Origin of the sequence: Bradyrhizobium sp. CCBAU 25338, assembly GCF_028128965.1 — a bacterium.
Classification (GTDB): Bacteria; Pseudomonadota; Alphaproteobacteria; order Rhizobiales; family Xanthobacteraceae; genus Bradyrhizobium; species Bradyrhizobium liaoningense.
On record NZ_LFKY01000033.1, the window covers coordinates 173014 to 213539 of the forward strand.

42 protein-coding genes and 1 tRNA gene (1 of these 43 running past the window's edge) are annotated in these 40526 nt (G+C 64.6%); 20 read left to right on the top strand and 23 right to left on the bottom strand.

Translation table 11 applies throughout. The features are described from left to right. The 5 genes from ACM42_RS13835 to ACM42_RS13855 all read right to left on the bottom strand — a co-directional run. Nucleotides 1-340 carry the 5' portion of a phosphatase PAP2 family protein gene (locus ACM42_RS13835; RefSeq protein WP_271528435.1) on the bottom strand. 506 nt of this gene lie to the left of the window's left edge, so the window shows 340 of its 846 coding nt (coding positions 1-340); its start codon is at nt 338-340; its stop codon lies beyond the left edge, outside the window. A gap of 1 nt (nt 341) precedes the next feature. Continuing rightward, nucleotides 342-2084: an ArnT family glycosyltransferase gene (locus ACM42_RS13840; protein ID WP_271528436.1), complete on the bottom strand. Its 1743-nt coding sequence runs from the start codon at nt 2082-2084 to the stop codon at nt 342-344. Between the two features lie 50 nt (nt 2085-2134). After that, complete coding sequence (pbpC, locus tag ACM42_RS13845; RefSeq protein WP_442868927.1) at nt 2135-4243, bottom strand: penicillin-binding protein 1C; 2109 nt, start codon at nt 4241-4243, stop codon at nt 2135-2137. A 114-nt stretch (nt 4244-4357) separates the two neighbouring features. Beyond that, nucleotides 4358-9562: an alpha-2-macroglobulin family protein gene (locus tag ACM42_RS13850; protein ID WP_271528438.1), complete on the bottom strand. Its 5205-nt coding sequence runs from the start codon at nt 9560-9562 to the stop codon at nt 4358-4360. Then, entirely contained in the window at nt 9559-9804 is a 246-nt protein-coding gene (locus ACM42_RS13855; protein WP_271528439.1) for a hypothetical protein, read from the bottom strand. The genes ACM42_RS13850 and ACM42_RS13855 overlap by 4 nt, the downstream gene beginning before the upstream one ends. Before the next feature lie 159 nt (nt 9805-9963). Between ACM42_RS13855 and ACM42_RS13860 the strand changes: the two genes are divergently transcribed. Continuing rightward, nucleotides 9964-10040 (top strand) — tRNA-Arg (locus tag ACM42_RS13860). A 222-nt stretch (nt 10041-10262) separates the two neighbouring features. Next, on the top strand, nt 10263-10481 hold the full coding sequence (locus ACM42_RS13865) for a hypothetical protein (RefSeq protein ID WP_271528440.1): 219 nt from the start codon (nt 10263-10265) through the stop codon (nt 10479-10481). Nucleotides 10482-10529: 48 nt separating this feature from the next. On the opposite strand, the gene ACM42_RS13870 is transcribed toward ACM42_RS13865, so the two are convergent. Beyond that, nucleotides 10530-11804, bottom strand: coding sequence for a hypothetical protein (locus tag ACM42_RS13870; protein WP_271528441.1), 1275 nt, complete (start codon nt 11802-11804; stop codon nt 10530-10532). Between the two features lie 112 nt (nt 11805-11916). Between ACM42_RS13870 and ACM42_RS13875 the strand changes: the two genes are divergently transcribed. Next, nucleotides 11917-12144 carry a DUF2171 domain-containing protein gene (locus ACM42_RS13875; RefSeq protein ID WP_271528442.1) on the top strand — a complete coding sequence of 76 codons (228 nt, stop codon included), beginning with the start codon at nt 11917-11919 and terminating at the stop codon, nt 12142-12144. A gap of 139 nt (nt 12145-12283) precedes the next feature. Here ACM42_RS13875 and ACM42_RS13880 read toward each other — a convergent pair whose 3' ends face one another. Further along, entirely contained in the window at nt 12284-12496 is a 213-nt protein-coding gene (locus tag ACM42_RS13880) for a hypothetical protein (protein ID WP_028176429.1), read from the bottom strand. Between the two features lie 253 nt (nt 12497-12749). On the opposite strand from ACM42_RS13880, the gene ACM42_RS13885 reads away from it, so the two are divergent. Together ACM42_RS13885 and ACM42_RS13890 are read left to right on the top strand one after the other, a co-directional pair. Continuing rightward, a complete protein-coding gene (locus ACM42_RS13885) occupies nt 12750-12944 on the top strand; it encodes a hypothetical protein (RefSeq protein WP_271528443.1) in 195 nt (64 codons plus the stop codon). A 109-nt stretch (nt 12945-13053) separates the two neighbouring features. Further along, nucleotides 13054-13215, top strand: a complete 162-nt coding sequence (locus ACM42_RS13890) for a hypothetical protein (protein ID WP_028176431.1) — start codon at nt 13054-13056, stop codon at nt 13213-13215. Nucleotides 13216-13639: 424 nt separating this feature from the next. On the opposite strand, the gene ACM42_RS13895 is transcribed toward ACM42_RS13890, so the two are convergent. The 3 genes from ACM42_RS13895 to ACM42_RS13905 form a co-directional block, all read right to left on the bottom strand. Then, the gene (locus ACM42_RS13895) at nt 13640-14401 is read right to left on the bottom strand and encodes a hypothetical protein (RefSeq protein ID WP_271528444.1); all 762 of its coding nucleotides are present in this window, start codon (nt 14399-14401) and stop codon (nt 13640-13642) included. A gap of 183 nt (nt 14402-14584) precedes the next feature. Then, entirely contained in the window at nt 14585-14815 is a 231-nt protein-coding gene (locus tag ACM42_RS13900; RefSeq protein ID WP_271528445.1) for a hypothetical protein, read from the bottom strand. A 77-nt stretch (nt 14816-14892) separates the two neighbouring features. After that, nucleotides 14893-15129, bottom strand: coding sequence for a hypothetical protein (locus ACM42_RS13905; protein WP_271528446.1), 237 nt, complete (start codon nt 15127-15129; stop codon nt 14893-14895). A gap of 268 nt (nt 15130-15397) precedes the next feature. On the opposite strand from ACM42_RS13905, the gene ACM42_RS13910 reads away from it, so the two are divergent. Continuing rightward, the gene (locus ACM42_RS13910; RefSeq protein ID WP_271528447.1) at nt 15398-15745 is read left to right on the top strand and encodes a DUF6481 family protein; all 348 of its coding nucleotides are present in this window, start codon (nt 15398-15400) and stop codon (nt 15743-15745) included. A gap of 127 nt (nt 15746-15872) precedes the next feature. Here ACM42_RS13910 and ACM42_RS13915 read toward each other — a convergent pair whose 3' ends face one another. Beyond that, complete coding sequence (locus tag ACM42_RS13915; protein ID WP_271528448.1) at nt 15873-16118, bottom strand: pentapeptide MXKDX repeat protein; 246 nt, start codon at nt 16116-16118, stop codon at nt 15873-15875. Between the two features lie 315 nt (nt 16119-16433). On the opposite strand from ACM42_RS13915, the gene ACM42_RS13920 reads away from it, so the two are divergent. From ACM42_RS13920 to ACM42_RS13930, 3 genes are read left to right on the top strand one after another with little or no spacing between them, the layout of a single operon-like run. Then, on the top strand, nt 16434-17456 hold the full coding sequence (locus ACM42_RS13920) for a TRAP transporter substrate-binding protein (RefSeq protein WP_271528449.1): 1023 nt from the start codon (nt 16434-16436) through the stop codon (nt 17454-17456). Continuing rightward, nucleotides 17453-18007: a TRAP transporter small permease gene (locus tag ACM42_RS13925; protein WP_271528450.1), complete on the top strand. Its 555-nt coding sequence runs from the start codon at nt 17453-17455 to the stop codon at nt 18005-18007. The genes ACM42_RS13920 and ACM42_RS13925 overlap by 4 nt, the downstream gene beginning before the upstream one ends. Beyond that, nucleotides 18004-19362: a TRAP transporter large permease gene (locus tag ACM42_RS13930; RefSeq protein WP_271528451.1), complete on the top strand. Its 1359-nt coding sequence runs from the start codon at nt 18004-18006 to the stop codon at nt 19360-19362. Before ACM42_RS13925 ends, ACM42_RS13930 begins: the two co-directional genes overlap by 4 nt. A gap of 91 nt (nt 19363-19453) precedes the next feature. Here the strand turns inward: ACM42_RS13930 and ACM42_RS13935 are convergent, their stop codons facing one another. Continuing rightward, entirely contained in the window at nt 19454-20137 is a 684-nt protein-coding gene (locus ACM42_RS13935) for a GntR family transcriptional regulator (protein WP_271528452.1), read from the bottom strand. 232 nt (nt 20138-20369) lie between these two features. Here ACM42_RS13935 and ACM42_RS13940 point away from each other — a divergent pair, with 232 nt between their 5' ends. The 4 genes from ACM42_RS13940 (at nt 20370) to ACM42_RS13955 (ending at nt 24253) form a co-directional block, all read left to right on the top strand. Next, nucleotides 20370-20978, top strand: a complete 609-nt coding sequence (locus tag ACM42_RS13940) for a TRAP transporter small permease (RefSeq protein WP_271528478.1) — start codon at nt 20370-20372, stop codon at nt 20976-20978. Beyond that, on the top strand, nt 20978-22243 hold the full coding sequence (locus ACM42_RS13945) for a TRAP transporter large permease (RefSeq protein ID WP_271528453.1): 1266 nt from the start codon (nt 20978-20980) through the stop codon (nt 22241-22243). The genes ACM42_RS13940 and ACM42_RS13945 overlap by 1 nt, the downstream gene beginning before the upstream one ends. Before the next feature lie 24 nt (nt 22244-22267). Beyond that, entirely contained in the window at nt 22268-23251 is a 984-nt protein-coding gene (locus ACM42_RS13950) for a TRAP transporter substrate-binding protein (protein ID WP_271528454.1), read from the top strand. A 75-nt stretch (nt 23252-23326) separates the two neighbouring features. Continuing rightward, complete coding sequence (locus ACM42_RS13955) at nt 23327-24253, top strand: dihydrodipicolinate synthase family protein (RefSeq protein ID WP_271528455.1); 927 nt, start codon at nt 23327-23329, stop codon at nt 24251-24253. Nucleotides 24254-24259: 6 nt separating this feature from the next. Here the strand turns inward: ACM42_RS13955 and ACM42_RS13960 are convergent, their stop codons facing one another. The 4 genes from ACM42_RS13960 to ACM42_RS13975 form a co-directional block, all read right to left on the bottom strand. Next, nucleotides 24260-25171 carry a hydroxymethylglutaryl-CoA lyase gene (locus ACM42_RS13960; protein WP_271528456.1) on the bottom strand — a complete coding sequence of 304 codons (912 nt, stop codon included), beginning with the start codon at nt 25169-25171 and terminating at the stop codon, nt 24260-24262. Between the two features lies 1 nt (nt 25172). After that, complete coding sequence (locus ACM42_RS13965) at nt 25173-27176, bottom strand: acetyl/propionyl/methylcrotonyl-CoA carboxylase subunit alpha (protein ID WP_271528457.1); 2004 nt, start codon at nt 27174-27176, stop codon at nt 25173-25175. Nucleotides 27177-27180: 4 nt separating this feature from the next. Continuing rightward, complete coding sequence (locus tag ACM42_RS13970) at nt 27181-28785, bottom strand: carboxyl transferase domain-containing protein (RefSeq protein WP_271528458.1); 1605 nt, start codon at nt 28783-28785, stop codon at nt 27181-27183. Between the two features lie 84 nt (nt 28786-28869). Then, nucleotides 28870-30042, bottom strand: a complete 1173-nt coding sequence (locus tag ACM42_RS13975; protein ID WP_333921686.1) for an isovaleryl-CoA dehydrogenase — start codon at nt 30040-30042, stop codon at nt 28870-28872. Nucleotides 30043-30154: 112 nt separating this feature from the next. Here ACM42_RS13975 and ACM42_RS13980 point away from each other — a divergent pair, with 112 nt between their 5' ends. Next, nucleotides 30155-31183, top strand: a complete 1029-nt coding sequence (locus ACM42_RS13980) for an AraC family transcriptional regulator (protein WP_271528459.1) — start codon at nt 30155-30157, stop codon at nt 31181-31183. Between the two features lie 94 nt (nt 31184-31277). Here ACM42_RS13980 and ACM42_RS13985 read toward each other — a convergent pair whose 3' ends face one another. The 3 genes from ACM42_RS13985 to ACM42_RS13995 all read right to left on the bottom strand — a co-directional run bounded on the left by ACM42_RS13985 (nt 31278) and on the right by ACM42_RS13995 (nt 32798). Next, nucleotides 31278-31574 carry a DUF3551 domain-containing protein gene (locus ACM42_RS13985; protein ID WP_028176449.1) on the bottom strand — a complete coding sequence of 99 codons (297 nt, stop codon included), beginning with the start codon at nt 31572-31574 and terminating at the stop codon, nt 31278-31280. 214 nt (nt 31575-31788) lie between these two features. After that, complete coding sequence (locus tag ACM42_RS13990) at nt 31789-32283, bottom strand: Lrp/AsnC family transcriptional regulator (protein ID WP_271528460.1); 495 nt, start codon at nt 32281-32283, stop codon at nt 31789-31791. Nucleotides 32284-32492: 209 nt separating this feature from the next. Next, nucleotides 32493-32798, bottom strand: coding sequence for an ETC complex I subunit (locus ACM42_RS13995; RefSeq protein ID WP_014495449.1), 306 nt, complete (start codon nt 32796-32798; stop codon nt 32493-32495). Between the two features lie 248 nt (nt 32799-33046). Here ACM42_RS13995 and ACM42_RS14000 point away from each other — a divergent pair, with 248 nt between their 5' ends. Both ACM42_RS14000 and ACM42_RS14005 read left to right on the top strand, forming a co-directional pair. Then, nucleotides 33047-34213: an OpgC domain-containing protein gene (locus ACM42_RS14000; RefSeq protein ID WP_271528461.1), complete on the top strand. Its 1167-nt coding sequence runs from the start codon at nt 33047-33049 to the stop codon at nt 34211-34213. A gap of 165 nt (nt 34214-34378) precedes the next feature. Beyond that, the gene (locus tag ACM42_RS14005) at nt 34379-34804 is read left to right on the top strand and encodes a translational machinery protein (RefSeq protein ID WP_271528462.1); all 426 of its coding nucleotides are present in this window, start codon (nt 34379-34381) and stop codon (nt 34802-34804) included. Nucleotides 34805-34863: 59 nt separating this feature from the next. Here ACM42_RS14005 and ACM42_RS14010 read toward each other — a convergent pair whose 3' ends face one another. Continuing rightward, nucleotides 34864-35058 (bottom strand): hypothetical protein, encoded by a 195-nt coding sequence (locus tag ACM42_RS14010; RefSeq protein WP_271528463.1) that lies wholly within the window; start codon nt 35056-35058, stop codon nt 34864-34866. A gap of 533 nt (nt 35059-35591) precedes the next feature. Beyond that, nucleotides 35592-35789 (bottom strand): hypothetical protein, encoded by a 198-nt coding sequence (locus tag ACM42_RS14015; RefSeq protein ID WP_271528464.1) that lies wholly within the window; start codon nt 35787-35789, stop codon nt 35592-35594. Here ACM42_RS14015 and ACM42_RS14020 point away from each other — a divergent pair. The 4 genes from ACM42_RS14020 to ACM42_RS14035 all read left to right on the top strand — a co-directional run bounded on the left by ACM42_RS14020 (nt 35782) and on the right by ACM42_RS14035 (nt 39421). Beyond that, nucleotides 35782-36219, top strand: a complete 438-nt coding sequence (locus ACM42_RS14020; protein ID WP_271528465.1) for a hypothetical protein — start codon at nt 35782-35784, stop codon at nt 36217-36219. The genes ACM42_RS14015 and ACM42_RS14020 overlap by 8 nt on opposite strands. A gap of 137 nt (nt 36220-36356) precedes the next feature. Further along, nucleotides 36357-36518, top strand: a complete 162-nt coding sequence (locus ACM42_RS14025; protein ID WP_271528466.1) for an RNA-binding protein — start codon at nt 36357-36359, stop codon at nt 36516-36518. Nucleotides 36519-36702: 184 nt separating this feature from the next. Further along, the gene (locus ACM42_RS14030; protein WP_271528467.1) at nt 36703-38481 is read left to right on the top strand and encodes a site-specific integrase; all 1779 of its coding nucleotides are present in this window, start codon (nt 36703-36705) and stop codon (nt 38479-38481) included. Nucleotides 38482-38506: 25 nt separating this feature from the next. Then, nucleotides 38507-39421: a DUF2971 domain-containing protein gene (locus ACM42_RS14035; RefSeq protein ID WP_271528468.1), complete on the top strand. Its 915-nt coding sequence runs from the start codon at nt 38507-38509 to the stop codon at nt 39419-39421. Between the two features lie 34 nt (nt 39422-39455). Here ACM42_RS14035 and ACM42_RS14040 read toward each other — a convergent pair whose 3' ends face one another. Beyond that, on the bottom strand, nt 39456-39683 hold the full coding sequence (locus ACM42_RS14040) for a hypothetical protein (protein WP_271528469.1): 228 nt from the start codon (nt 39681-39683) through the stop codon (nt 39456-39458). Between the two features lie 176 nt (nt 39684-39859). Continuing rightward, the gene (locus ACM42_RS14045; RefSeq protein ID WP_271528470.1) at nt 39860-40174 is read right to left on the bottom strand and encodes a hypothetical protein; all 315 of its coding nucleotides are present in this window, start codon (nt 40172-40174) and stop codon (nt 39860-39862) included. Nucleotides 40175-40526: the final 352 nt, after the last annotated feature.

Consider the following 40526-nt stretch of genomic DNA (forward strand, 5'->3'; position numbering starts at 1 on the left):
ATGCTGCAACGAACGCCACAGCCACCAGCGCAGCCCCCAGCACGATCAGCAGATACTCGTCCTTGCCGAAATCGGTGAGGATGCGGATCGGCCACAGGCTTGGTGTGCCGCGCGGCGGCATCAGCTCGATCTCGGTCTGATCGAGCCCGACCATCAGCACGATGACCAGCGCCGCGCCCACTGCGCTGAGCCAGAGCGAGTGCCGCGCCAGCTTTCGGGCGGCCTCGGCCCGGCGCGAATGCGAGGGCGACCGCACGAGTTGCGCCAGCGCTCCCCAGGACACGGCGAGCAATTGTGCGGGATAGCCGGCACGCGGCGCAATGTCGGTCGGCGCCCTCATCCTATTCGGTGCCTTCCGAGCGGAAGATCGAGATCGAGATCGCGCGCCCTTGCGAGAAGTTGTAGCCGTCGATGCGCGCGCCGACCTTGTAGCGCAGCCCGATCGCCTCGGCGCGCTGCACGAAGCTGCGCTCCGAGCGCTGCTCGATCAGCGCGAAGCGGCAGCTGCCCTGCCGCAGGAAATCCGCCGCACCGGAGCCGTCGGTGAGCAGGGTCCGGGTGCCCACCAGGAAGACGAGGCTCGGCTCGTGATAACCGGCCGCAGCCGCCTTCGGTCCGACGCAGGTGACGTTGCGAAGCGCGCGCGCGATCTCGATGCTCGGAAACAGCGGCGTCAGTGAGGGCAGGACGATGCCGTAGACCGTCACCGCCAGCATCAGGGCAGCGACCAGCGCGTTGAGCAGCGAGCGCTCGGCACGATTGTTGTCGTAGAGCCACCAGGCGAACAGGCCGAAGATCAGCGAGGCCGCGATGAACGGCCAGGCCACGAAGGCCGGCTGCCGCGTCAGCATCACCGACCCGACGACCGCGATGATCGAGGCGGCTGCGGGGATCGCGAACCACCAGGCCGAACCGCGCATCAACCAGGAACGCGACAGCACGCGCCGCTCCACCGCGCCCGCGGTGAGGATCGCGATCGCCGGATAGAGCGGCAGCACGTAATGCGGCAGCTTGGTCAGCACGGCCTCGAACACGATCCAGGACGGGATCAGCCAGGCCAGCAGGAACTGCGCGCCGGGCTCGCGCCGCGCCCGCCACACCGCGGGCGCCGCCATCGCCGCAAGCGGTGCGCCCGGCCAGAACGTGATCCAGAACAATGCGAGGTACAGTCCGGGCGGCGCGCCATGAGATTCCTGGGCCCCCAACTTGCTCAGCATGTCGCCGCCGACGGAATCGGCGAAGAAGGCATCGCCCGCGCGCCAGAAGATCGCGAGGAACCAGGGTAGCACCAGCACCAGCATCCACATCAGACCCCAGAGCGGGCGCAGCTTCCACAGCCAGGAGGCATCGCGATCCTGGATCGCAAGCACGACGATGGTGAGACCTGCGAACATCAGGATCAGCGGGCCCTTGATCAGGACGCCGACAGCGAGCGCGGTCCAGAAGATCGCGGGCCAGCTCCAGGGCGGATGCGTCTCGTCCTCGGCGCGCTGCCAGGACAGATAGGCCCGCGCCATCGCGCCCATCGCGGCGACGACGCAGAGCAGCAGCATGGCATCGGTCTTCGCCAGCCGCGCCTCGACGCCCAGCAGCACGGACGCGCACATCATCAGCGCCGCCAGCACGGCTGCGCGCCGCGTGACGAAGCCGAGCGCGGCCCAATAGGTCATGAGCACGGCGCCGATCGCGCCCATCAGCGACGGCAGCCGGTAGACCCAGATGCGCAATTCGGCCTTCGGCAGCTTGAGCATCGACGCAGCTTCGACGGTCGCCGATTGCAACCAGTAGATGCCGACCGGCTTCTTGTAGCGGACGTCCTCCTGAAAGCGGATATCGACGTAGTCGCCGCTCTCGACCATCTGCTTGGTGGCCTGGGCGAACCGCGCTTCGTCGCGATCGATCGGCGGGATGGTGAAGAAGCCCGGCAGAAACAGCAGCAGCGCGCACAGCACCAGGAAGCCGACCGCGCGCGCATGGCTGGCCGTGACGATGTCGAGCATGCGCACGAGTCCACTGCCCGGATTTGCGGGTGATTTCGACTCGCGGGGTGCACCAAAACGGGGGCTTGGGTAGGTCTCGGCCATTGGTTCCGCTTACGCTGAAACCGCCATCGCCACAACCGCTTGAGGCAGGGTCATTGAATTCGAATGACGACTGTGTCCGCGGCGCCCGTGGCGTCGATCACGGTGACCCGGGCAAAGCCCGGTCCGGGCGGATCAATCAGCCGCTGGCGGCGGCCGTCGATCTCGCCGAGCGCGGTGCCGTTAACCATGATCGTCATGGGCAGCACACCGCCGGCGACTTTGACCGGCATGGCTGCGTTCTCCCGGCTGCCTGATCGATCGACATCGATCCGCGAACCGTTGAGCGGAAACTGAATGTGCAGCGCCTGCTCGCTCCCGGTGCGCACCAGCTCCCCGACCGGGCGGAACCGCTTCAGAGGCAGCGGCAGCTTGGCGTTGCCCGCCACCAGGGTTCCCTTGGGCGCCTTCGGCAACGGGGCGAGCGTCTTGCCGGTCCTGGCAAAGGCGTCGAACAGGATCGGCGCGGCAGCGACGCGCCCGATCAGGCCGGGAACCGGGGCGCCGTCGGGCCGGCCGACCCAGACGCCGATGGTCATACGGCCATCGAAGCCGACCGACCAGGCGTCGCGATAGCCGTAGGACGTCCCGGTCTTGAACGCGATCCGGTTGTGGGCAGCATTCTCCGGCGGCGGCGTTCCCAGCAGTACGTTGCCGACCTGCCAGGCCGCGACCTGATCCAGCAGCCGGAGCAGCTCGCGGTCGTCCTGTTCAGTCACGACCTCACGCAGCGGCTTGGTGGTGCCGAGACGGGCGAAACCCGCATAGAGCTGGGCGAGGTCCTGGAGCGTCACGCCCACCCCGCCGAGCCCCATGGCGAGCCCCGGCGTCTCGTCCTTGGGCAGAACCAGGTTGCCGCCAGCCTGCCGCAACCGCGAGGTCAGTCGGCTGGAGCCGACGCGGTCGAGCAGCACGATGGCCGGTACGTTCAGCGACAATTGCAGCGCCTTCCTCACCGGCACCGTGCCCTGGAAGGTCATGTCGAAATTCTCCGGCGCGTAGGAGCCGAAGCGGACCGGGCGGTCGTCGATCAGGCTGTCGGGGTGGACAAAGCCGTCCTCGAAGGCGAGCCCGTAGATGAAGGGTTTCAGCGTCGAACCCGGTGAGCGGACGGCGCGCGTCATGTCGACCTGCCCTGCCCGGCTCTCGTCGAAATAATCCGCCGAGCCGACACGCGCGAGCACGTCGCCGCTTTCGTTGTCGACGACAATGATCCCGACCGAGATGTTCGGCCCGAGCGCGATGGCGCGATCGCGCGCCAGCGGCTCCAGCACCTTCTGCAGGTTCGCGTCCAACGTGAGCTTGATGACCGGCGCGTCCTTGACCGTCGAAAGCGCGGTGTCCGAGGCATGCGGCGCCAGGATCGGCATCGGCTTGCGCAGCTTCGGCACGGGCACCGCCTTGGCCTGCCTGGCATCGTCTGCGCTGACCACATGCTCCTCGACCATGCGGTCGAGCACGCGGTCGCGCGCCTTGCGTGCCGCCTCCGGATGGCGGTCGAGACGGCGAGTTTCCGGCGATTGCGGCAACGCGACCAGCAGCGCGGCCTCCGCCAGCGACAGCCGCTTCGGCTCCTTGCCGAGATAGGCGATGGAGGCGGCGCGGATACCTTCGAGATTGCCGCCGTAAGGCGCGAGCGCGAGATAGAGATCGAGGATCTGCTCCTTGCTCAGCGTCCGCTCCAGCTCGATCGCGCGCACGATCTGCCGCAGCTTGGCGTGAAGCGAGCGCTGCCGCCGCGGCTCCATCAGTCGCGCAAGCTGCATGGTGATGGTCGAGCCGCCCGAGACGATGTGGCCGCGCGTTCCGAGCTGCAACGCCGCACGCCCTAGCGCCAGCGGGTCGAGGCCGTTGTGGGCGTAGAATCGCTGGTCCTCATAGGCGAACAGCAGTTTCAGGTACGTCGGATCGACGCTGGTCTTGGCGTCGACCGGCAGCCGCCAGCGCCCATCCGCCATGGCATAGGCACGCAGCAGCTTTCCATTGCGGTCGACGATGGTCGTGGAGACCTGGCGCGCTTCGTCGAGCGGAAGCGGGCCGAGGGAGTAGACCCAGGCGACGAATCCGACGATGGCGAGGATGAAGGCGAGTGCGAGGGCTGAGAGGGCACGAAGGCCCCTGCCCCGCACGCCGTCATGGCCGGGCTTGTCCCGGCCATCCACGTTCTTGCCAGCGGCGCCCAAGTCCGTGGATGCCCGGGACAAGCCCGGGCATGACGACTGAGAATGTGGCGCCGCGTCGCTCATACAATCCCGCTTACGTTCGAACCCACCATCTCACTTCGCCGCCCGCACCTCGACCGTACCCGTGCCGGTGCGCCCATAGCGCGAGGGATTGTACATGTCCTCGACATAGGCCTGCGGCAGCACATATTTGCCGGGCGACACCGCGCGCACGACATAGGCGACGGTGAACACCGATTTGGAATCCGAGGCCCGGTCGACCGCCGCGGTGAAACGGTCGTCGCGGAACTCGGTATCCTCGGGCTCCTCGCCGTCCTCGATCCAGTCCAGCGTACCGCTGTCGCCCGACGAGACCAGCTTTGGATTGTCGATCTCAAGACCGGCCGGCAGATAATCCGACACCATGATGTGGCCGTACTCAGGCTTGGCCTCGGCGATCTTCAGCACCACCGCAAAGCGCTGGTTCTGCTTGACCTTGCTGATATCGGCGGGCTTGCCGTCGAGCGTGTAATAGCTGCGCTCGATCTTGAAGCCGTTGGATGCGGCCGGCTCCGGCGTCACCGGCGAGCCCGACACCGAGACCACCGCCTGCACAGGCGCATCGCCGGTGTTGGTGATCTTCAGCGGCTTGCCGCTCAGCGTGTCCGCCTTGTAGCTGCGATAGAGCGCGGTCTTGACCGGCTGGCCGTCCACCTCCATGGAGAGGTTCTCCTTGGCCAATGCCCGCGCCGCCAGCACCAGCCACGCATTCTCCTGCGTAGAGGTGTAGGGCGTCAGTCCGCGCGCGGACTCGACCCGCGACACGGCCTGCGTCAACGTCGCCTTCGGCGCGTTGCCTTCACTGGCGAGCGAGACAAGCGCTGCGGCATCGCGGAGCTGCGAACCGTAGTCGGTGCGGCCGAACTCCAGCACCGGCTTGGGCGCGAGGCTGTCGAGCGCGGCACCATATACCCGCTCGGCGCGGTTGCGGTCGCCGACCAGCGCCAGCGCTGCCGCAAGCTGCGACTTCGCAATCGGCGTCGCGAGGTTGTTCAGCTTGGTGTCGGCGAGATAGCGGAGATCACCGATCGGCGCCGCGCCATTGCGTGCGAGCACGTAGAGGCCATAGGCGAGATCGCGGCCGCCGTCCTTCTCGGGCTCATTGGCATTGACCACGGAGTTGCGGATGCGATCGAGCGCGTTCTTGAACAGCACGTCCGGCACCACAAAGCCCTTTTCGCGGGCGCGGGTGAGGAAGTCCGTCACGTAAGCATCGAGCCAGGCATCGTCGCCGCCCGCCGACCACAGGCCGAACGAGCCGTTCGAGCCCTGGCGGGCCAGCAGCCGCTCGATCGCGTCGCGGATGCGCTGGTCGACCTCGGTGTCCATCGCGAGATGGGCGCCGGCAGCGAGATCGTTGACATAGAGCAGCGGCATGGCCCGGCTCGTGATCTGCTCCGAGCAGCCATAGGGATAGCGATCCAGCGCTTTGAGGATCGTCGCCGCATCGAGCGCGGTGGACAGGCTGGCCGAGACCGAGACGCTGCCGGTGCCCGGCACGAGATCGGAGAACATGTCCGAGGTCAGCGTCAGGCTCTCGCCTTTCGCCAGGGTGCGGATCGAGCGCCGTGCCAGCACCTGCGTCGCCGCCTTGACGTCGAAGGCATAGTGGCGTGCCAGCGCGATGCCGTTCGGTCCCCTGATGTCGACGTCGAGCGTCGCCTGCCCCGCCGCAGTCGCGTCGAGCGCGAGCGAGAACGCATTGCGCTGCTTGGCGGCGAGCTTCACGGTGGTCGCGGGATTGCCGGTCATCTTCACCGGGCCGCCCGTCTTCACGTTGATGACGTAGTCGCCAGCCTGGCCCTCGACATTGTCGATCTCGAGATTGACCGTGCCGTGGTCGCCGTTGAGCAGGAAGCGCGGCAGAGTCGTGGTCAGCACCACGGGATCGCGGATCACGACGTCGGTGTTGGCGCGGCCGAGTTTCGTGGCGGTCCAGGCCACTGCCATCACGCGCGCAGTACCCGCGAACTCCGGAATGTCGAAGCTCACTTCGGCCGTGCCGTCAGCGGCGACCGTGACGATGCCGGAATACAGGGCCAGCGGCTTTTGCGTGGGCGGTGAGCCCTGGAGCTCACCTGCACCGGCGTCGCCGCCGGACTTGATCTGGCCGCGCGTCCCCGACATGCCGTCGATGAGTTGCCCGTAGAGATCGCGGATTTCCGCGCTCAGGCGGCGCTGGCCGAGATAGTAATCGTCCGGCGCCGGCGGCTTGTAATTGGTGAGGTTGAGGATGCCGACATCGACCGCGGCGATGACGACCTTGGCGTCCTCGCCCGGATTGAGCCCATCGAGCTTGACCGGGATCTTCAGCGTGGAATTCGGCCGGATCAGTGAAGGCGGCGTCAGCTTCACCTGCAGCGTCCGGGCCTGCTTGTCGATGCCGAACCATTTCAGCCCGATTGCGCGGCCCGGCATGCGCTGGGCCGCCGCATCGAGTGGACGGCGCAGCGTCGCCACGACGTAGGCGCCGGTGCCCCAGTCCTTGCCGATCGGGAGCTTCACCTGCGCGGTGCCTTCCTTGACGTCGATGGTCTGGGTCGTCAGCAGGCGGTCGCCGAGGACGTTGACCGTCAGCTTGCCGGCGCTGCGGACGTTGACGGACACCGTCATGGTGTCCCCCGAGGCGTATTGCGGCTTGTCGATCGAGGTCTCCAACAGGTCCGGCGTGTCGGCGCTGCCGTCGGAGTACCAGCCGACGTCGAACTGCACCGAGGTCACCGGGCCGTCGGCATCGTTGGATTTGACGTCGAGCCTGTAACGACCGGGCTGGGGGCTGAGCGAGATGCGCGATGGCTTGTCGGCAGCAATCGTAACCTCACCGTCGGCCACGCGTGCGGTCGACTTGACCGGCTCGTACTCCCAATAATTGTTCTGGCGGTACCACTGGTAGCGCGACTCCATCTTCAGGAGCTCATAGCGCAGACCATCACGCGGTAGCGTCTTGCCCTCGGGCGAGACGAACACGATTTCGAACTCGGCCTTGTCGCCCTCAGCGACGTTCTTGTCGCCGAACAGGGGCTTGATGCCGATCTGCGCCGCGGCGGGCGCGACCGGCAGCACGATCTTGCGCTCGACGGCGCGGCCGCCGGTCTCGACCATGCGGACGAAGATCTGTGCCTCCTGCGGCCGGGTCGAGGCCGGCTGCTTGTCCAGCGTGACCGGGAACGTCGCAACGCCATTGGCGTCCGCCTCGGGCAGGTTCTCGAGCGGCGTGCGCTCGTTCGAGGTGGTCTCCTCGTCGTCGACGCCGAACTGATAGCCGGCAAAGCCCGGGCGTTCGCTCGCGGGCGCCACCAGCATGTCGCCTTCGAGCTGGAGGCCGGAAGCCGGCGCGCCATAAAGGAAATGGCCGTCCGCCTTCAGCTCCACCGGAGCATTAGCTTTGATCAGCTTGTCCTTGGCGGACAAATCGAATTCGATCCGGTCGGGGACGTAATCCTCGACCATGAAGGTGGTCTCGCCGACGGACGATCCCTTCGGATCGGTGAAGGCGCGCACCCGCCACGTTCCGGTGGGGACGGCCGAGTTGAGGGGCACGGCCAGCGTGCGGCCGCCGGCGCCCTGGTCGGCCAGTACGGCGCGGCGGAATTCGACGCCGTCGGGACGCTCGATCACCAGCGTCATCGGCCCGCCGGTGACGGCATTGCCCTGGCCGTCACGCAACAGCGCGGTCAGATAGACGGTCTCGCTGGAGCGGTAGACGCCGCGCTCGGCATAAACGAACGCGTCGGCGCCGGCCGGCACCGCACGCCCCGAAACGCCACGGTCGGACAGATCAAAGGCGGAGGACCTGAGGCTGAGGAAGGCATAGTCGGCCTTCTCGCCGGTGACGGTGAGCATCGCCGGCGACAGCCCGCCCTCACCGCGCGCGAGCCCTGCTTCGAACAGCACGTGGCCGCTGTCGTCGGTCTTACGGGTGGCCAAAATCTCGTTGTTGCGGGCAACCAGCCGCACCTCGGCCTTGCCGACCGGATCGGTCGAGGCCAGCGAGTTGACGAAGACATGGATGCCATCATTGCCGGAATAAGCGGAGACGCCGAGGTCGGAGACGATGAACCATTGCGTCGCGAGCTGGTACTCGTCGTCCGAGCCCGGGCCCTTGGCCGCGGCGGTCATCACGTAGACGCCGGGCTGGAGCTCGCCGAGCGCCTGGTCCACCGGGAATGCGGTGGTGACGTCCTGGTTCAGCGTCATCGCGGTCGCGAGCTCGCCGGACCAGACCTTGACGCCGCGCTGGTCACCGAGATCGGAGAGCTGGTATGTCGAGAGCGTCCTCTGGAAGTCGCTGTCGACTACCGTGTTGATCAGATTGCGGTCGCCGATCCGGAAGACGTTGATGTTGACTGCGGGCGTGTTGACGCTGACCACGGGAATGCCGCGCTGGCCGGTCCGCGGCAGCACATAGGCGCGGCTGGTGAAGCGCACGAAGGGCTTGCGGTCGCGGACGTAGACGTTGAACTCGGCCGATTTCGGCAGGCCCTCCTTCACGGTGGACGGCAGGCCGGCGCGCAGATTGATGTTGTAGCGCTCGCCGTGCTTCAGCCCATCGACGCAGAGCTGCTTGCCTTCAGCCGACAGCGCCGGCTTGTCCTGCCCCGCCAGCGCCAGGAACGGCCCGAAGTCGGTCCGCTTGGCAAGCTCTTCCGAGAACTGGAAGCAGGCGCGCGGGCTCGCCGAATCCGAGTCCACGGTGTAGTCGAGCAGCCGGAAGCCGTGCTCGTCGCGCATCTTCTCATACTGGCCGCGAACGTCGGCGACCTCACGCATGTCGAGCGACAGCCTCAACGCATCCAGCGCCGGCCGCCACAGTTTTCGTTCGGCCAGCGACTTGCCGAGCACGGCGAGCGCGTCGGCCTCCTCGCCCGGGTTTCCGGCGCGCTGATAGGCGATATAGGCGGCGGTCGAGGCGCGCTCGAGCAGGAAGGTCTGCTCGCTCGAGCTCTTCGGCGAGATCTGGAAAATGACCTTGGCAAGCCGCAGCCAGTTGCCGGCATCGTCCGGCGCGGTGGCCGCGATCTGGCCGAGCACCGAGAGGCCGGTGCGGTAATCATTGCGCCGGAACGCGGCGTCGGCATCCGTGCGCAACGTCGCGCTGGTCTTGGCCACCGCCCCCGCCTCGCTCTTGATCTGGGCCTCCAGCTTGATCGCGGAATCGGCGAGATCGTCGCGTTTGAACGCCTTGTCGGCGGCCTGCGCAGCCGAAAGGCCGAGCGCCAGCGCGGCGCAGAGTGTGACGGCGCGAACAAGACCGATCATGGATGGACTCCCGGAAATCGCGGACGAACGCCGCTTGTCGCAAGAAATGCGCGGAAAGGTGACAGCCTCAAGGCGATGGAACCAAAGGTGCAGATCGTCACAATCGCCATGACCAGGCAAGCCCAGAGGAGACCGATCAAGATACCGCCGCGCTCGCCGTCCTGATGGCGCAGCAATACCGGACCAGTCGACCGGCGGCCGCGTCCCGGAAGCTCCTCAGCGGTCCCGGCGATGTAATCCATCGTCCAGTCCGCTGCCGCTCAGCCCGGCACCCTGACACGCCACCGTTCCACTTTGTCGCCGCATTGAGGAAAACGGTTCGGTTCAGGCTTGGCGAAACACCAGATTTTTCATATTGGCATGTTAGATGAACGGCAGCCCCAAACCGGGCGGCTCAAAACGGTCCCGTAGCTCAACTGGATAGAGTAGCGGATTTCTACTCCGCGGGTTGCAGGTTCGAGTCCTGCCGGGATCGCCAGTCTTCGTCTTGCCGACGAGCCTCATTCGTGCATCGGCGTACGCCTCCACAACCGTACGGTGGCTTGACGCGCCATACGACGCGCCGGCGCCGATCCATCGTCCTTCACGAATGCGTGGGTCACTCCGCTCCGGGCTTTCAACCGGGCACATCAGCCCTATCTATCCGCCGGGCGAAGTGTGCCCGAGAAGGATCCCGATGCCTCAACCCGAATGGACGAGAATGGCTGTCGCATCTGCGGTGGCGATTGTCGCGATGTCGTACTTGGCGATTGACGCAGGCCTCGTGAACACCAATGTGGTCACAAAGCCCATCAAGGTGGCGCAGGCATCGATCGTCGGCGCCGCGATGGGCCAGCATCACATTGCCTTCGCCGTTCAGGAGTGGGCGCGTCGCGGCCACGAGAGGCCCGCCCTGGAGCACTGCCTGGCGATCGATTGATGCGGGGCGCACCTCGTGCCGCTGTCGCCGAGACCTCGCATTCACCCTTCACCCCTGATGCGCCATCCACCACCGCGCAATGGCCGCGGTGAGATCGGCCCACACCTCCGTCGGAAGATCCGGGACCGCCACCCGGACGCTATATTGGTCCGTGGTCGCATCGTGAAACCATTCGGTCGCCGCGAAATCGAAGCCGAAGCTGCCGGCGTGGCGGATGGGAAAGCCCTCCCCGCGCAATTCGCTGCTCATGTCTTCGGCAGCCTGCCGCGCTGCCGCCTCGTTGAGCGCCCGCTTTCCTCGGAGAGTCACGTACAGGCCGTGGGTGAAATGAAGCTCGGCCGAGAGCGACGGAAGCTTCGCAGCAAAATATCGAGCCGCGCTTCGGCCGTTGCGCAAGATCGCCGCGACACGCCTCTGTGTGAGCGCCCAGTACGCCGCGCTGCCTGCGAAGGGCGGGAAGTGCGCCGGCAGCGCCGCGCCGCCGAGCAGCCGCACCGCGTTTCGGGTTTCGAACGCGAGACGAGCCCATTCAACGCCCCCTGCCCGCCGCTGCTGATGCTCGTTCCCTTGCACGAAAACGGCTGAGCCGAGCCGGCCATATTCCGCTCCGAGCGAATCGAGCTTGTTGTGGCTTCGCACCAACACCAGCGGGATTCCGTATCGCCGGGCCCATCTCAGGACACGCCTGATGCGGCCTGACCTGCCGGCGAAGCATGTCGTATCGAAAACCAGGAGATCGAGGCCCGAACCGTCGCAGCGCAGCGCCGCCTCGAAAGCGCCGGCGAAGGAGCAGGAATCCAACAAAAGTATTCGCGGCGAGTTCGCCGGGGCAAACGCATCGCCCAGCGGCAGCTTCAAGGCCTCGACCCGCAAATGCCGGACGAAACCCCGGATCAGCTCCAGCGTCTCTCCATAGGAGCCTGGAAGCACCAGGACATCAGCCTTCTCGACGATTTGCGCGGAGGCGAGCAGCACGGCGGAGATCGCGGCCATGCCCGAGGCGGTATAGATCGCGGCGCTCGTGCAGCCGCAGTCGAACTCATAGAACGAAGGACCGCGCACCGTGAGATCGGCGCGCTGGTAGTCGTAACTGAACGCGAACGGCCCGCTGGCGGGAGCGGCCGTATGCGACCAGGCTGTCTCCGTCGCCTTCCACTCCTGCAATTCGTGCTCCGCCCTCAGCGCGGCAGTGATCTGGAATTTGGACCTGACGACCTCGTCGACGGACCGCGGACACGCCAAATCAAGCCGGCTTTTCAGGCAGTCATTCAACAGCCTGAGTTCCTCGTGCTTTCGCTCCAGATAGGCTCGAATGGTCTCCATGCGCTTCTTGACAGTTCAATGGGGCGTCAACGTCTGGAAAACGCCGTGGGTCCAATGCGCCCGCTGCAACGAACACGCGTCTTCGCAGTTGAACCCACGCAAGGAGGACAGCATGGCTGACATCAGAGAGCACATGAAGATCATCGGCAAGGACGGCGCACATGTCGGCACCGTCGATCGCGTCGAGCGCAATCGCATCAAGCTGACGCGCAAGGACAGCCCGGAAGGTCACAAGGACCATCATCACTACATCGATACGAAATATGTCGGTGCCGTCGAAGGCGATATCGTCAAGCTGTCGGTGAATGCCGACGCCGTACCGAAGACAGAAGCCGCCTGAAACACTGAGCTGAAACACTGAGCCCCTTCGGGGGCTTTTTGTTCGTTCACGATCCGACTCCGCTTCGTTCGCAAAGCACGAATCGCGATCGCAGATTGCGGGGCCGAAGATTCGTTAATAACCGGTTCAGCCAGGTCGGTCATGCACTCACGAGCACGGGCCGCAGCCGATAGGCATCGATCGCGGCATTCGACAGCAGCAGCCTGCGTCGCTCTCCACGCAACATCAAGCGGTCGATCCGGTTCAAGATGAAGCGGGCGGAATCCTTGTGCTCGCCCGTGAGCAGGCCGGACTGGTCGAGATATCGCCAGGCGATCTCGAAAGACTGTGCGCGTAGCTCGGGATCGGTCATAGCCGCACAACGCTGCCGTGGAACGAATGTTCCTGCGCGCCAAGCGCGCGAGCCGTGCAGGAGTTCAGCGCCGCGGATCGATGCGGAACGAACGCGCAATCAGGGCGTTGGACATCCGACTCGAGTGGTGCCGACCTGCCAACCCCGGTCGGCTTTGAAGGACCCCGTGCTTGTCCCCCGAGCACGGGGTTTTTCTCATTCGGCCGCCCTATTCAATCCGAGCCATGTGGCCGCCTGTCGATGAGGAGTCGGCATGCTCATCGTGTGGATCGCGGGCGAGCTGATGCCACGCCAGGGCCAGCTGGATCAGCCGTTGCCGATCGGCACCTTCGGCCTCCGCGGCCCGCTTCATTGCGGCCTCGGCTTCGTGCTGTGGATCGTACTCGGTGCACATGGGGCGACCCTAGCCGGTCATCTGGACAAGCCCATGGCAATTTCGTCCGTATGATTGCGGGGTGCTTTGAGGCCTCACGGACAGATCTGTGAACTACGTCACAGCCTGTCCCCGGCAATTTCCGCTAAACAGCGCTTCGACGCTTCTTGGATGAGGCCCGGTCATGACACGCAAAGCAGCCACGGAAGTCATCGTCCCGAAGCAGCGACATAGCTCGAACCTGCTTGGCATCGCGTACCTCGGCACCATCGGCGTGGTGATGGTGGCCTGGATCGGCAGCCTGGTCTGGGCCACGATGGCATTCTTCAGCTGGCTCGTGTCCTGACGCGCGAGGCGATTGAGCAGCTCTTCACGCGCATAGGTTGCATACGCCAGTCCGCGCGCCACGACATCATCCGGGCAAGTGCGCCGCGGTTTTCCCTCGCGACAAGCGCGGAACGCGTTCGCGCCGAGATCATGCTGAAGCAAAACAACCTAGAGCATGAGACGATTCATCCTCGTCCCATTGCGCTTTAGAACAGGCAAGACAGCGCCTGAGAGAGTTTGATCCCGCCGCAAACGATCATGGCCCAAAGCGCCACGCTGATCTGGATGGCATCCAGCATGTCCCACATCCCCGCGAATCATCCGGATATTTTTCTTTTGAGACTTGCGTGAGGCGGCCGCCAGCGCCAGCGCTCATTTGAAGCCGGCGCACAAAAAAAGAGGCGGGCCCGGGCCCGCCTCCGCGCTCAATCCGCTTGGAGAACTCAGTAGCATGCCCGGGGATCGGCCTGCACATATTGGCCGTTCGGATAGCGGTAGTAGCAGATGCCTTGCGCCCAGTAGTAGCCGGGCTGGGATGCAGCGGTGGCGCCGGCGATCGCGCCCGTCGCGCCGCCGAGAACCGCGCCCGCGGCGGCTCCTGTTGCGTTGCCCGAGATCAGGCCACCCAGCACGCCGCCAACGATCGCGCCGCCGAGCGCGCTGGCGCCGGGGTCAGCCGGTGGCGGAGGCGGAGGTGGTGGCGCGTAGGCGACGGGAGGCGGGGCATAGGCCACCGGCACGTCGTCGATATAGTCCTCCGAAATGTAGGCAGGCGGGCCAGCCATTCGCTGCGGATAATAATACCAGACGCCGCCAACGTCCCACCACCAGCCGGAGCGTCCGTTTCGGACCTCATGACGCCAGCGGCCGCCTTCCCAGGCGCGATTGCCGCGATAGGCATGTCCGCCCCAGTCGCGCTCCGGAGCGGGCCCGCGGGCGACGTGACGTCCCGGCGGCGGACCGCCGGCACTGTGCCGGGCGGGAGCCGCATGGGGCTGCTGGTCGACGGGCCGGCCCGCCTGCTGTGGCGGGGGACCTTTGCGCATGTTCTGATTGGTCGGGGCTGGCGCGCCTACGCCCTGGCGGGCCGGCGGCGGACCGGCATCCCTCGTCGGCCTGGCGTCCTGAGCCTGCGCCGAAAGCGCGAGCAACGACACGGCCGAAACCATTGGAATGATGATCTTCATGCGTTTGGACGCACTCATGCGTGCTCGCCCCCTGCTCTCTCGATCGCCGTCATTCCGTGCGCGATAGACGATTCGCTCGCGCCGGGCTTATACCGGCCGACATAACTGACCTGCTTGATCGGCTAAGTCCCGTTACAAATGATTAAGATCACGGCAATTTTTGGCCTCAACGGGCTCCCAGCGGGCCGCACTGAAGCGCCTCTAGCGAGCCGGCTCAATCACGTTGCAATTGCTTCGCCCGGACATCAGGCAATCCTGCATCTTGCTGGCTGCGGTGAGATCCCGGGCAAGCCACCAGCCGACGCCAAGAATCACGATCGCGATGATCAATCCCGCGATCGCGCCGCGGCGGTCGTTCCCGGACTGGCGCTGGGGACGACTGTTCGGGCGAGGATTCGGCTTTTCGCCGGGGTCGGGTTCGGGCTTGGACATGGCCGCCTGATCGCGCTGGCGAGCCGGCTTTATCACCTCTGCGGCGTCGCGTCACATCCGGATCAGCCTGCCCGAATTCAGCCACGGGGCGGCGGGGTCGCGTCCTTGCGTGAGGTTTCGACGGCCGGGATCGCCCGCTGGACCCGCGGTGCGCAGGTCGTGAACACGAATGCGGTCTGGCTGCATTCCCAGTCCGCCCCCAGCACGGCACTTTCGACCGGTTGCGGGCGCGCGAACAGCACTGCGGCGCCGGTCACGCTTGCCAGGACGAAGGCGATTGCGAGCGCCTTCAGGCTCGGTCGGAAGGTCATCATGCCCGTGCTCCGTCTCGTTCCGGGCGGACGCTAGGCGTCGCGCTCGTGCTCCCTTATGAGGGACATCACAATTCAGCAGTTTTTCCGGGCTACGAGAGATCGTCGGGAGGGGGGCGATTTTTCGTTGACCTGATCGGCTGCGATTATGGGTGGCTTCGCGACGCGCGCCGATGTACACGCTACAGCGTCGCGTGGCGCCTGCTATGCCCAGCCGACGTACCAACAGGCACGGATGTAGGATCGAAAGCGAGGAAGACAAGGCTCGTAGATGAGTGGATTCAGGGAACCCGGCTTCACAGACCGGCAAAAGGCGGCGCAGGAAGCCCGCAAAAATCTTTTGAACAAATTCAAATCGCAACCGGGCCCCGACGATCCGGCGGTGCTCGCGCGCCGTGCTGAACGCGAGGCACTCGCGGCCAAGCGCGCCGAGGCGAAGGCTGCGCGCGAGGCGGAGAAGGCCGAGCAGAAGCGCCTCGAGGAAGAAGCCAAGGCGGCCGAAGCCGCACGGATCGCTCGCGAGGCTCAGGAAGCCGCCGAGAGACTGGCTGCGCTCGAAGCCGAGCAAAAGGCCAAACGCGACGCGCGCTACGCCGCCCGCAAGGCGAAGCGCAAGTAGGGTGCGCTCGTAGCGCCCCATTGAACTTGAACTAAAGCACCGTTCCGGAGGCGGTCTCAAAGGCCGCCGCCGGAATTGGAGAGTGCGCGGCCTGCCCGAGGCAGGCGCTGCGCGACCACGACGACGATCAATTCTTCTTCATCATCCCGTCGTCTTTCTTCATGCCGTCCTTCGACATGTGGTCCTTCTTCATGCCGTCGTCCTTGGACATGGTATCCTTCTTCATCATGCCGTCCTTGGGCATCGCGTCCTTCTTCATCATGCCGTCATCCTTGCCCATCTTGTCCTGAGCAAAGGCGGCCGGGGCAAAAGCGAGGCCGAGCGAGAGAGCGGCAGCCGAGAGGCCGAGCACGATGCGGGTGCGAATGGTCATGGTTCAACTTCCCTTCGAGATGGAGTTTGTCAGCGACGGACGCCGCTATTCAATCCTGACGGGTCGCCAGCCGGCGTTGTTACGCCGCCGCCGACAAATTTCGGTGAGCCTTCCCCTATTTCTCGCTCGACGTACTTCCGGGCTCGCAACCAGGAAGTGTGCAGCGCAGCACGGCCAGCACTTGCCCGGACGTTCGATCTCGAACTATCAGATGAGAGAATATCGGGTGAAAGACCGGCTAGGATGGGCCTACCTGCCGGTCTGAAGGACTAGACCGAAATCACACAAACAAGAATCGTCCAAGGAAATCACGCCATGCTCACGCGCCGCCATCTGCTCGCGACCGCCGTCGCTGCGCCCGCCATCCTCCGCTTCGGCACCGGTACGGCGCACGCCGCGACCGCGCTGAAGATCTCGCACCAGTTCCCGGGCGGCACCATCGACAAGGGCGATTTCCGCGACCGGTTGTGCCGCATGTTCGCCGCCGAGGTCAGCAAGCGCAGCAATGGCGACATCGCCGCCGAGATCTATCCGAACTCCTCGCTGATCAAGACCAACGCGCAGTTCTCCGCGATGCGCAAGGGCGCGCTCGACATCAGCCTCTATCCGATGCCCTATGCCGGTGGCGAGGTGCCGGAGACCAATATCGGCCTGATGCCGGGCCTCGTGACCACCTACGACCAGGGCCTGCGCTGGAAGAAGGAGCCGGTCGGCAAGGCGCTGACCGATTTCCTCGCCGACAAGGGCATCATCCTGCTCACCTGGGTCTGGCAGGCCGGCGGCGTCGCCAGCCGCTCCAAGCCGATCGTCGCGCCCGAAGATGCCAAGGGCATGAAGGTGCGCGGCGGCTCGCGCGAGATGGACATGGTGCTTCAGACCGCCGGGGCTTCGGTGCTGTCGGTCCCATCCAACGAAATCTACGCGGCGATGCAGACCGGCGCCTGCGATGCCGGCATCACCTCCTCGACCAGCCTGATCTCGTTCCGCCTCGAAGAGGTCGCGAAGTCCCTGACCTCGGGCGCGGGCACCTCCTACTGGTTCATGCTCGAGCCCCTGATGATGTCGAAGGCGATCTTCGACAAGCTGCCGAAGAACCATCAGGACATCTTGGTCGCGGTCGGCACCGAGCTCGAAGCCTTCGGCCGCAAGGGCGCGCAGGACGACGACATCGAGGTCGCCAAGGTCTATGAGAAGGCCGGCGCCAAGGTCTCCGCGCTCGACGCCGCGACCGTCGGCAAGTGGCGGGACATCGCCCGCGACACCGCCTGGAAGGATTACAGCGCCAAGACGGCGACCGCGGCAAACCTGCTCAAGCTCGCCATCGACGTCGCGGCATGAGTCACGGTCCGCTTCCGGACCGCGACGACAAGACGATCGCTGCCGCAGGGACCGGCCTTGCGGCAGCGATCGATCGCGGTCTCGCCGTCCTCAACAGCATCATCGTGGTGTTCGCGTCGATCGCGCTGGTCGCGGCCTGCACCATCCTGAGCTACAGCGTGCTCAGCCGCGCTCTGTTCAAGGCCGCCAATTACTGGCAGGACGAGGCTGCCGTGTTCCTGCTGGTCGGCGCGACCTTCATGACGGCGGCCTACGTGCAACAGAACCGCGGCCATATCGGCATCGAGGCCTTCGTCGGGCTGCTCTCGCCGCTGGCGAACCGGATCCGGCTCTGGCTGGTCGACGCCGCCACGTTCCTGTTCTGCACCTTCTTCACCTGGAAATCCTGGACATTGGCCCATGAAGCCTATGTCGACGGCCAGGTCTCGAACTCGATGTGGTCGCCGCCGCTCGCCATTCCCTATTCGCTGATGGCGCTCGGGATGAGCCTGCTCTGCATCCAGATCCTCGTGCAGCTTGCGCTGCCATTCGTCGGAGCCAAGCGGCCATGAGCGTTTTCGGTATCGGCGTCGCTTACGGCATCGTGACGCTGCTGGTGATGTTCTCGGGCATGCCGATTGCGTTCGCGCTCGGCGCGGTCGCCGTCGTGTTCATGGGCATCTACATGCCCTCGGCCTCGCTCGATACGGTCACGCAGAACGTCTACGAGGAAATGGCCTCGATCACGCTGCTGTCGATTCCGCTCTTCATCCTGAAGGGCGCCGCGATCGGCAAATCGCGTGCCGGCCAGGATCTCTATTCGGCCCTGCACGCCTGGCTGCACCGGGTCCCCGGCGGCCTCGGCGTCGCCAACGTGTTTGCCTGCGCGCTGTTCGCGGCGATGGCAGGCTCCTCGCCTGCGACCTGCTCGGCGATCGGCTCGGCCGGCATCCCCGAGATGCGCAAGCGCGGCTATTCCGGCGGCTTTGCCGCAGGGATCATCGCCGCCGGCGGCACGCTCGGCATCCTGCTTCCGCCCTCGATCACTATGATCCTGTTTGCGGTTGCGGCCGAAAAGTCGCTGGGGCGGCTGTTCCTCGCCGGCATCGGGCCCGGCCTCCTGCTGGTCACGCTGTTCGGCGCCTACGCCGTGATCCGCTTCCGCCAGGAATATGCCGCGGCCGAGGCGGCCTACAAGAATGGTGGCCCGGAGGCCGCGATCCTGACCCGCGACGAGTATACGCTGGCCGAGCGCTTCAGCGTGCTGCCGCGGGTGATCCCGTTCGTGCTGCTGCTCACCGGCGTCATGATCGCCCTCTATGGCGGCTACGCCACGCCGTCGGAGACCGCGGGGCTCGGCGGCCTCCTCGCGCTGGCGCTGATCGCCGCGATCTACAGCGTGTGGCGGCCGAGCGACCTTGCCCCCATCATGAAGTCGACGATCCGGGAATCGACCATGCTGATGATGATCATCGGCATGTCACTGCTCTATTCCTACGTGATGAGCTATCTGCACATCTCGCAATCGGTCGCCGAATCCATCGTCGCGATGCACCTGCCGCGCTGGGAGCTGCTGTTCGCCATCCTCGTCATGGTGGTCGTGCTCGGCTTCTTCCTGCCGCCGGTCTCGATCATTCTCATGACCGCGCCGATCATCCTGCCGCCGCTGCGCGCCGCCAATTTCGACATCATCTGGTTCGGCGTGGTCATGACCATCGTGATGGAGATGGGGCTGATCCACCCGCCCGTCGGCCTCAACATCTTCGTCATTCGCAACGTCGCGCCGGACATTCCCCTGCGCGAGGTGATCTGGGGCACCCTGCCCTTCGTGCTCTTGATGATGCTCGCGGTGCTGCTGCTGTGCTTCGTGCCGGGGATCTCGACCTGGCTGCCGGATCTCGTGATGGGACCGGACGGGAGCAGGTAGGCAAGCTATCGTAGGCAAAGCGAAGCGTGCCACCATCTGTCGCAGACGTTCACCGTTTGGTGGGCACGGCGCAAATGCGCCTTTGCCCACCCTACGATTTCTCCTTCCCCCGCGACTTCGGCGCCGTCGCCACGACCTGCAACAGGTCCTTGCGCACGGCCTCGATGTGCCGCTCCAGGAAGCGGCAGGCCTCCTCCACCTTTTGCGCGCGGCAGAGCGCGATCAGATGGGCGTGCTCCTTCTCGGCGGTCCCCATCGCCTTGGTGTTGGAAAGCTGCAGGCGCGTGTAGCGGTCGCTGGTCTGGAGCAGCGACAGCACGATCGCGCGCGTGCGGGGCTGCGGCGCGTGGACGTAGAGCGCCATGTGGAAGTCTGCGTTGAGCTGGCCCCATTCGCTGACATTGCGCGCCTTGATCGCCTTTTCGAAGCTCTTGTGGATGTCGTCGAGCCCCTCGAAATCCTCCGCGCCGAAGCGAGGCGCCGACTGCGCCAGCAATCGCGGCTCCAAAATGCGGCGCAGGTCGAAGACGTCGTTGATCTCGTCCAGTGACAGCTCGGAGACGATGGCGCCCTTCTGCGGCACGATCCGCACCAGGCCTTCCGCCTCGAGCTGGAACAGCGCCTCTCGCACCGGGATGCGGCTGACGCCATAAGCATCCCCAAGCGCGTCCTGGCGCAGCTGCGATCCGGCCGGATAGGTGCCGTCGAGGATCGCCTGCCGGAGCTGGTCGACGATCGCAGCCGACAGGGTGCGATGCTTCAGAGGCTGTTTCATCTGACCTTCTGCTGTCCTTCCCGACTCGTTCGGCCGACGCGGTCCCTGTCTTGCATGTCGAGGTGCCCGGCAAAAGCCAGACGCTCCACAAAAGCAAAGTGCCCAGCAAAAGCGCGCCCTGCCGCAGAAATGACCGCAAACTTCGTTTGACTCCCAAAATGTATAAATTATACATTTGGCAATCGCACGACAATTCTTCGGGGGTTGGGCCTCTTTCATGATCGAGCAGACCATGCCGGCCACGCGCGCGCTCAGCCTCCGACGTACGATCGTCCGGATGTCGGGCGGCCTGCTCGCGGTCGAGCGCCTCGCGCTGATGGGCCTGATGTACCTGCTCACCGGATTGATCCTGGTGAACGTCGTCACCCGCTACTCGCATTTCCCGATCTACTGGATCGATGAATCCGCGGTCTATTGCGTGGTCTGGCTGACCTTCATCGGCGCCTCCGCGATGACGCGGCTGCGGCTCGACTTCGCGGTCACGATGCTGACGGAGCGGCTGTCGCCGCAGCACCAGAAGATCGCCAAGGTGATCTCGACCGGCCTCGTCGTCGTGTTCGGTGTCGCCCTGATCGTCACCTGTGTGCTCTGGATGGACCCGGTTGGTCTCGCCCGCGCCGGCTTCGACGGGCGCAAGCTCGCCTCCGAAACCTTCAACTTCCTCTACACCGAGCGCACCCAGACGCTGAACTGGCCAACCTGGGTGCTCTATCTGACGCTGCCGATCTTCGCGGTGTCGATGACCATTCACGGTCTCGCCAATCTGCTGGAAGATCTCGAGCTGGTCCCGCGCAAGGCGCCGAAAGGCTTTCAGCTCTCCGAGCTGGACGGGGTCAACTGATGATCACCTCAGCGGCCTTCATGGCGTTCATGCTGGTCGGCGTGCCGATCGGCCTCTGCCTGTGTCTTGCCGGCCTCGTCTACATCGCGGCATCCGGCAATCCGGTGCTTTTCCAGTCCTATCCGCTCCAGCTGTTCGGCGGCGTCGACAGCTACGGCTTGATCGCCATCCCGCTCTTCATTTTGATCGGCGAGATCATGAACGGCGGCGGCATCACGCGGCGCATCGTCGACATGGCGATGGCCTTCGTCGGCTCGCTCAGGGGCGGGCTCGCCTATGTCAACATCCTCGCCAACATGTTCATCTCCTCCATCCTGGGATCGGCGACGGCGCAGGTCGCGATCATGGCCCAGATCATGGTCCCCGAGATGGAGAAGAAGGGCTACGACAAGACCTTCGCAGCCGGACTGACCGCCTATGGCGGCATGCTCGGCCCGATCATCCCGCCGTCGGTGATGTTCGTGGTCTACAGCGTGCTCGCGCAGGTGTCGGTCAGCGACATGCTGATTGCCGGCATCGTGCCGGGCGTCATTCTCACCGTGATGTTCTGCCTCGTCATCGCGCTGATGGGGTATATCTACAACTATCCCCGCGCGGACTACCAGACGCCGCGACAGCGCGTCATGACGATCCTGCGGACCTCGCCGACGCTGCTCATCCCGATCGTCATCGTCGGCACCATCCTCGGCGGCCTCGCCAACGCGACGGAATCGGCGGCGGTCGGCGCGGTCGCTGCGGCACTGGTCGGAAAATACTGGACCAAGGAGTTCCAGTTCTCCCAGTTGCCGCAGATGATGCTGCGCAGCGCCATCTACTCAGCGATCGTGCTGTTCCTGGTCGCAGCCGCCGCCGTGTTCTCCTGGGTCCTGATCTTCGGCAAGGTGCCGCAGGAGACCGCCGCCTGGATCCAGACCGTCGCCAAGGACCCGGTCAGCTTCATGCTGATCTGCAACGTGATCCTGCTGGTGATCGGCACGGTGATCGACGGCATTCCTGGCCTGATCATGACCGTGCCGATCCTGCTGCCGGTGGCAACCGAGATCTATCACATCGACCCCCGGCAGTTCGGAGTCGTGGTGGTGATCAACCTGGTGCTCGGCCTGCTGTCGCCGCCCGTCGGGCTCTGCTTCTTCGTCGCGGCCGCCGTCACCGGCGCCAAGCCCGGCAAGATGTTCATGGTGACGCTGCCCTTCTTCGTCATCTCCTGCGTCCTGCTGGTGCTGCTCTCGCTCTTTCCCTCGCTCTCGCTGATCCTCGTCAAATAGGCCGACCCTAAAAGGAGCCCGACCATGCCGCTTTCTCGCCGTCGCTTTCTCGCCGCCAGTGCCGCCGCCTCGGTGTTTGCCCCATCGCTGGCGCTCGCCCAGGCCAAGGAATTCCGCCTCGGCCTGATCACGCCCAACGGGCATTCCTGGAACAAGGCCGCGCTCAAGTTCGGAGAGGATCTCAAGTCCGCCACCAGCGGCCGCCTGACATTGACCGTGTTCCACTCCGGCCAGCTCGGCAACGAGACCGCGATGATGCAGCAATTGCAGTCCGGCGCGCTCGACATGGGCTTCATCCAGGCCGCCGAGCTCGGCTCGCGCGTGCCGCACATCGCCGCGATCAACGCGCCCTACATCGTTCGCTCGACGCCGGCGGTCGCGAAGTTCGTGCGGCATCCCGCGGCGGTGAAACTGTTCGACGTGCTGCCGCAGGAAACCGGGACGATCGGGCTCGGCTGGGGCATTACCGGCATGCGCGCCGTGTTCTCGTCCAAGGATTTGCACTCGCTCGCCGACATCAAGGGTATGAAGCTGCGCATCAATCCGACGCCGGTCTATCGCGATTTCTATTCTTCGCTGGGCGCCGCCCCGACGCCAATCCCGACGCCGCAGGTGTTCGATGCCATGGCCAACGGCCAGGTCGACGGCCTCGAAGCCGATCTCGAATTCTCCTGGAATCAGCGCTTCGACAAGGTGTCCAAGGTCATCCTGCAGATGAACGCCGTCTTCATGCCGATGGCGGCGGTCGTCTCCGGGCGGGTCTGGCAGTCGCTTCCCGCAGCCGATCGCGAACTGATCGCCAAGACGATCAAGACGACGCTGGACGCGCAGATCGACGAGCTTGCCGGCAACGAGCCCGCGCTGGTCGAGAACTTCAAGAAGGCGCCGATCCCGATCCGCCAGGTCGACGCCAAGGACACCGAGGCCGTCATCGCCGAGTTCGACAAGATCTGGCTGCCGAAAGCCCCCGTTCTCGCCGAGCTGCGCAAGGTCGGCGCGACGCTCTGATCCCATCCATCGCCCTCACGTCAATGCCCGGCGGATCGAACGGTCCGCCGGCTCAATTCCAATCGGAGCCAAACAATGAGCCCACGCATCTCCTGGGAAGGCGTCTTCCCGGCCGTCACCACCCAGTTCAACGACGACCTGTCACTCAACATCGACGCGACCGCCAGGGTCATGGACGGGCTGATCCGCGACGGCGTTTCCGGCCTGATCGTCTGCGGGTCGGTCGGCGAGAACACCTCGCTCGAGCGCAAGGAGAAGGTCGCGATCATGGAAGCCGCGAAGTCGGTCGCGGCCGGCCGCGTGCCCGTGCTGTGCGGCATCGCCGAATTCACCACGGCCTTTGCGGTCGAGACCGCCAAGGAAGCCGCGCGCATCGGCATCGACGGCGTGATGGTGATGCCGGCGCTGGTCTATTCCTCCAAGCCGCACGAGACCGCCGCGCATTTCCGCGCCGTCGCCAGCGCCACCGACCTGCCGGTCATGCTCTACAACAATCCTCCGATCTACAAGAACGACGTCACCCCGGACATCCTGGCCTCGCTCGCCGATGTCGAGACCGTCGTCTGCTTCAAGGATTCCTCGGGCGACACGCGGCGCTTCATCGACACCAGGAACATGGTCGGTGACCGCTTCGTGCTGTTCGCGGGCCTCGACGACGTCATCGTCGAGAGCGTCGCCATGGGCGCCGTGGGCTGGGTCTCCGGCATGTCGAACGCCTTCCCACGCGAGGGCGAGACGCTGTTCCGCCTCGCCAAGGCGGGACGCTTCGCCGAGGCGATGCCGCTCTACGAATGGTTCATGCCGCTGCTGCACCTCGATGCCCGTCCGGATCTCGTCCAGTGCATCAAGCTGTGCGAGCACATCATGGGCCGCGGCACCGCGCTGACCCGCCCGCCCCGCCTGGCGCTGCTGCCGCACGAAAAGGCCGAGGTCGAGGCCATGATGGCCAAGGCGCTCAAGAACCGGCCGCGCCTGCCGGATGTCGGGCTGAAGGCGGCGTAAGCCGGCTTAAGTCGCAGCCCGCTTCCGCTTGGCGTTCAGCGCGGACGCCACGCGGCTCACGGGCGGCTTGCCGAGCACGCCGCTCATCGCGTTGGTGGCCGCGAGCAGCTTGTCCATGTCGACGCCGGTCCTGATCCCCATGCCCTCGAGCATGTAGACGACGTCCTCGGTCGCGACGTTGCCGGTCGCGCCCGGCGCATAGGGGCAGCCGCCGAGGCCGCCGGCGGCGGCGTCGATGACGCGGACGCCCTCCTCCATCCCGGCATAGAGATTGGCGAGCGCCTGGCCGTAGGTGTCGTGGAAATGCATCGCGAGCTTGGCTGCGGGAATGTTGGCCGCAACCGCACGCAGCATCTCCTTGGCCTTCTCAGGCGTGCCGACCCCGATGGTGTCGCCGAGCGAGATTTCGTAGCAGCCGAGCTCGAACAGCGTGCTGGCGAGATCGGCAACCACCTTCGGCTTGATCTCGCCGTCGAAGGGGCACCCGAGCACGCAGGAAATATAGCCGCGCACCGGAATGCCATCGGCCCTGGCGCGCGCCAGCACCGGCTTGAACCGCTCGATGGACTCCGCGACCGTGCAGTTGATGTTGGCGCGCGAAAACCCTTCCGAGGCGGCCGCAAACACCGAGACCACTTCGGCGCCCGCGGCACGCGCGGCGTCATAGCCCTTCTCGTTCGGCACCAGCACGTGGAATTCGGCGCCCTTGATGTGGCTGACGCCGCGCAGCACGGCATCGGAGCTTGCCATCTGCGGGATCGCCCTGGGCGAGACGAAGGCGCCGACTTCGACCGTACGGAGGCCGGCCGCAACCAGCGCCTCGACGAAGGCAATGCGGGCCTCGACGCTGACGGGCGTTTTCTCGTTCTGAAGACCGTCACGCGGCCCCATTTCGATGATGCGGACCTCGTCGCTCATGTCACTCCTCCGAAGGCTCGACCACGGCGAGCTCGACGCCCTCCTGGACGATGTCGCCGACCTTGCACTTGATCGACTTCAGCACGCCGGCAAAGGGCGCGCGCAGCGTCTGCTCCATCTTCATCACCTCAAGGGTGAGGATCGGCGCGCCCTTCTCGAGTTTCGCTCCCTCCTCGGCGAGCACGGCGACGACCGTGCCCGGCAGGGGCGCCGCGATCTTGTCCTCGCCAGCCTGCTCCTCGCTCTCGCCGCCGAACGGATCCACCCAGTGCAGGTCGAAGCGACCGTTGCGCGTGCGCAAGTAAAGCTCGTGGCCGTCGATCACGGCCGCAACCTGCGATTTGACGCCGTCCAGCGTCAAGTCGAAGCCGCCTTCCTTCGCCGTGGTCGTGAACGCCAGTTCGCGCTCGCCGACCACCAGCGTCGCGGGGCCACTCCCGTAATTCAGCGTGATCTTCTGCTCCGGTCCGTGCCCGACGCGGAAGGCAAAGTTGCGCTGGCGGCGGCCGACCGGCTGCCAGCCGAAGGTCTGCCAGGGCGAACCCGCCTGCGTACGAGCAGCCTGTTGCTCGTCATTGAGGAGCGCAGCCACCGCGGCGCAAAGCTCGAGCTCCCCGGGTGCCGGCGCAGCCTGTGTCAGGACCGCCAGCTCGCGCTCGATGAAGCCGGTGTCGATCGCATTCGTGCGCACCTTGGGATGCGTCATCAGCGCCGACAGGAACGGGATGTTCGTCACGATGCCGCGGACGTCGGACTCTTCCAGCCCCCGATTGAGTCGCTCGATCGCGACGTCCCGCGTCGGCGCCCAAGCGATCATCTTGGCGAGCATGGCGTCATAATACGGCGAGACCGCATCACCCTCGCGATAGCCGGCATCGATGCGCAAGCCTCCGGCTTCCGCCGGCAACCGCCAGGTCGAGATCTTGCCGACCGACGGCATGAAGTTTTTGGTGGGATTCTCCGCATAGACGCGCGCCTCGACGGCATGGCCGTTGAGCCGGATCTCGTCCTGCTTCAAAGGAAGCGCCTCCCCGAAGGCAACGCGCAGCTGCCACTCGACGAGGTCGATGCCGGTGATCAGCTCGGTCACGGGATGCTCGACCTGGAGACGCGTGTTCATCTCGATGAAGAACACGTCCTTGCCGTCGGAGACGAACTCGATCGTGCCGGCGCCGACATAATTCACCGCTCCGGCCGCCTTTCGCGCGGCGGCGCAGACCGTCTCGCGTTGCGCGGCATTGAGGGTCGGCGACGGCGCCTCCTCGATCACCTTCTGGTGCCGGCGCTGCAGCGTGCATTCGCGCTCGAACAGCGAGAGCAGATTGCCGTGGCTGTCGCCGATCACCTGCACCTCGATATGCCTAGGATTGTCGACATATTTCTCGATCAGCATGCGATCATCGCCGAACGCCGCCAGAGCCTCGCGCTTGGCGCTGACGATCGCAGGTCCCAGCTCGGCGGCCGATCGCACGATGCGCATGCCGCGGCCGCCGCCGCCGGCCGAAGCTTTCACCAGGATGGGGAAGCCGATCTTGTCCGCCGCCTTCGACAGCGTCGCCTCGTCCTGGGCCTCGCCGTGATAGCCGGGCACCAGCGGCACGCCGGCCTTCTCCATCAGCGCTTTGGAGCCGGATTTCGAGCCCATCGCATTCATCATCTCGGCGGTCGGGCCGACGAAAACGAGGCCCGCTTCAAAGCAGGCCTGCGCGAAATCGGCGTTCTCCGACAGGAAGCCGTAGCCGGGATGCACGGCCTCTGCCCCCGTCTTCCGGGCGGCCTCGATCAGCCGCTCGACATTGAGATAGCTGTCGCGGGCCCGGGCGGGCCCGAGCAGCACGGCCTCGTCCGCGAGCGCGACATGCATCGCGTCGCGGTCGGCCTCGGAATAGACCGCGACCGTGCGCAGGCCCATGGCGCGGGCGGTGCGGATGACGCGGCAGGCGATCTCACCCCGGTTGGCGATCAGGAGCGTGCGAAAACGCCGGTAGAGCTTGGAACGGTCCATCGCATCACATCCTGAACAGGCCGAATTTCGTCGGTTCGATCGGCGCATTCGATGCCGCCGAGAGGCCAAGGCCGAGCACGAGGCGTGTGTCGGCCGGATCGATCACGCCGTCGTCCCAAAGGCGCGCGGTCGCGTAATACGGGTGCCCCTGGCTCTCATATTGCGCGCGGATCGGCTCGCGGAATTTGTCTTCCTCTTCCTTCGACCAGCTGTCACCCTTGGTTTCGATGTTGTCGCGGCGGACCTGGCTCAGCACCATCGAGGCCTGCTCGCCGCCCATCACCGAGATGCGCGCGTTCGGCCACATCCAGAGGAAGCGCGGCGAGTAGGCGCGGCCGCACATGCCGTAATTGCCGGCGCCGTAGGAGCCGCCGATCACGACGGTGAACCTCGGCACGGAGGCGGTCGCGACCGCCGTCACCAGCTTGGCGCCGTCGCGCGCGATGCCGCCGGCCTCGTATTTCTTGCCGACCATGAAGCCCGTGATGTTCTGCAAGAACACCAGGGGAATGCCGCGCTGGCAGCACAGCTCGATGAAATGCGCGCCCTTCAGCGAGCTCTCGCTGAACAGGATGCCGTTGTTGGCGATGATGCCGACCGGATAGCCCCAGATATGGGCGAAGCCGCACACCAGCGTCGTGCCGTAGAGTTTCTTGAACTCGTCGAACTCGGAGCCATCCACCACGCGCGCGATGATGTCGCGCACGTCGAACGGCTTGCGGCCGTCGACGGGCACCACGCCGTAGATCTCCTCCGCCGCAAACAGCGGCTCGCGTGGCGGATGCATGTTCAGGTTCGGCCGTGCCGACGGCTTCAGCGTGCCGACGATGCGCCGCGCGATGCCGATCGCATGGGCATCGTTCTGGGCATAGTGATCGGTCACCCCGGACTGGCGCGAGTGCACGTCGGCACCGCCGAGTTCCTCCGCGCTCACCACCTCGCCGGTCGCGGCCTTCACCAGCGGTGGACCGCCGAGGAAGATGGTGCCCTGATTGCGCACGATGATGCTCTCGTCGGACATCGCCGGCACATAGGCGCCGCCGGCGGTGCAGGAGCCCATCACGATCGCAATCTGCGGGATACCTTGTGAGGACATCTGCGCCTGGTTGTAGAAGATGCGGCCGAAATGCCGCTCGTCCGGGAAGATCTCGTCCTGCAACGGCAAGAAGGCGCCGCCGGAATCGACCATATAGACGCAGGGAAGATTGTTCTGCCGCGCGATGTCCTGCGCCCGCAGATGCTTCTTCACAGTCATCGGGTAATAGGTGCCGCCCTTGATGGTGGCATCGTTGGCGACGATCACACATTCCCGGCCCGAAACGCGCCCGACCCCCGTGATGACGCTCGCCGAGTGCACGTCGCCGCCATAGAGGCCGTAGGCCGCGAGCGGCGACAGCTCCAGGAACGAGGTGCCGGGATCGACCAGCAGATCGACGCGCTGGCGCGCCAGCATCTTGCCGCGCGCTGTGTGGCGGTTGCGCGAGACCTCGCCGCCGCCGCCGGCGACCTGGCTGAGTTTTTCGCGCAAGTCAGCGACGAGCGCACGCATGGCCTCGGAGTTGCGCGCAAAGTCGGATGAAGACGGATCGATGCTGGAATGGAGCGGCATGAAAGTCCCGCGTATCTGGTGATCTGACGAGAGGCCGCGAGCAGGTTGGACCAGTCTCGCGGCAATTCCAATTGCGTGCAGGATCTAAGCCGTCTCGGCCATCAGCTCGCGACCGATCAGCATGCGGCGAACCTCCGAGGTGCCGGCGCCGATCTCGTACAGCTTGGCGTCGCGCCAGAGGCGCCCGACCGGGAATTCGCTGGTATAGCCGACGCCGCCGAGCGCCTGGATCGCCTCGCCCGCCATCCATGTCGCCTTCTCCGCGGAATAGAGAATCGCAGCCGCGGCATCCTTGCGCAAGCTGCGCGCGTGGTCGGCGCGGTCGCAGGCGCGGCCCACGGCGTAGACATAGGCACGCGTGGCCTGCCAGGTCGAGTACATGTCGGCGAGCTTGCCCTGCATGAGCTGGAAATCGCCGATCGGCTGGCCGAACTGCTTGCGCTCGTGCATGTAGGGCACCACCGCGTCCATGCAGGCCGCCATGATCCCGAGCGGGCCGCCGGAGAGCACCGCGCGCTCGTAATCCAGGCCGGACATCAGCACCCTGACGCCCTCGCCCACCTTGCCGAGCACGTTCTCCTCGGGGACCTCGCATTCGTCGAAGAACAGCGGATAGGTGTTGGAGCCGCGCATGCCGAGCTTGTCGAGATGCTGGCCGTGGGTGAAGCCCTTGAAACCCTTCTCGACCAGGAAGGCGGTCATGCCGCGCGGGCCGGCGTCCGGATCGGTCTTGGCGTAGACGACCAGCACGTCGGCATCGCCGCCATTGGTGATCCACATCTTGGAGCCGTTGAGCACGTAGCGGTCGCCGCGCTTTTCGGCGCGCAGCTTCATCGAGACGACGTCGGACCCAGCGCCCGGCTCGGACATCGCCAGCGCGCCGACATAGTCGCCAGAGATCAGCTTCGGCAGATAGCGCTGCCGCTGGGCGTCGTTGCCGTTGCGGCGGATCTGGTTGACGCAGAGGTTGGAATGGGCGCCGTAGGACAGCCCGACCGCAGCCGAGCCGCGCGAAATCTCCTCCATGGCGACGACATGGGCGAGATAGCCCATGTTGGACCCGCCATATTGCTCCGGCGCGGTCATGCCGAGCAGGCCGAGATCGCCAAAGCGTTTCCACAGATCTGCCGGGAACAGATTGGCCTTCTCGATCTCGGCGGCGCGCGGGGCGACCTCCGCCTCCACGAAAGCGCGGAGCGTGTCGCGCAGCATGCCGATGTCTTCGCCCAGATCGAAGTCGATGCTCGGGATGTTCAAGGCGATTCCTCCGTATTTTGGGGACCGAACCTAGCCCGGTCCCGGCCCTCTTGCAGTCGAAAAGGTTGCATTTTCCGCCAAACTTGGCGAGGATTTTCAGGAGGGATTTCCGATGCCTTTTCAAGCCGCCACCTCGATCCCGCGCCGCGCCGTCACCCCCGCCGCCTTCGTCCGCGGCGTGGTCGCCGCCTATGAGCGATACGGCCGCGATCCCGCGGAGGCATTGAACCGGGGCCAGGTCGCGCCGGATCTTGTCAATTCTCCCGATGGACGGGTCACCGCCGCCCAATTCGAGGCGCTGGCCGGCCATGCCATGCGTGAGCTCGACGACGAGGCGCTCGGCTGGTTCTCGCGGCGACTGCCTTGGGGCACCTATGGCATGCTGTGCCGCGCCTCGATCACCGCGCCGACGCTGGAGGTCGCACTCAAGCGTTGGTGCCGGCATCACCGCCTGGTCACCGAGGATGTGCTGCTCGATCTCGAGCTCGGCGACGAGACCGCGGTCGTGTCGATCCGTGAGCGAGGCGACCTCGGGCCCTGTCGCGAGTTCTGCCTGGTCACGCTGTTCCGCTACGTGCTCGGCTTCTCGTGCTGGGCCGTCGATTCCCAGATCGCGCTCCGCGCGGCTGAATTCCCCTACTCGCAGCCCGGCCACGTCTCGGTCTATCCGACCATCTTCTGCCGGGCCGTCCGCTTCGATGCGGACCGCGCCAGCATCGTCTTCGACAAGCACTATCTGTCGCTGCCGCTCACGCGCAGCGCGGCCGATCTCGACAACATGCTCAAGGGCGCGTTGCGGCTGACCGTGCTGCCCTACCGGCGCGACCGGCTGCTGGTCGAGCGCGTGCGCCGCGTGCTCCGTAATGCGCGCGGACGCATTCTCGGCGCCGAGGACGTCGCGCGCGAACTGGCGCTGTCCACCCGCACCATGCACCGGCGCCTGCGCGAGGAGGCAACCTCGCTGCGCGATCTCAAGGAAGAGGCAAAGTTCGAGCTCGCCAAGCAGGAGCTGATGCGCGGCCGCACGCCGATCAAGCGCATCGCGGAGATCGCCGGCTTCCGCAACGAAAAGAGCTTTTCGCGCGCCTTCCGCAGCTGGACCGGGACCTCCCCGCGCGAGTTTCGCGGCCGGTACCGGTGAGCGAGCGCGTGCGCTGCGTGGTCGTCATGAATTGCGGCCCCCGAGTTGGATCTCGGAGGCCGCAACATCTCTGAACCGGTCTCGACTGGCGGCGCTAGTTCGAGTTGGTCTGGCCGCCCGGCCGGAGCTTGCGCGAGTGGGTCTGTTTCGGCTGCTGGGCGAACGCGTCGTTCGAGGCCTTCGCACCGCCGCTCTGCGAGCAGGTGCCGCCGATGCCGCCGGCCGCGGCGCGGCAGGCTTCCATCGTCGGGTAGCCGCAGCCGTGAGCGGCCTGCGCGCCGTTGGTGATGCAGAAGTCATCGGCCTTGGCAGCCGGTGCGGTCATCATGAGAAACGCGGATGCAAACAGCGTCGCAGCGGATGCGACGAACGTCTTCGAATTCGATGTCATGGTGTCTTTTCCTGCTTCAGGGTCTCACAAAGAGAGGCCTCGGCATGCCAACACGCTGAGGTTCGCACCTCGCATTTAGGCGGCGCAGGGGAACCGGCAATCACGGTTCAGCGCATTGCAGGGCTTCCCAAATCACATGTCACAGTTAGGTGAGTGACTCATGCATTAAAATTCGGATTACGTGAAATTCTGATTTGGCGGGAGCATTTCCGATCTATCCTGCCGGGGCCGCCGCGGCGACCTCCTGCAACGGCAGCGGCACATCCTTGGCGACGCCCAGCACGGGGAAGCTGCGGACGTTCTTCACATCAGGCATCGCCGCGAAATGCAGGAGCTGCTGGCGCATGCTCTCGACGCTCGGCGCCACGCATTTCAGCAGATAGTCGGTGTCGCCCGATATCCGCCAGCACTGCTGGATGCGCGGGATCGCTGATATCGAGCTCTCGAACGCCTCCAGCACCGGCTGGGCCTGGCTGCCGAGCTGGATCGAGACGAACGACACCACCTCAAAGCCGAGCCGCCGCTCGTCGATGACGGCGCGCACCGCCCGGATCACGCCACGGCTGAACAGCGACTTCAGCCGCCGCAGGCAGTTCGGCGCAGACACGCCGACGCGCAGTGCCAGCTCGTTGTTGCGCACCCGCCCGTCCTGCTGCAGCTCGGACAATATCTTCAGATCGACGCCGTCGAGCTGGTCACGCCCCGCCATACCCCGCCTCGCCATGAGCTCGACATGAGCTCGTCATGCGAGGCAACGAAGCACGTGGCGGAATTGATGCCAAGGGCGGGCCCCGGGGCCCGGCACTGGATGCGACGTTAGAGCGTACGGGCGGATACCTCTCTCGGCCGCCATGGCCGGGCTGTCCCGGCCATCGGCGTTCCCTCACGCGGGCCCGCGAAGCAGATGCCGCCCGCCCCTCAATGCGTCCAGGGCTCTCCGCGGCGGAACGAGAAATTATCCGCATAGGCGACCGGGCGGCGGATTGAATCCTGCGGCTCGATGACCTGGTAGGCGATGCCCTTGCGCTCGCAATAGGCGACCGCCTCTTCCTTGCTGTGGAAGCGCAGCGTGATCTGCTGCTTCATGTCGCCGGACGACGTCCAGCCCATCAGCGGCTCGACCGAGCGCGGCTGCTCCGGCTCGTAATCGAGCTGCCATTCCTTCGTCTTGGACCGGCCGGATTGCATCGCGTTCTTGGCAGGCTTGAAAATGCGTGCGGTCATGGCTGGTCCGGGCCTCTTCGTCTTTTCGTTCGATTTCGATGCGTCACGGTGGCAGTTGGTGGAAACCTCAGGGATAGTATAGAGAAACCGATCGGGACTTGATCGGTGATTCCGGCCCCCGGCCCCCTCGCCAACGGTATAGTCATTATGCTGCACCGTGACAATTCCGTACCTGCCCTCGGCGCCGGGATCCCGCCCGGCGGCACTGCCTCATCAGCCTATCCGATCTCTTCGAGAGCTCCCGTCGCATGGCCTTCCTGAACATCAGTGCAACGCTTCCCGACAAGGGCCGCGATCTCCGGCTCGACCTGTTTCGCGGCGTCGCGAACTGGGCGATCTTTCTCGACCATATCCCCGACAACGTCGTGAACTGGATCACGACCCGCAATTACGGCTTTTCCGACGCGGCCGACCTGTTCGTCTTCATCTCCGGCTATACCGCCTCCTTCGTCTATGCGCGGATGATGCTGGAGCGCGGCTTCATCGTGGGCGCCACGCGGCTGACCAAGCGGGTCTGGCAGCTGTATGTCGCCCACATCATCCTGTTCGTGATCTACATCGCCTCGATCAGCTATCTGGCGCTGCGCTTCGGCGATTCCGAGATGATCAACGAGTTCAACGTTGCCGGCCTCGTCGACAACGCCACCGAGACGTTGCGCCAGGGCTTGTTCCTGCGCTTCAAGCCGCTCAATCTCGACGTGCTGCCCCTGTACATCGTGCTGATGGGCCTGTTTCCGCCGGTGCTTTGGTTCATGCTGCGCAAGCCCGACCTGACGATGGTCCTGTCGATCGTGCTGTGGCTGGCCGCGCGCCATTACGGCCTCAACCTGACGGCCTATCCGGCCGGTCAGTGGTACTTCAACCCCTATTGCTGGCAGGTGCTGTTCGTGTTCGGCGCCTGGTGCGCGCTGGGCGGTGCACGCCGTTCGATGGCGCTGATCAATTCGCCGATCACGCTCTGGGTCTGCCTCGGCTATCTCCTGTTCGCGCTGGTCATGACCATGGCCGGCCGCTTCCCCACCTTCGGTGGCATGTTCCCGGAATGGCTGTTCTCGGCCTTCAACCCGAATGACAAGACCAACCTTGCGCCGTATCGCTTCCTCCATTTCGTGGTGATCGTGATCCTGGTGATCCGCTTCGTGCCGAAGGAGTGGCCGGGGCTGGAGTGGAGGGTGTTCGATCCCTTGATCGTCTGCGGCCAGCAGTCGCTCGCCGTGTTCTGCGTCGGTGTGTTCCTGTCGTTCGTCGGCCATTTCGAGCTGTCGATGAGCTCGGGGTCGCTGCTCGCGCAGATCTTCGTCAGCGTCGCCGGCATCGCGATCATGACGACGGTGGCCTATTACATCTCGTGGTCGAAGAAGCAGGACAAGCCGCTGAAGCCGCCACCGCCCAAGCCGGCGGCAGCCGCGGCCTGAGCCGGAGAGGCCCTTCGGAGCGCGACGTCCGGTTGCCACGCTTTCTGAGCCGGGATCGCATTGACATGAGTCAACAGAGACGGCGGCGGCGGCACGCATAGTGTTGCCACGACCTGCGCCCCCGCTCTGCCGTCGGCAACCTCCTCTAGCACAAGGCCCAGACACATGCCCTCTCACTTCCACGCCGTGGTATGGATCGACCATTCGCAGGCCAGGATCTTCCATCTCGGCCTGAGTGGCTCGGACGAAGTCACGCTGCATCCGCAACTGCCGACACGACATCTTCATCACAAGGCGAATGAGATCGGCAGCGGCCATGCTGCCCCCGACAAGGCATTCTACACTGAGGTGACCAAAGCCATCGCCGATGCCGGCGAGATCCTCATCATCGGTCCGGCGAGCGCGAAGACGGAGCTTGCCGGCCACATTCACGCGAGCGCACCCGATCTGGCCAAGCGGATTGTCGCGGTGGAAGCGGCCGATCATCCCTCGGACGCCGAGATCGTTGCCTACGCGAAGCGTCACTTCAAGATGCCGCTGCCGCGCGTGCAGACGCCGGGATCAGCAATAGGCGAGCGGCACTCGGGTTAGGACTGCACGGCCTCAACGGCCCGGGGCGCGATGATGTCTCATCCCGATCTCACCGCGCTTCAGGCCGCCTCTTCGCCGTCGAACTCGGTGAATTTCTTGTAGATCCAGTCGCGGCCGTCGCGGCGGCGCCAGACCTTGCCGACCACGAACTGCCTATTGATGGAGCGGCGCGGCACGATCACTGTCCAGAGGTGCCAGATATCGGTCCAGCTGGACTGCGGACCAATGGTCTTGAGGTTGCGATCAAGAGACATGTGGCGGAACTCGCTGGCGCAGAACTCAACCGATGGGCGCCGCGACGAACCGTGATCTGGTGGTCGCACGGATTGAAGGCCGCCCATCGCGAGCCGGGACCGACCTGATAACAGCCACCCGGACGGCCGCAACAAACGCTCGCCTTTAACCTAACCGATCAACCTTACTTCTTGGGATGGAGCGGCGATCGGGTGACTTTCCAGCGGACGTCGAACTTTGAAAACAATCGGAGCTTGGAAATCATCGGCGTGCGGGGGGAAAAGCGCAACGCCGCGCAAGCGGAATATCATCGCTTGGCGGCGTCCGTTAGGCATTGGGCGCTGAAATCCCCAACACACGTATGTCTGTGACAACAGCCAAAGGTTCGATGAATCTTTGGCAATTCTGCGCGGCGCGGCCCCTCACCAACGGCTTGAAAAATCGCGCAGAAGTCGTGTGGCGCAGGCTATGAACGCCAGGGCTTCGAAGGGCTCGGACAGACCTCTCGCAAACGGCTCACGACGCAATGCGCCGCCTGCCCCTGCCTCGGCGATCAAGCCGACTGGGACGTGGCGCTGGCGTTCGACGCGCTGCCGGACGCGTTCTGGGCATTGGTCCCGAGCGCGCCTTGCGCGTTGTAGGTCTGCCCGGACGGACTGCCCTGACTGGCTTGCGTGCTCACGGAGGTCTCGACCTCCGTGGTGCCGTCGGAATAGGTAATGGTAGTGGTGGTGACGCCGTCGATGGTCATGGAGACCTCGCTGACGATGGTCTTGGCCGAGCCGCCGCCGCCCGATCCCGAGCTTCCACCCGCCGATTGCGAGGACGATTCCGACGAGGTCGATGAGGCGGCGGCCGTCGACGAGGCCGCCGAGGTTGAGGATGCCGCAGACGTTGAGGATGCCGCAGACGACGACGCCGTCGCGGTCGGTGCGGACGTCGTCACGGCCGCGGTGGTAGATGCAATCGCGCTGATCGACATGCAGACCTCGCTCGAAGGAGACATCGGGCAAAGCGCCGGTTGCGCGCCCCCGATCCTCCCTTCAACGCATACAGCCCGCAAAGCAGGCGCGGCCCTGCGAAAAATTCAGCCCGGCAGGCATTTTACGGGCCCGGCCGGAGCAACCAAACGCAGCACCGTGCGTTGCAGGTTTTTCCCACCGATCTTGAGGCGTCCGTGAATGTCGACGATCAGCGCGCGCCCGCCATGGACGGACAGTGGTCTCGTCTCACGTCCGTGTGAGCAGGCGCGCGGCCGGTGAATTTCTGCGAGCGAGCCGAGACCAATGATGAGCAGGCCGCATGGCAAGGGGGAGCAGTGAGCCAGATCGATACGACCGAGAAACTACCCGACGTCCCGGAGACCGGAAGCTCGCTGTTGCCGCTCTGCGGACTTGCCGTGGCCGGGATTGCAATGCTGGGCTGGATCTGCGCCCTCGCCTGGGGCGCCTGGCGGCTTGTTGACTGGCTGCTGTTCTGAGCGGAGTTGCGGTCGCAGGTCTGCGATCCCATGCCCTGCGAGCCTTCTCGGGACTGGTCGGGGCAGCTGGATTGGTTCTGCCCCTACCAAAAGCCCAGCAAAATCAATAAACGATTGAATCACAAAGGCTTATTAGCTAAGGATAGCCCCATCAACTGTTACGACTCCGTATTACGAGGGGCTGATGGGACTGGCATCAAACATCCAACGGCGGGGCGGCTCGGCCGTCTATTACGTCCGGCTCGCGGTGCCCAAAAAGCTTCAGCCCGTCATCGGCAAGAAAGAGATTTGGAAGAGCACCGGGGTTCGGGAGCCGAAGGCGGCGCGCATCGCCGCGCTGCCCATTCTGGCGAAGTACAGGGCGCAATTCGAAGAGCTGGCCCAGCGGCAAGAGCCGACGCCCGGCGACCTACAGGCGGCCGTCTGGCGGCACTATGAAGCGGTCCTAGAATATGACCGGCAAGAGCGCGCGCGAATGCCAACGTCCGCCCAGATCGCAACCGCCAAAGATCGTATCCTCGCCGATATTCAGTCCGGCGCTGTTCCGTGGTCCGATGACCCCGGCGTTCAGCTTGGCGCCGCCCTAGACATCATGGTGATGAAGGATGCGCCCGCCTATGCGCAGAAGCGCCGGGCCATCAAGCTGGCCCAGGTTCGCAAACATCTCGCCACTGGCGAGACGGGCGCGATCGAATGGGCGGCGGACGCTGTGATTGAGCAGGAACGGCTTCTCATTGAAAAGGGCTCCCCTGCCTACCGCGATCTCTGCCAGAAGCTACAGCGCGCCGAGATACAGGCGCTGGAACGCTCTGAGGAGCGCGACCGGGGGAACTGGTCAGGCACCCCCACTGATTCGGCTGTAGCGCCCGCAGACCCTACGGCGGGCCGCAAGAAAGCCGCGCCCGGTGAAGGCCTCTGGGAACTCTATGATCGATTCGAGAGCGAGAAGAAGGCCTCGGTCAGTCTCGACACCTGGACGCAAAACCGCGTGATCGTCGGGTTGTTCTTTGAGTTCATTGGCGAGACCTCGCACGTCTCAGCGATTACCCGGAAGGCGGTTCGCGACTGGAAGCACGCCCTGGCCTCCTGGCCCGTGAAGGCCCTCAAGATCAAAGAATTCGAGGGGATGACCTTCCGCAAGATCATCGAGGCAAACAAGACGATCGGCAAGCCGACGATCAGCGAGAACACCACCAACCGCTACCTGTCCGCCATCGCAGGCTTTTGCGAATGGCTGCTCAACAATGAATACATCGAGCAGGACGTGATCCGAGGCATGTTTCTCGCGATCGACAAGAAAAAGCAGAAGGTGTTCCCCTATTCGGACGATCAGTTGCGGACCATCTTCAAATCGCCGCTGCTCACGCGCTGCGCTGGCGACGACCAGGAACATAAGCCCGGTGATGTTGAGATCCGGGATTGGCGCTATTGGTTGCCACTGATCGCGATCTATAGCGGCGCCCGGCTGGGCGAGCTGGCGCAGTTGATGACGGCCGACGTTCGCCAGCTTCATGGCGTGTGGATTTTCCATGTCACGCGCGAGGGCTCCCGCCTCAAATCGACCAAGACGGACGGCAGTCAGCGCGTGGTGCCCGTGCATAGCGAGCTGATCAAGATGGGCTTCCTCGACTACCACGCGGCCATGGCCGCACGCCGCGAGGCCCAGCTATTCCCCGAATTGAAGCCGGACACCCGGGGCTTTTTCTCCCGGACGCCCTCCCGGTTCTTCGCTGGCTACTTCAAGCGAATTGGCGTCAAGACCGACAAGCGGCACAACTTCCACAGCTTCCGGCATGGCGTCGCCGACGCCTTCCGGGCCGCTGGCTACCTCGACGAACAACATGGGGTGTTGCTAGGGCACGCGAAGGCGACGACGACGGGCAGATACGGCATTATGCCGGAAGGGCCGCTGCGGGACCGCGTGAAGATGATTGAGGCCATCAGATATAGTCTGATGGTTTAGGCGAATCACGTCAGTCGGGGGGCCCGTGGCCAAAACGGTTATCAATTTGCCTTATGGCGACAACAATCAGTTTCTCTCAAGCTCTACCGCCAATGCTGGTGAACCCATTATCTTCCACTACACCAGAGCGGCTGGCGCACTCGGTATCATGCAGAGCGGCGAGATGTGGTGCACGCTTGCCAGCCATATGAACGATCGAGTTGAGGGAAAATATGCCCACAGTCTCGCCCGGAGCATTGCCTATAGCGAATTGCAAAAAAGCACTGATAGCCTCCGAAGCAGTTTCATGAATGAATTTACGGAGCAGCTTGCCCGCTACCAACACCGGATGGTTTATGCGGCCTGTTTTTCGGAGGCGGAAGATTTGCTAAGCCAATGGCGCGGCTATACCGGCAAATTTGGTTATGCTCTCGGTTTCTCGCTCAAAAGCCTTCAGACGGTCGCGGCGCAACAACATTTTTTGCTTCAGCCGGTTAAGTACCAGTTTGCCGAGCAGCGGGACATGCTTCGCCCGATCGTCCTAGACCTGATCAGCAAATATAACCCGGACCTGGATCACGACGAACATCGCGAGCAGATTGATGAGGTGTTCGCTCCCGCAATGAAGAGCATTTCTGAGAAGTCCGCGGTCATAAAACACCCATCGTTTTCGGAGGAGCGGGAATGGCGGCTTCACTCCCATCCCCTATCGCTGTTGCAGGATCGTACCGATTTCGTGGTGCGGGACGACCAAATCGTCCCAATCGTGAAACTCAAATTGGACAACGGCACATCAAAGCATCGCAACACTTTCATTGAACAGCGCGATATATGCCTTCGGAGCTGCGTCATTGGGCCGGGACCCGACCCAAGAGAGAGGCTCGATGCAATGTGGGCTGTTTCTACACGCTATGGCGTGCGGCTGGACCAGTTAATCGAGTCGGCGGCGCCGCTCAGATAGGGGAAAGGGCGCGGTGTGATCCACGCCCCTTCCTTCAAGCGAAACCTACTTTATCCGCATAGACAAATCCGCCGCTTCCGTCGTCCTGATCCAAGATCAGCACTGAGCCGAGTTTCGGATGGTGTCCCACAGTGACCAGCATCTTTGCGCCAATCACTCGGAGGTGTGTTGCCTCAGTTGTAACTTCCTTGATCACGTCAACCGAAACCTTGTTCGGGTCGAGAACTCCAAACTCTGTTACGCCGGGGTAATCGTCTGTCACCGTTATCTCCCTTGCCTCCTGAAAATAAACCCCTCCTGGGCAAGAGGCGACCAGGAGGGGTTCGTTGCGTTGCGTCGTGCTGCGGAGTGTGGCCTTGCGGCGCGGCGCGCTGCGGCGTGACGCAATTCGAATATAGCGACCGAACGTAGGAAAGACGCCGGGGCCAGTCAAAAATCCTAGAACGGCTGTTTGAATCCGCCATGGCATGCCATGGCGTCACTCTCGACAGCCGCCAACAGCGCCGCGCCATAGATTTCCTTCGGCCAATAGTCGCCATCCACGCCCAGGCAGTGCTTGACCTGATCGGCCGTCATCCGTCCGCTGCACGGGCATGGCTCAAGATGCGCCAGCCGCTCAGCCAATCCGGGACGATCATGGAGCCACGGCCCCATGGCGACCTTGATCAACTCAACGTCGCCCAGCCCGGCAACCTTGGTCACCCGCTCAACAACGATCGCGTAGAGTGAATTCGGCAAATAGCTTTCAGTCATTTTAGCCCCATTGATGATGCAACGGAACCGAAGTGAATCGATTTGCGGTCCGGCAGCAAGCGGCTGATTTCGACAAAGACGAAAATGTAAGTTGGTGCTGATATCGACCGCGAACGATATCCGGAGCTTGGCCGCTGAAAATATTCTTGATGTAAGCCATCGCTGACACCGGAGCGATCACCCGTAAATTTCCCAGGGTGACCGGGGCGATCCTGTAACGCAGCGTTACTGACCGGGGCGCTTTCGAGCGTTACTTGACCGGGGCGATCTGAGGCCTAGCGTTACATGACCCGGGCGATTTTCGGCCCTATGTAATTGAAAGCTCAAGAAATCATGACCGGGGCGATCCTGT

Coding starts and splice junctions, on each gene's coding strand:
- ACM42_RS13840 (WP_271528436.1), bottom strand. CDS start 2,084: ATGGCCGAGACCTACCCAAGCCCCCGTTTTGGTGCACCCCGCGAGTCG.
- ACM42_RS13850 (WP_271528438.1), bottom strand. CDS start 9,562: ATGATCGGTCTTGTTCGCGCCGTCACACTCTGCGCCGCGCTGGCGCTC.
- ACM42_RS13855 (WP_271528439.1), bottom strand. CDS start 9,804: ATGGATTACATCGCCGGGACCGCTGAGGAGCTTCCGGGACGCGGCCGC.
- ACM42_RS13865 (WP_271528440.1), top strand. CDS start 10,263: ATGGCTGTCGCATCTGCGGTGGCGATTGTCGCGATGTCGTACTTGGCG.
- ACM42_RS13870 (WP_271528441.1), bottom strand. CDS start 11,804: ATGGAGACCATTCGAGCCTATCTGGAGCGAAAGCACGAGGAACTCAGG.
- ACM42_RS13875 (WP_271528442.1), top strand. CDS start 11,917: ATGGCTGACATCAGAGAGCACATGAAGATCATCGGCAAGGACGGCGCA.
- ACM42_RS13880 (WP_028176429.1), bottom strand. CDS start 12,496: ATGACCGATCCCGAGCTACGCGCACAGTCTTTCGAGATCGCCTGGCGA.
- ACM42_RS13885 (WP_271528443.1), top strand. CDS start 12,750: ATGCTCATCGTGTGGATCGCGGGCGAGCTGATGCCACGCCAGGGCCAG.
- ACM42_RS13890 (WP_028176431.1), top strand. CDS start 13,054: ATGACACGCAAAGCAGCCACGGAAGTCATCGTCCCGAAGCAGCGACAT.
- ACM42_RS13895 (WP_271528444.1), bottom strand. CDS start 14,401: ATGAGTGCGTCCAAACGCATGAAGATCATCATTCCAATGGTTTCGGCC.
- ACM42_RS13900 (WP_271528445.1), bottom strand. CDS start 14,815: ATGTCCAAGCCCGAACCCGACCCCGGCGAAAAGCCGAATCCTCGCCCG.
- ACM42_RS13905 (WP_271528446.1), bottom strand. CDS start 15,129: ATGATGACCTTCCGACCGAGCCTGAAGGCGCTCGCAATCGCCTTCGTC.
- ACM42_RS13910 (WP_271528447.1), top strand. CDS start 15,398: ATGAGTGGATTCAGGGAACCCGGCTTCACAGACCGGCAAAAGGCGGCG.
- ACM42_RS13915 (WP_271528448.1), bottom strand. CDS start 16,118: ATGACCATTCGCACCCGCATCGTGCTCGGCCTCTCGGCTGCCGCTCTC.
- ACM42_RS13920 (WP_271528449.1), top strand. CDS start 16,434: ATGCTCACGCGCCGCCATCTGCTCGCGACCGCCGTCGCTGCGCCCGCC.
- ACM42_RS13925 (WP_271528450.1), top strand. CDS start 17,453: ATGAGTCACGGTCCGCTTCCGGACCGCGACGACAAGACGATCGCTGCC.
- ACM42_RS13930 (WP_271528451.1), top strand. CDS start 18,004: ATGAGCGTTTTCGGTATCGGCGTCGCTTACGGCATCGTGACGCTGCTG.
- ACM42_RS13935 (WP_271528452.1), bottom strand. CDS start 20,137: ATGAAACAGCCTCTGAAGCATCGCACCCTGTCGGCTGCGATCGTCGAC.
- ACM42_RS13940 (WP_271528478.1), top strand. CDS start 20,370: ATGCCGGCCACGCGCGCGCTCAGCCTCCGACGTACGATCGTCCGGATG.
- ACM42_RS13945 (WP_271528453.1), top strand. CDS start 20,978: ATGATCACCTCAGCGGCCTTCATGGCGTTCATGCTGGTCGGCGTGCCG.
- ACM42_RS13950 (WP_271528454.1), top strand. CDS start 22,268: ATGCCGCTTTCTCGCCGTCGCTTTCTCGCCGCCAGTGCCGCCGCCTCG.
- ACM42_RS13955 (WP_271528455.1), top strand. CDS start 23,327: ATGAGCCCACGCATCTCCTGGGAAGGCGTCTTCCCGGCCGTCACCACC.
- ACM42_RS13960 (WP_271528456.1), bottom strand. CDS start 25,171: ATGAGCGACGAGGTCCGCATCATCGAAATGGGGCCGCGTGACGGTCTT.
- ACM42_RS13965 (WP_271528457.1), bottom strand. CDS start 27,176: ATGGACCGTTCCAAGCTCTACCGGCGTTTTCGCACGCTCCTGATCGCC.
- ACM42_RS13970 (WP_271528458.1), bottom strand. CDS start 28,785: ATGCCGCTCCATTCCAGCATCGATCCGTCTTCATCCGACTTTGCGCGC.
- ACM42_RS13980 (WP_271528459.1), top strand. CDS start 30,155: ATGCCTTTTCAAGCCGCCACCTCGATCCCGCGCCGCGCCGTCACCCCC.
- ACM42_RS13985 (WP_028176449.1), bottom strand. CDS start 31,574: ATGACATCGAATTCGAAGACGTTCGTCGCATCCGCTGCGACGCTGTTT.
- ACM42_RS13990 (WP_271528460.1), bottom strand. CDS start 32,283: ATGGCGGGGCGTGACCAGCTCGACGGCGTCGATCTGAAGATATTGTCC.
- ACM42_RS13995 (WP_014495449.1), bottom strand. CDS start 32,798: ATGACCGCACGCATTTTCAAGCCTGCCAAGAACGCGATGCAATCCGGC.
- ACM42_RS14000 (WP_271528461.1), top strand. CDS start 33,047: ATGGCCTTCCTGAACATCAGTGCAACGCTTCCCGACAAGGGCCGCGAT.
- ACM42_RS14005 (WP_271528462.1), top strand. CDS start 34,379: ATGCCCTCTCACTTCCACGCCGTGGTATGGATCGACCATTCGCAGGCC.
- ACM42_RS14010 (WP_271528463.1), bottom strand. CDS start 35,058: ATGTCTCTTGATCGCAACCTCAAGACCATTGGTCCGCAGTCCAGCTGG.
- ACM42_RS14020 (WP_271528465.1), top strand. CDS start 35,782: ATGGTCATGGAGACCTCGCTGACGATGGTCTTGGCCGAGCCGCCGCCG.
- ACM42_RS14015 (WP_271528464.1), bottom strand. CDS start 35,789: ATGACCATCGACGGCGTCACCACCACTACCATTACCTATTCCGACGGC.
- ACM42_RS14030 (WP_271528467.1), top strand. CDS start 36,703: ATGGGACTGGCATCAAACATCCAACGGCGGGGCGGCTCGGCCGTCTAT.
- ACM42_RS14045 (WP_271528470.1), bottom strand. CDS start 40,174: ATGACTGAAAGCTATTTGCCGAATTCACTCTACGCGATCGTTGTTGAG.